This is a genomic window from Streptomyces sp. NPDC059564 (genome assembly GCF_042735575.1).
Taxonomy (GTDB): domain Bacteria; phylum Actinomycetota; class Actinomycetes; order Streptomycetales; family Streptomycetaceae; genus Streptomyces.
Genome location: NZ_JBHWBP010000032.1, coordinates 1 through 41,332, shown reverse-complemented (window position 1 = coordinate 41,332; position 41,332 = coordinate 1). Strand labels below are relative to the sequence as shown.

Annotated in this window: 25 protein-coding genes and 1 pseudogene; 9 read left to right on the top strand and 17 right to left on the bottom strand. The window is 70.1% G+C overall.

The genetic code is table 11. From position 1 onward, the window contains the following. Positions 1–303: 303 nt before the first annotated feature. Together ACFV0Q_RS09250 and ACFV0Q_RS09245 are read right to left on the bottom strand one after the other, a co-directional pair. On the bottom strand, positions 304–4,104 hold the full coding sequence (locus ACFV0Q_RS09250) for a CHAT domain-containing protein (protein ID WP_385002859.1): 3,801 nt from the start codon (positions 4,102–4,104) through the stop codon (positions 304–306). Positions 4,105–4,192: 88 nt separating this feature from the next. Beyond that, positions 4,193–5,128: a hypothetical protein gene (locus tag ACFV0Q_RS09245; RefSeq protein WP_385002856.1), complete on the bottom strand. Its 936-nt coding sequence runs from the start codon at positions 5,126–5,128 to the stop codon at positions 4,193–4,195. A gap of 847 nt (positions 5,129–5,975) precedes the next feature. Between ACFV0Q_RS09245 and ACFV0Q_RS09240 the strand changes: the two genes are divergently transcribed. Then, positions 5,976–7,376: a DNA-binding protein gene (locus ACFV0Q_RS09240; RefSeq protein ID WP_385002853.1), complete on the top strand. Its 1,401-nt coding sequence runs from the start codon at positions 5,976–5,978 to the stop codon at positions 7,374–7,376. A 93-nt stretch (positions 7,377–7,469) separates the two neighbouring features. Beyond that, positions 7,470–9,122: a PE-PGRS family protein gene (locus ACFV0Q_RS09235; RefSeq protein WP_385002850.1), complete on the top strand. Its 1,653-nt coding sequence runs from the start codon at positions 7,470–7,472 to the stop codon at positions 9,120–9,122. Here the strand turns inward: ACFV0Q_RS09235 and ACFV0Q_RS09230 are convergent. Beyond that, positions 9,052–9,894, bottom strand: a complete 843-nt coding sequence (locus ACFV0Q_RS09230; RefSeq protein ID WP_385002847.1) for a PE-PGRS family protein — start codon at positions 9,892–9,894, stop codon at positions 9,052–9,054. The two genes, ACFV0Q_RS09235 and ACFV0Q_RS09230, sit on opposite strands and share 71 nt — an antisense overlap. A gap of 62 nt (positions 9,895–9,956) precedes the next feature. Next, positions 9,957–10,565, bottom strand: a complete 609-nt coding sequence (locus ACFV0Q_RS09225; RefSeq protein ID WP_385002845.1) for a restriction endonuclease — start codon at positions 10,563–10,565, stop codon at positions 9,957–9,959. A 300-nt stretch (positions 10,566–10,865) separates the two neighbouring features. Between ACFV0Q_RS09225 and ACFV0Q_RS09220 the strand changes: the two genes are divergently transcribed. Beyond that, entirely contained in the window at positions 10,866–12,218 is a 1,353-nt protein-coding gene (locus ACFV0Q_RS09220) for a hypothetical protein (protein WP_385002842.1), read from the top strand. Between the two features lie 134 nt (positions 12,219–12,352). Here ACFV0Q_RS09220 and ACFV0Q_RS09215 read toward each other — a convergent pair whose 3' ends face one another. The 3 genes from ACFV0Q_RS09215 to ACFV0Q_RS09205 all read right to left on the bottom strand — a co-directional run bounded on the left by ACFV0Q_RS09215 (position 12,353) and on the right by ACFV0Q_RS09205 (position 16,881). Continuing rightward, on the bottom strand, positions 12,353–13,243 hold the full coding sequence (locus ACFV0Q_RS09215; RefSeq protein ID WP_385002839.1) for a hypothetical protein: 891 nt from the start codon (positions 13,241–13,243) through the stop codon (positions 12,353–12,355). A 485-nt stretch (positions 13,244–13,728) separates the two neighbouring features. Next, the gene (locus ACFV0Q_RS09210; protein ID WP_385002836.1) at positions 13,729–15,303 is read right to left on the bottom strand and encodes an alpha/beta fold hydrolase; all 1,575 of its coding nucleotides are present in this window, start codon (positions 15,301–15,303) and stop codon (positions 13,729–13,731) included. Positions 15,304–15,315: 12 nt separating this feature from the next. Beyond that, complete coding sequence (locus tag ACFV0Q_RS09205) at positions 15,316–16,881, bottom strand: alpha/beta fold hydrolase (RefSeq protein ID WP_385002832.1); 1,566 nt, start codon at positions 16,879–16,881, stop codon at positions 15,316–15,318. A 326-nt stretch (positions 16,882–17,207) separates the two neighbouring features. On the opposite strand from ACFV0Q_RS09205, the gene ACFV0Q_RS09200 reads away from it, so the two are divergent. Further along, positions 17,208–20,003, top strand: a complete 2,796-nt coding sequence (locus ACFV0Q_RS09200; RefSeq protein ID WP_385002829.1) for a SpoIIE family protein phosphatase — start codon at positions 17,208–17,210, stop codon at positions 20,001–20,003. A gap of 122 nt (positions 20,004–20,125) precedes the next feature. Beyond that, complete coding sequence (locus tag ACFV0Q_RS09195) at positions 20,126–21,271, top strand: ABC transporter substrate-binding protein (protein ID WP_385002826.1); 1,146 nt, start codon at positions 20,126–20,128, stop codon at positions 21,269–21,271. On the opposite strand, the gene ACFV0Q_RS09190 is transcribed toward ACFV0Q_RS09195, so the two are convergent. After that, the gene (locus ACFV0Q_RS09190) at positions 21,237–22,556 is read right to left on the bottom strand and encodes a DUF2254 domain-containing protein (RefSeq protein ID WP_385002865.1); all 1,320 of its coding nucleotides are present in this window, start codon (positions 22,554–22,556) and stop codon (positions 21,237–21,239) included. The genes ACFV0Q_RS09195 and ACFV0Q_RS09190 overlap by 35 nt on opposite strands. Positions 22,557–22,790: 234 nt before the next feature. Between ACFV0Q_RS09190 and ACFV0Q_RS09185 the strand changes: the two genes are divergently transcribed. Further along, positions 22,791–24,635, top strand: coding sequence for a glycoside hydrolase family 15 protein (locus tag ACFV0Q_RS09185; RefSeq protein WP_385002823.1), 1,845 nt, complete (start codon positions 22,791–22,793; stop codon positions 24,633–24,635). Here ACFV0Q_RS09185 and ACFV0Q_RS09180 read toward each other — a convergent pair. The 9 genes from ACFV0Q_RS09180 to ACFV0Q_RS09140 all read right to left on the bottom strand — a co-directional run bounded on the left by ACFV0Q_RS09180 (position 24,632) and on the right by ACFV0Q_RS09140 (position 38,001). Then, positions 24,632–26,404 carry a cation:proton antiporter gene (locus ACFV0Q_RS09180; RefSeq protein ID WP_385002820.1) on the bottom strand — a complete coding sequence of 591 codons (1,773 nt, stop codon included), beginning with the start codon at positions 26,402–26,404 and terminating at the stop codon, positions 24,632–24,634. The two genes, ACFV0Q_RS09185 and ACFV0Q_RS09180, sit on opposite strands and share 4 nt — an antisense overlap. 68 nt (positions 26,405–26,472) lie before the next feature. After that, positions 26,473–27,528 carry a cytochrome d ubiquinol oxidase subunit II gene (locus ACFV0Q_RS09175; protein WP_385002816.1) on the bottom strand — a complete coding sequence of 352 codons (1,056 nt, stop codon included), beginning with the start codon at positions 27,526–27,528 and terminating at the stop codon, positions 26,473–26,475. Then, positions 27,525–29,006: a cytochrome ubiquinol oxidase subunit I gene (locus ACFV0Q_RS09170; RefSeq protein ID WP_385002813.1), complete on the bottom strand. Its 1,482-nt coding sequence runs from the start codon at positions 29,004–29,006 to the stop codon at positions 27,525–27,527. The genes ACFV0Q_RS09175 and ACFV0Q_RS09170 overlap by 4 nt, the downstream gene beginning before the upstream one ends. A gap of 39 nt (positions 29,007–29,045) precedes the next feature. Beyond that, on the bottom strand, positions 29,046–29,840 hold the full coding sequence (locus tag ACFV0Q_RS09165) for an SDR family oxidoreductase (protein WP_385002862.1): 795 nt from the start codon (positions 29,838–29,840) through the stop codon (positions 29,046–29,048). A gap of 211 nt (positions 29,841–30,051) precedes the next feature. After that, positions 30,052–31,632, bottom strand: a complete 1,581-nt coding sequence (locus ACFV0Q_RS09160; protein ID WP_385002810.1) for a GMC oxidoreductase — start codon at positions 31,630–31,632, stop codon at positions 30,052–30,054. Positions 31,633–31,778: 146 nt separating this feature from the next. Further along, positions 31,779–32,702 carry a cyclase family protein gene (locus ACFV0Q_RS09155; protein WP_385002807.1) on the bottom strand — a complete coding sequence of 308 codons (924 nt, stop codon included), beginning with the start codon at positions 32,700–32,702 and terminating at the stop codon, positions 31,779–31,781. A 32-nt stretch (positions 32,703–32,734) separates the two neighbouring features. Beyond that, a complete protein-coding gene (locus tag ACFV0Q_RS09150) occupies positions 32,735–34,252 on the bottom strand; it encodes a gluconokinase, GntK/IdnK-type (protein ID WP_385002804.1) in 1,518 nt (505 codons plus the stop codon). Positions 34,253–34,370: 118 nt separating this feature from the next. Further along, positions 34,371–35,768, bottom strand: coding sequence for a chloride channel protein (locus tag ACFV0Q_RS09145; RefSeq protein ID WP_385002801.1), 1,398 nt, complete (start codon positions 35,766–35,768; stop codon positions 34,371–34,373). A gap of 355 nt (positions 35,769–36,123) precedes the next feature. Then, positions 36,124–38,001 (bottom strand): histidine decarboxylase, encoded by a 1,878-nt coding sequence (locus ACFV0Q_RS09140; RefSeq protein ID WP_385002799.1) that lies wholly within the window; start codon positions 37,999–38,001, stop codon positions 36,124–36,126. Positions 38,002–38,642: 641 nt separating this feature from the next. Here ACFV0Q_RS09140 and ACFV0Q_RS09135 point away from each other — a divergent pair. The 3 genes and pseudogenes from ACFV0Q_RS09135 to ACFV0Q_RS09125 form a co-directional block, all read left to right on the top strand. Next, positions 38,643–38,855, top strand: a pseudogene (locus tag ACFV0Q_RS09135) (GNAT family N-acetyltransferase); the annotation flags it as partial. A 294-nt stretch (positions 38,856–39,149) separates the two neighbouring features. After that, on the top strand, positions 39,150–39,884 hold the full coding sequence (locus ACFV0Q_RS09130) for a DUF4142 domain-containing protein (RefSeq protein WP_385002796.1): 735 nt from the start codon (positions 39,150–39,152) through the stop codon (positions 39,882–39,884). A 9-nt stretch (positions 39,885–39,893) separates the two neighbouring features. Further along, the gene (locus tag ACFV0Q_RS09125; protein WP_385002794.1) at positions 39,894–41,303 is read left to right on the top strand and encodes a DUF1996 domain-containing protein; all 1,410 of its coding nucleotides are present in this window, start codon (positions 39,894–39,896) and stop codon (positions 41,301–41,303) included. Positions 41,304–41,332: the final 29 nt, after the last annotated feature.

Sequence of the window (41,332 nt, the reverse complement as noted above, 5' to 3'; positions counted from 1 at the left end):
CATGAGTCCTGGACCAGGTCTGATGTCATAGGGCCGACCTTAGAACCAGCGGCTGACAACAGCTTGATCGTCGCTCACCGGCCTTGCCGCCGGGTCGGCGTTCAGGCCGGCAAGCTTCGAGCGGCCCCTTGTCCCGGCTCACCAAGCTGCTGGCACCGGACGCTGCAGCCGCCCACTCGACACTGAAGCGCTCAGTCGCATTCACCCGATCGGTGGCCAACTCGAAGAAGCTCAAGGTTGTTCCACGGGTCCTTGTAGTGCGCGTCGAATGCCGCGTCTCAGCAGCCGTTGCACCGCCGAGTTTCAGATTCCGGCGTGCAGATGGGCCGCCCACAGATAGGGGTACTTTGGATATTGATCACGGACCTTACGCACGGTGTGGTGCAGAGCACAGGCCGCCGCATCCGTATCGAGATCACTGTGCTGGTTCGTGATCCTGCCGAGCCCGGCATAGAAATCAGCTGCCATAGACGAGGCCACCTCGTCATTTATCTCCCAGAGAGTGCCGATTACATGGGGAAAACCCGCAAGTTGAAAGGCCGAGGTGAGATGGATGGCCTCGTCGATCAGCTCGACAGAGCCCATGAACGCTGTTCGGCAGGCTGACAGGTAAGCCAACTGGGACGTTTCCAGTCTCATTTCGGCAACGTCCGCCACGCTGAGCGGATCATGTTCGTGGTCGTGCAGCAACAACAGACTCTTGGACGGGTCGGTGGGGTTGTGTGCACCATGACACGCGAAGTGAACGATCGCGCAATCGGAGAGATTCGCCAGGACCCGAGCCTTGGTTGGTCGTGTCTCCGCCCCAGAGCCAGTCGTGCCGTCAGCAGCGGCGTCCGGCTCGATGAGCAGCGTCGGCTTCGGCAACAAGCCGCAGAGCAGTGCGGCTTCCTCCGACACCTGGTCCAAGCGGCCGCTGATAGCCGGAGTTGTGGGCATGGCCACGATCAGCGACCGGCCTACGGATGGCATGGATGTGTCATGGCGGCGCGCGTGGTGCAGGGCGCGGATGGTGGTGGTGTAGGAGGAGACGACACGGTCAATGACCGTCCGCCGCTCCCCCTTCCTCAGACCCGTCGGCGGCGGCTCGGCGTGATGGCCGGCAGCATGCAGGGGAAGCAGCGAGAGGAGCCCACCCGGCGCCCACCAGACGCGCGGCCACGGCTGTCCGGGAGAAGGCTCGCCACTGAAACCGAGGCAGTGTAAGACCGGTTCGGCCGCCACGTCCCACAGCCAGCCCAAGACTGTGCGCAACGTCTCTTGAGCCTCCTTACGCACGAGGGGCGTCGTGCGCGGATCGGCAACGACCTCCAGGGCCTGGTGGAAGATCTGGATCTGGTCGACGACGAGGTCGTACCTCAGGTCGGGCAGGCTCAGGGACTCGATTCCGTCGGGCGTCAACAGCAGTGCGTCGCTGCGGTAGTGGCTGACGTTAAAGCTCACCACCGGACCAAAGGCGGCTTGCCCCAAGAGCTCACCGACAGCGGGAGGGTGAGCGAAACTAGCGAACCTGTCGTGCGCTCGAATGCGGTCCAGCGTGACCTGTAGCTGGTCGACGAGGCCACGTCGATGTTCCTCGGCGTCGACCGCATGTACGGCGGTGCTGACTTGCCCCATCGGATCCGCGGGGAAAGCGCTCGTGTCCATCGGCTGGTCAAGCTCGTCTCGGAGTACCTCGAAGCGATGGGCCAGGTCGGGATGGCACGCGCGAAGCTCAGCAAGGTCGCTCCGCATGTCCAGCGCCTGGCTGTGGAGCACACCGCGGCCCGCCTCCAGCAACTGCAGCGCCCACACTGCCCGATCGGTGGGTGTGCCTTCGTGAGAAGCAAGAGCCAGGGCCGCGGCGTCTCCGACCAGCCCGGACCACTTTCCCATGGCATGTTGCTGGTCACCACGGCTCAGCCGGCGATCTGCCACTTCGGGCAACAGACGTACGGCACCCGCCAGAAGATCGGCTGCAAGATTAGGATCCGTCCGTCCGGTCAGGGAGGCCGCTGCCTGCGCGGCACGAATCCGAACGGAGGGCCGGGCCCCGTCGGCTCGTGCGCCTTCCATGTGTGCGGCCAGGGCGCGATCGAAGTCGTGTCGCGAGGCATTCCGCTCATACCGGCTTTGCAGGGCCGTTCCGAGCTGGAACAGGTAGTCGGCGCGCTCCGGATGTTCGGCGGGCGTGAAGTCGAGCGCGGCCTGGCACGCAACCACCGCGTCATCAAGATCAGCTATAGACCCGGTCTTCTCGAACCTGACGGTCAGCACTCCTCCCAGCAAGGACAAATATCTCGGGCGCTCGGGGTGGTGGGACGCAACGTTGGCGGTCGCGTCATGTCCCGCAGCGACCGCGCCGTTCAGGTCTTCAAAGCCTCCGGTGCGCTGGAAGCGGGCGTGCAGGGCGGTGCACAGATTCGCGAGGAAGCGGGGGCGTTCGGGTCTGCCTGCATCCACAATCCTGAGGACCTCACGGCTTCTTCGGATCGCTTCGTCGAGGTCTTGAAGGTCCCCGCTCCGTAGGTAGCGTTGCAATAACACGGCGCCGAGATTGGACAGCATCGCCGCCGAGGCAGAGTGTTCACGCGGCGCCGCCTCCACAGCTCCATGCGCGTACTCGATCGCGGCGTCCAGGTCCGACAGCGCCCCGGTGTGCTTGAACCGAGTCCACAGCATCAGACCAACATTGGACAGACGGCTCGGCTGGTCGACGTGACCGTTCGCGGTGCTCTGTGCGGAAGCGCGACTGGCGCCGATAGCCTCGTTCAGGTCCTCCATATGACCAGTGCATTCGAAACGCTGCCAGAGAGAGACAGCCAGGTTGTTGAGGACCGCGTTGAACTCGGTCTGGTGCGGGTTGATTTCTCGGGAGGCAGCGCGGTTCATCTCGATCGCCGTATCGAGGTCAGATCTGTCCCCGCCAAGGCGGTAGCGCGCCAGGAGAGCTTGTCCCAGACCGGAGAGGCGAAGTCCCCGAGCCCTGTGCCCCAGTGGGAGCATCTCCAGAGCTTCCCGGAACACATTGATGGAATGGTCCAGATAGGCTGTTTCCCCGGTGAGCTCGAATCGGGTCAGCGTGGCGCTGCCGAGCCCGGACATGAATATGGAGCGCCCAGGATGTTCCTCGGAGGCAGCCTCGACTGCGGCCTGGCAGAGCTCGATCGCGTTCTCCAGATCCGCCGGAACGCCGGTGCTTTCATATCGGGCCTGCCAAGCGCTCCCCAGATTGTGAAGGACTCCTGCCTTGTCGTGGTCCTCGTCCCAGAGTTCTGACGCTTCCTGGAAGGCTTCGATAGCGGCGTCCGAGTCCGGCAATCTGCCGCTCTCAGTGAATCGGGTCTGCAGCGCGGTGCCCAGGTTGTTGAGCCCACCAGCCCGGTCGGCAGGGGAGTCCACAGCAGCTTGGACTGCCAGTCGGCCGATCTCGATCGCCTCGTCCAGGTCTGCTGCCGTACCTGTTTGGGTGAAGCGCTCCATAAGTACACCTGACAGGTTGAACAGCATGACCGGCTGGTTCGCGTGCCCTGTTGCCGCGCTTTCCACCGCACCTCGGGCAGCGTCGATCGCCGCGTCCAAATCCCTTGGTTCGCCACCCATGTCGAATTGGGATTTCATGATGACGGCGAGATTGGACAACGTTTCCGCGTGTCCGTGTTCACGGGGGATGGCGGCCGCGATGCGCTGCAGAAGATTGGTCACTCTTGCGCGCAACGCTGGGCTCGGCGAAGCGTTCAGTCCTTGCTGGATCCGCCAGGCGAAGCCAAGCGCGTGCCGGGCCACATCTGGAACCAGTTCATCTGGCAGATCTTCCTCGCCGGCGCCAAACACGAAGCAGGGCGTGAACTTCGCGATGGCCTCCTCTCTGTCCCGCTGCCCAGCCCCTTCGGGAAGTGCCTGATACCTGAAGGTGTACAACCAGCCGAGGGCGTAATGACCTTCCAGGTCGGACTCGTCGTTTCGGAGTATCGCGGCAAGTCGGCGGGCCTCGACCAGTGCTTCCGGCTCCAGCACCACGCCGAGGTTCTGTTCGCGGGCAAGCCGGTCAAGCCGTAACCCCACTAAGGCAATCCGCTTCTCCAGTTCGTCTTCTCTTGCGAAGTCCTGCTCACGACTCTGCACGAACCGTCCTGTCACTTGCCGTTCTCCGGTAGATCTGATTGCTGCATTTTTTGGGTCCGCCGAGGCGAGCCTCTGAACTGAACCGTGCTCACGAAGCCGGTCCCGACACAGAGACCGTGCTGCTCAGTCGTCGCATCACCGCGCCACCGAGGAGAGGGCCCACCGGCTGATCCTCGATGCGCAGCTTGTCAGCCAAGTCCGACAGGTGAAGGCGCACGGATGCCTCCAGCAGTGTGGCGTAGGTATCCGACGCAGTACGGAGGCGACGTGCTGAAATGACCACCAGCGTGGCGGCGAGCGGTACCGCGGGCCACCACCACCAGGTCAGAGGCAAATAGAGCAGAGCCCATCCACCGAGGACGGCAGCTCGCGTCAATGCGGCACGGGCCCTGCCGATCTCGCCGCGTATCTCTTCCGGCAGCACGAGCCAGAGGTGTGGCCAGAGGATGAGGAGATTGACATGTGCCTCTCGGTCCAGCCGGACCGCGGTGGCGTGGATCCGGTCACCGCTCCAGGTCGGCCGTTCAGGCCTCTCCACGGAGATGCGTTTGCACCTGTGGGCCGCACGGTGACGCTCCAGAGGCCTGGGCCGGTCGGCCGGACGCGGAGCGCGTTCCCTGAGCCACAGGGCCTGGTACTCCGCCTGTGCCGCGTCCCAGCGACGCTTCCTACGTGCCACGTGACGCTCAGCCAACTCGCCGAACGGCCAAGGCCATGCGCCCCAGCTGGCGGCCAGAGCGACACGCTCGACAACGGAGCCGAGGGACTGGGCGGCCAGCCCAACAGCAGCCGCACCAGCAAGGACAGCAGCGAGCAGTACGACCTGGCCGCCTACCGTGGTCACCTGAGGAGCCTGGGCAGCATCCGAGATCGCGTGAGGGAGCCGCCCCACGTCCAGCGCAGCTCTCTGCCCGAGGGTGGTTCCGGCTGCAGCGACAGCCATGTAGAGCGCGCCTGGCAGTACGAGGAGGGTCAGCCAACGCTCGGCCAGCTTCTTGCTGAGTTCGCTGAACAGCCCTCCCACTACGGGAGCCTCTCCCGGATCAGGGCCGTCTCGGCGGGGGCGAACCGGCAACGTGGCACGTCGTCGTCCACTTCGTGACCGGAGCGACCAACGCACCGCTGCAGGGGGCATCGGTACACGACATCCAGATCAGCAACACCGGCCAGCACTACGCTGCGGCCCGCGCCCCCATACACCCCCGACGGATCGCCTGCGCGTCGAACCGCTGCGTGCAAGGCGTCTAGAAGAGCGGTGAGCGAAGCGTCATCCGCGGCCGGACTACCGATTGCGGCTTCGACAGCATTCAAGGCGTCGGCGCCCTCGTCGAGCAACGCGGCAAGTTCATCCCGATGCCCACATACGTACGACAGCGCCCTAGCGATCCTCAGGCCGACCACTTCCGCCTGGCTCGTCATACCGAACTCCGCCCCCTGTGCCTCGGTGATCCACTAGGCGGCCATTCTCGCTCCAGATGTGCAGGTGCACGCCCGGTTTCGGCAAACTGCCTCAGGCAGGGGCGGAAGGCATCGAAGTCCCGGAAAGGGCGGTTCAGTCGATCTGCACCGCCCGAGCAATGCGTGGGCGGACACCTTGGAGCAGACCTTCTCCCAAAACCCCCGCAAGACCACTCCGAACCAATCGACACCCACCTTTTGACCTGCGCAAACGTCAACGCCAGCAGGAACCGGACCTGCGTGCCTTTCGTTCGGGCCGACGAGGCCGTGGGTTCAAATCCCGCCACCCCGACTCGGCTCCCAAACCCTTCGGCGATCTACCGCAACGAACTGACCCGGGGAGCGACCCACACGTAGGCTCGGGACGGCCGGCGTGAGAGCGCCTGGCTGACGCATCGGGGCAGGGGGACAGTGTGGATCATCTCTTCACCGTCGACGGGGGCTCGGCCGCGCCGGTCTCACCGACCACGCTGGCCGCGGAAGGCCTCCTCGAACGGCAGCACCTCCAGGAGTGGGTGATCGCGCACCCTCAGATCCTCGGCGAATCGGTGCTCGTGATCACCTCCGAGTTCGACCGGTGGGCCGACACGGACGGGGTGCCGGCGCGCGACCGCTTGGATGTCCTGGGCCTGGATGCCACCGGGCGCCTCGTGGTGGTCGAGCTGAAGCGGGGTACCGCCGACCGCGACGTCCACCTCCAGGCGATCACCTACGCCGCCCTGGTGTCCCGGTTCGACCTCGACACGCTGGCCCAGGCACACCGCGAGTTCCGCAAGAGTCGGGGCGAGATCCTCGAACTCGACACGTGCCGTCAGCGCCTCCTGGACCACGTGGACGGGGACTGGAGCCCTGAACTGCTCCAGCGCCCCAGGCAGGTGATCATCGCTGGCGACTTCCCCAAGCAGGTCACCCACACCGTGGTGTGGCTGTCGGAGATGAACCTCGACATCAACCTCATCCAGGTGGGCCTGTGGAAGGTGAAGGACCAGCTCGTCGCCGGCTTCACCAAGGTCTACCCCACCCCGGAGGTAGAGGAGTTCACTCTCGCTCCGGCCAGGATCGAGGCCAAGGCCGCGGCCCAGAAGCTGGAGGAACGTTCGCGGGCCCAGAACGCCGTGCACGTCATAGTCGGCGCCGGGCTGATCCCGGATGGGGCCCTGCTCCGGCTGACGCCGAGGCACGGAGTGACCGAAGGCATCCGCGAAGACATCCTGGCCTGGGTCGATGAGGACAGCAGCCGAGCAAGTGTCACGTGGAACAACAACACCGCCAAGCCGCTGACGTGGAAGAGCGACGGCAAGCCGTACACCCCGACCGGACTGGCCAACCACATCTTCACCAGCGTGACCGGCCGCAAAGCCGACGGCATACAGGGCACCACCTGGTGGGATATCGACACCACCCACGTCCCGGACGCAGTCGACCCCGACGAGTGGGGAGCACTGGCCGGCACCCACCTCGCGAGCCTGGCCAAGCAGCTCAACGGCACCAGCAAGGACTGGACAGGCCTGCACACCCTCCTGAACGCCGTCCCTGCCGGACGGTGGACGACCTACGGGGACGTGGCGGCCGTGATCAGCAGCCACGCCGTCCCGGTCGGCACCCACTTGGCAACCTGCGGCCAGTGCCCCAATGCCTGGCGGGTCCTCAATGCATCGGGCCGCGTCAGCCCCGGCTTCCGCTGGACCGACCCCACCCGCACAGACTCACCCGCCGACGTCCTGACGACCGAGGGCGTCCGATTCGATGCGGGGGCAGCGGATCCGACTGCGCGCCTGTCCGTGGACGCCCTGAAGGCCCTCCCCAACGACTGACCCCGAACTGCCGTAGAAGCCAGCCGGGAACCAGCCCCGAAAAGCCCACCGCACAGCTTGTGCCCACCGGATCGCTGACGGTACGACGATCACATGCACCGTTGGACACCGCTCAACGATCACCAACTCGCCCTCCTCACACGCATCGGGGCGGGAAGCGACCCGGTCACGTCAGATTCCCCGGGGCTCGCCCTTACTGCGCGTGCCCTGAAGGAACGGGGCCTCATCACCATGCCGAAGGAGGGCGGACGGTGGCAGGCGGAGGTCTCCGATGCCGGACGCTTCTACCTCCAGCACGGCCATCACCCGGACCGGCCTGAACCCGCGCCTCGAAGGTCCCGCACGAAAGCGGCCGCCACCGCGACGACCCAGGAGTCTGAGCCTCCCGAGCCCAAGAACCCAGCCGAACCGAAAACTCGTGTTCAGCGTGCGCCCAAGGTTGCACAGCCCTCCCCCGCCGATATCGGGGCAGCCTTGATCGCGGAAGTACAGCAGGCTGGGCGTTTCCTGCACATCCCGGATCCGGGTGAGGCGGAGCGGGCCCGGTACCGGCGGGCCTTCGATGCGGCAAGGCAGTGTCCCCCGGCCGGATACCACCTGAAGTACACCGGGCGGGCCAAGGGAGACATCAGCTTCGGGCTGCTCCGGGTGAACGGCGAGGACGACACCGAGTGGAACCGCATCAGGCTCGCACGCAGCAGGACTCTGACCGACGTCGACGATGTGATCGCGGCGGTCGAGAAGGACCACAGCGCCTTCGAAGTCTCGGAGGAGGTACTCCCCCGGGTTCTGTCTCTACTCCGGCTGCTCGCCGAGCGCGCCTTCGCCCTCCATGGCGAGATCACTGTCTCCAGGAAGCGCAAGCAGCCGAGGCCCGTGCTCACCGTCCATGACATCACGTGCGAGATCAGCTTCCGTGAGCGACAGAGGCAGGTCCCGTACGTACCCAAGCAGCCGGGCCGGCGCACCTATGACTGGCAGCGGGTGACGCCGGCGCACCGGTTCGAGCCTTCCGGGGAGCTCGAGTTGCGCCTGGGCATCAAAAGGGAGTGGGCCGACGCCAACGAGAGGCCGCTGGAAGACCAGATCGATGAGGTCTTCAAGGTACTGAAGGCACGTGGGCAGGAGCAGGAGCGGGCCAGGCTGAAGTACGAGGCGGAGCAGCGCCGCCTGCGGGAGGAGCGCGACGCGGAACAGCATCGGCTGCAGGAGGAGCGTGCAAGGCAGGAGGCCGACCGCCAACGGGCGGAAGCGGAGAAGCGGCAGCGGACACAGGAGAAGTGGGAGACCGCGGTCAGCGTGGCTTCGATCAAGGCGGTCGACGCGGCGCGGGCCGAGCAGTTCGGGACGGCTCTGGACCAGTGGCGAGCGGTCGGCGAGATCCGGGCGTTCTGCGACGTGCTGGACGAGGCCGCTTCCCAGGCGGATGACCCTGCAGAGGCAGAGAGCCTTCGGGAGTGGTCGGCCTGGGGGCGTTCAGAAGCAGATGGGCTCGATCCTGTCCTGAGCCGCAGGGGGCTCCGCGGGCGGAACTTCCACGCGGAGCCGACGGGTGACCAACTTCGTCCGTTCCTCGACGGCTGGCACCCGCACCGCCCCAAGAAGGAGAAGCCGCCGGCAGAGCCCGCTCCGGCCCAGCCCGAGGCGCGGCGGGAGCCAGAGCGCTCGCGCGCGTTCAGCGACGAACGTCTGGACCAAGGCTGGAGATATGGACGCCCAGGTCGCGCTCAATGGTGGAGGCGATGACACCGTGGCCCCGGTCTCGGAGCGCCTTCACGGCCCGCTCGACCAGTTCCCCGAGTCGCAGCACCTCCGACCTCAGGGCCACCAGTTCGTCGTGGCGGTCTGCCTTCTCCTGTCCGCACCACTCCCGCACCGTGCGCAGGGCTTCCTTCTCCGCCTCCAGCCTTCGGTCGTCCCGACGCTGGTAGCCGTACCAGGAAGATCGTTCGCGCTCCTCTTCCATGGCTCGCTGCCGCCGGTCGACCTCCGGCAGGATCTCCTCGGCCAGCCGCTGGGCGACCTGGCGTGCTATCAGCTCGGTGATCGACCAGCCCACCAGGGAGCAGCCTTTGCGGTCCTCGTGGACCATGGGGTCGTCACGCAGTCGGCCAGCGTCCATGCCCACGAGTGGCGCGGTCTCGTCGAGGTGCCCCAGCTCCAGGACACCCGCGTCGGCCACAGCCTTGCGCAGACGCAGCCGGCCCTTGGGCCGGACGAAGCCCAGGACCATCCGGGCCGCCTCGAATTCGGCGCTCCCCCGCACTGCCCTGGACACCTCAGCCAGAGCCAGCTCCGCCGCGTCGTCCGCCCGGAAGGAGTCAACGTCAGCCCAGAGGGCGAGCAGACAGCTGAGGCTCACCCACTCCTGCAGGCCGGCCGCGTCTCCGTCTAGGAATCGCACGTGGACGCTCCCGGACCTGCCTGTGCCGCCCACTCTGACGATCTCTACCCGGCGCAGTGCACCACCCAGTTCCTTGGGCCTTGCTCGATAGGCCCAGTGCTCCCCGATCTCCATGGGTCCATTGAGCCAGTCCGACGACTCCTGGAGGCCGTCAACGGCGGAATCCGGGTCTCCGGCTATCCGTACGTCTTCTTCCGGCGGGCGCGATGTTGGCGGTCTCCCTGGCCGGAGCCGTTGACAGAGGCGAGGGAGGACAGCGCGGCGCCGTTGTTCCACAGGCCGAGGTGGTCGCGGTGGACGGCCATGACGCCGTTCTGCACGGCGCAGCGCTCGGCAGGGCCGCTGAAGTAGGTGGTGGTCACGAAGATCGCGACGTCGGCGCCGAAGTGCACTTGGGAGCCGAGGAGGTTGCGGACCTCGCTATTGGAGATCTTCCGCTTCGGGTTGTAGCGCTTGCACTGGATCACCACGGTCCGGCCGTCGGGCAGCCGTCCACGGACGTCCGCGCCATCGTCGTGCGAGCGACCGACCCGGCGCACGTCGGTGTATCCGTCCCGTCGGCACAGGCCGGCCACGAACTCCTCGAAGTCCGTTCCGTCCATCGCGTCGACTTCGGCCAGGGTCCGGTGGCCAGTGATGACCGCGTCCTCGTGACGCCACCTCCGGTCACCGCTGCGGATGAGCCGGTCCGTCTTCCACAACCACCAGCCTCCCGCGGTCACCGCCCCGATGACCAGAGTCCCGACGAGGTAGGGCCAGATCACGGCCCACCACGAAGTGAGCACGCCCAGGACAGCGATACCTCCGACGGCTCCCGCAGCGAGCCGGTCGTCCCTGCGCTTACGCCGGGACGACCGGCGCTTCGGCTTTCGAGCTGCCACCCGTTTCCTCCCCCTGGTGTCGGCCGCCAGTGTGGGTGAGGAACTGCGCAGGCGTAAGAGCGCCTGTTGGCCATGGCTCGCTCTCCCAGCAGCGGGGCCCCGAAGCAGCAGCGTGCCCCACGTACGCCCTGTGCGCGCCCCTGTCCCGCTGCATAGCTTGCGATGTTGGTCTGTCACACCCGAGCGAGCCGTAAGGGGAACAGGTTGAAGCCAGCCGCTGACGTACTGAAGGAACTCGTCCAGCCCTCCAACATCTCCGCTCATTCCAGCACCGGGCTGGTCGGCAAGGTCGATGAGGCCGCCGCCGAGGACGACAAGGCCCGCGAGGAGAAGGAGCTCGAAGAGCTCCGGCGCAAGTCTGGTCTGCGCCCCATACCCACGAAGGAGCTGGACCGGACAGTCCAACTCACGCCCTGGGACGTCTTACACACCCTCGGCCAAGCCATCGCCCTGTCCCGGCGAGGAGCCGGCCGCGGGCTCTCGGAACACTGGGGATGCCTGAAGTACAGCCAGGCTCTCACCGGCGGCGCCGAGTCCTTCATGACGCTCTCGGCAGAGGGCCGGGAGACCGCGGACTACTACAAGGCGATCCAGTCCGGGGAGCTCGGCACCGGCTTCGCCCTGACTCTCGCCCGACAGCTCTTGGGCCGCCGGTACCCGGATCACTCGATCTCGATCGTCCCCGCGGACACCGCGCTGCGGGCCGGCTGGGCCCTCACCAGCCGTGACTCCGGGCCGCGATCCGGCTACCGCTACCGACCGCAGTTCTTCGCGGAGGTCTGGAAGCCCGGCGAGCCGTCGTTGGCCATCCCGATTGCCTGCAAAGGCAACCACAGCAACGCCGCCACATCGCACACCCAGCTGGCGTCCGCCTCCGCCCATGTCGAAGCGGTCCACATCGGCGCATGGAACGAGACGCCGGTCCTGGTGTTCAGCACAGAACTTCCGACCGAGGGCCCCCTCACGGTGCACGCCTTGCAGGCGCGCGGAACCGGCGGCCAGCTGAGCGGCGCACCGGACGCCCCCGACAACCACCTCGATCAACCCGTCGAAGACGAGAACATCTACCCGGGAATCCAACGGCCCCACGAGGGCGACGACCCGCCAGCACCCGAGCCGGGGTTCCACGTCCAGCCCGAGCACTATCCGTGGTTTCGGCGCGTCCTCGCCCGAACCGCCGCCGCCGGCCTGACGGCCTTCGCCGGGGCCGGGACGGCCACCGCGCAGTACCTGACCAAGAGGCAAGGACAGCGCCACTTCACGGGCCTGATCCATGCCGCGACCGACAGCGTCCAAGACGCGTACGTACAGCTCCACGGCATCGACTTCGTCGGCACCGATCACGTCTTCCGTCTCAACAGGACCCGGGTCGAGGCGTTCTCCGGAGTTACGAAGGACCTCTTCCACCATCTCGAGAACGGTCAATTGGAGCGGTACCGCACCGAGGTCCACGCCCAGCGGAAGACGTGGCCCCTTCTCGGATGGGACTCGAAGTGGGACGGCCCCGTCTCCATCCATCAAGACGGCTCCGTACTCGCGATGCGCGTACTGACCTGACCCTGCCCGGGCAGGTGTGATGGTGTCGCGCCCCGGGTGCTCTCGGGCGCGACACCCATCCATCGCCGCCGGTGTGAGTGGGAGCTGAAGGGCTCCGATCCGGAAGAGTGCTGGCAGCTCACGGGGCCCGTCTGTCAGGCGTCCCGTCGCTCCTCGTGCCCGGCCAGCTGCACTCGTAGCCGCTCAGCCTCGGCCTCGGCCCGGCGAAGTCGGCGCTCCAAGACAGCGCGAGCCCGCGGCGGGTTTTCAGGCTTCGGCGCCTCATTGCGTGGAACGAGCCAGCCCACGCGCTGATACGCGACAATCGCGCGAGCGTGGGGACACGTATGGCAAGACCGTTCCGGCCTCGGACGCGGCCAGCCTGCCGCCAGCATCCGGCGGGTGTGCTCACGTTGGTGTTCGGATTGAAGCATCGGGTCTGAATCCCAGACCTGCTCGAATTCCTCGATCATCTGTTTCACCCTCATGGCCTCGGCCAAGCGGGGCCCATCATCGGGTTTCCAGTCGAGGGCTGGCGCTACGACCTCTTCGACGTGTCCGCAGGCCAGCGTCACCTTCCAGAAGGCCGACGTGTGTACTTCATCGTGGCGGATCACGGCCCACACGTCGACATCGGCCCATTCGGGGGGTTCCACCGGGTCCGCGGGAAAGCTCACCTCTTGCCGGTCGCCCCACTCAATGATGTCGCGGTAGGGGGCATCAGCGGAATCATCGTGTCGGCAGTACACCTGTCCCGGCGGCAATGCTTCACCGTCCCCGAGAGCACGCCACTTCCTTTCGCTCGGCGGGGTGCAGTCGTCCGGTGTCAAGAGCTCCTTGACGCAAGCGCAATCCAGCTGAACCCGCCAGCGGTAGTACCGGTCCGGGTCCGGCGCGAAGAACGGCCACAGCACCGGAGGAACCCCCCTGCGGCGATCGGAATTGAATTTCTCGTACTCGCGCAGGATGTCCGTGCGCCGCTTCGCCCGGCCGGGAAGCCGGCGCGCTACAGCGGGTGGGTGCGCACCTACGGCGGGGTCGGCCATGTTCGAGTCCTCTCGCCCAGTGAAACACTGCTGCCGACGCTAGGAACCTTGAGATTGGACTGCTGCGTAAATAGCGCTCGCTTCCCCTGAACGAAGGAGAGGAAGTCGCCACCGCCGTGCTCCACACCCTCGTCATCCGATGGATGACTGCACCGGTGTCGCTGGCAGGTGAGGCCAGGCGCGGCCCCAAGGACGTTGGGCTCCACGTGACAGAGGCCGTCACGACGCACCGACAAGCCCCCTGCGCCAGCAACATGCGCGACCGCCAGCGGGTGTGCTTCCGTGAGCAGCCCCAGGGGCTGATGCTGACTGATTGCTGACTAAAGCGCCGTCGCCACGCCGCTGACCTGCGGAAACATCCAGATGTCAGATGTAGGACTTGAACATGGTGCGAAGCATGGAGTAACTCCCGATTTGTCAGCTCCCTGCCTGCTTCCCGCAGGTCAAGGGCGGTCTCCGGAGCCTACAACGAATCGCATGTCCGGTCAGGGGGCGATCTCGAATGTCGGGGGCTTGAGGTCCTTGAGGCAGTCGGTGTTCGGAGCCGTGGGGGTGTCGAAGAACGAGACGGCGATGGATTGGGCGCACTTCGACGTGGCGAAGACGACGTGGGGTTCGTAGGGGACCGTGACGACGGTGGCCCGGGGCAGGGTGCGGGCCACGTACGGGCCGTTGCCCGCCGCGGTCTGGCCGTCGAACCCGCCCGAGAGGGCCAGGGTGGGGATGTCGCTCTTCGTGACGTCGCGGATGGAGCGGGGAGCCGCGGGGACGTTCCAGACGTCGCAGTCCGGGCGCAGGGAGGTCAGCAGGGGGGCCTGGGCCTGTACCGAGCGGGGGAACGACGGGAAGGCTTCCTGGGCTCCGCGGAGTGCTTCGGCCTGGGTCTCGTACGGGGTCCACTCGCTGCAGAAGACGCCGTTGACGAGCCCGTGGGACAGCCGGCCGATGGCCTGGGGGCTGTATTTTCCGCCCGCCCACTGCTGGGCGATCCGCTGCGGCCGGCCGTGGGCCAGTTCGTCGAGGGCCGCGGGTACCTGGGGTGCGACGTGGGTGGCGGCGGTCATCCAGTTGACCAGGGCTCCGCCGTCCAGGACGACCTTCACCTGCTTCTTGCTGCCGGGGAGCGTGACCGTGGTGGTGACCGGCTTGGCTTCGAGGTCGCGGACGAGCCGTTCGAAGGTGGCCGCCAGGTTCGGGTAGCGCCGGTTGCAGGCGGGCTGGTCGGCACAGGCCTTGAACACACCGCCGAAACCCTGCTTGGCGGCGCTCCAGGTCACGGCGGAGCCTCCGGTGGACGGCGGCAGGATGCCGTCGATGCCGACCGACCGGATGCCGTCGGGGTGCAGGCGCATGGAGACGAGCGCCAGCTGGGTGCCGTAGGAGATGCCGAAGACGTTCCACTGCTTGAGGCCCAACGCGGTGCGCAGGTCCGCGAGGTCGGCGGCGCTCTCGATGTCGTTGTAGGCGCTGAGGTCGGCCCCGCTCGCCGCCAGTTTCTCGCGGCAGGCCTTCGTGGCCGCGACGTGCTCGCGCTCGGTGGACGGCGCGTCGTAGACGAGGCCGGTCGCACGTGCGTTGAACTCGTCGACGTTGGGGCAGGTGAGGGCCGGGTCGGCCGAGTACGTGCCGCGCTGGGACATGAAGATCACGTCGCGGTCGCGGTTCAGGCCGCCGTCGATCGCCATCTTCGCCTCCCCGACCGCGTCGTCGCCGGGGCCGCCGGCGAGCCACACGATGGGGTCGGGTTGCGGTTCGTCAGCCTTGGCCGCCACGATCGCGACACCGAGGGTGATCTTCCGGCCGTCCGGCTTGGCGCGGTTCTCCGGCACGGTGAGCGTGCCACAGCGGGCCCCTTCGAGTTCGGCGACCGGGTCCGCGGTCTTCGGGCAGGGGCCCGGCTCGTAGCGGGCGTCGCCCACGGTGCGGGCGACCGTGCCGGTCGGACCCGGGGGCGTCTCCCCGTGTGCGCTCGCCGGCGCCGTGAGCGCACCGGCGAGGAGGATCCCGGTCGCCGCCGCGGCCGACCTGGTGCGCGACCGTCGTGCCTGTGACCGTGCCATCTGTCCTCCCGGTCACTTCGGGGTGATCGTGAACGGTTCCCACCTGAGCCCCGCCACGCAGCCGGTATCGGGCGCGGACGGGCGGGCGAGGAAGGATGCCAGCACCTTCTGGGCGCAGGGCGACTGCGGAACCACCCAGTGCCCGATCCCGGGCACCTGCACGGTGGTCGAGTGGGACAGCGAACTGGCCGCCTTCCGCGCCCAGCTGGGGCTGGTCTTCATGTCGAACGTTCCGTTGATGAAGAGCGTCGGCACCGAGCTGGTGGTGGCCACCCGTTGGCCGGTGGTGCGGTCCGGGACGTTCCAGATGCGGCACATCGGGGACTGGAAGGCCAGTTGGGGCGCCTGGGCCTGGACCGACTCCGGCCACTGGGGGAACGCTTCGCGGCCCGCCTTCAGCACGTCGGACGGCGAGTGACCGGGCACCCATTCGCTGCACACCACCGATTGCGTCAGACCGTGGGCGGTCTGGCCGTCCACCTGGACCGAGCCGGCGGCGCGGGCCCGGGCGAAGCGCTCGGGACGTCCGCGGCCGAGTTCGTCGATCGCCGCCGGGACGTCTTTGAACGGGATCGCCTTGGCGACCAGCAGGTTCACCAGGGCGCCGCCGTCGAGGACGACCTTCACCGGGTCGCCGCCCTGCGGCGGGCGGACGCTCAGGGTCAGCGGCTGGGCCTGGAGCTTGCGCACCTGCTCGTTCACGGTGCGTTCGAGGTCCGGGTAGCGGTTCTTGCAGCGGGGCTCGGCGGCGCATGCCGTGTAGAGGTTGTCGAGCCCTTCCCGGGCGGTGGCCCAGGCGAACGGCAGGGAGACGTACTGTGCGGGGGCGACCGAGTCGAGCGCCACCGCGCGGATCCCCTGGGGGTGCAGGCGCAGGTAGGTCAGGGCCAGGTTGCTGCCGTAGGAGTGGCCGTAGACGTTCCACTGCTTGATGCCCAGTGCCGTGCGCAGGCCGGCGAAGTCGGCGGCGTTCTCGGCACTGTTGTAGGCGCTCAGGTCGGTCCCGTCCGCTGCCAGGCGGTCCCGGCACTGCTTCACCGCGTCGAGCATGGCCCTTTCGGTCTGCGGTGCGTAGGACGGGAGCCCGACGGACCGGGCGTAGAAGCGGTCCAGCTCCGGGCAGGCGAGGTCGGGCTTGTCGTAGAGATTGCCGCGCTGGGCCATGATGATCAGTTCGCGGTCCCGGTTCAGGCCGGAGGAGACCAGGAACGGGATGTCGTCGAAGGTCTCGCCACCGGGGCCGCCCGACATGAACACCACGGGATCCCGGGCGGGCTTCGCCGAGGCGGCGGGGATGACCGCGACGGCGAGCCGGATGGTCCGCCCGCCGGGGCGGGCACGGTTCTCGGGGACCTCCAGGAATCCGCACCGGGCGGTGGCCAGCGCTTCGATCGGCTCGGGCGTCCTGGGGCAGGGACCCGGCACGAAGCGTGACGCGGCGGCCGAGCCGGGCCCGGCGCCAGTGCCGGTATCGGCGTTCCGTGGGGCGGCGCCCGCCGAGGTCGGGCCGAGGGCCGCCAGGAGGGCCAGACCGGCCCCGGCAACCGCGATCCCGTGACGGGAGCCGTGCTCTGCCATGTGATCCCGTTCCTCTGCCGATCGACAGCTGGCCGCCGGGCGACGCCGCGGCGGTATGGGCGGAACGCACGTAATCGACGGTACCGGCTGGTCCGGACACGCGCACACGGACGGCCGCCGGCCAAAAGGGCCCACGGTCCGGTCCCTCTACCGCGAGGTACCCGCCGCCGGGAGGGCGGACGCACGACCGCTTGACGTCGTCCTCGTCGAAGAACCAGGAACGGAAACCGGCCGGAGGAGCCTCCGGGCCGGCAGCGGCCCGGAGGGAAGCCGGGCGGACGTTCGCCCCCTGCTGCCGACGGCCCGTAAAGGTTAGAAGATGGAGTGTGAGCGACCTTCCTGGATCCTCTCCCCAGCGGCGTCCCCGCTCAGGACGCCGCCAGGAGCGTCAGGAGCACGCGCGGCCCCCGAAGGCGGGGGCGCGGCGGCCGCAGCGGCTGTCCTCCCTGCTGAGCGTGCGCAGCGTGGCCGGCGAGGTGTTCCTCCTGCAGCTGGCCGTCGTGGTGCTCCTCGTCGCCGCCGCGGTGGTGACCCTCGTGGTGCAGGCCCGGAGCTACGCCATGCTGGACGCCCGGAACCGTACGCTCGCCGCCGCCGGAACCTTCGCGGAATCCCCGGGGATCGTCGCGGCCCTGCGCGGCCCCCACCCGAGCGCGGTGCTGCAGCCGAGCGCCGAGGCGGCCCGGAAGATCGCCGGGGTCGACGGCATCAACGTGTACACGCTCGACGGGATCACCGTCGCCCACAGCGACCCGGAACAGATCGGGAAACGCGTCGTCGGCCCCTTCTCCAAGGCGGCGGCCGGCAAGTCCTTCACCGAGACGTTCAAAGGGTCCCTGGGGCAGTCGGTGGTCTCGGTGGTCCCCGTCAAGGACGCCGACGGCCGCGTGATCGCCGTCGTCTCCTCCCCGGTCACGGTCCAGAACGTCCAGAGCATGGTGAACCGGCAGCTGCCGGTCGTCCTCGGCAGCGCGGCCGCGGTGCTCGCCCTGTCCGCGGGCGGGACCGCCCTGGTGAGCCGCCGGCTGCTGCGCCGGACGCACGGCCTGGGGCCGGCCGAGATGACGAGGATGTACGAGCACCACGACGCGGTGCTGCACGCGGTGCGGGAGGGCGTCCTGATCATCGGTGGCGGCGGACGGCTGCTGCTGGCCAATGACGAGGCGCGGCGGCTGCTGGATCTGCCGGTGAACGCGGAGGGGCTCCCCGTCACGGACCTGGGTCTGGAGGAGGGGATCGCCGGCTCGATCGCGTCGGGCCGTTCCGCCACCGACGAGCTGCACATGGCGGCCGATCGGCTGCTGGCGGTGAACATCCGGCCCACCGCCCCCTACGGGCAGGCCGGGACCGTCGTCACACTGCGGGACACCACCGAGCTGCGGGCACTCGCCGGCCGGGCCGAGGTGGCCCGCGAGCGGCTGAAGCTGCTCTACGACGCGGGGGTGCAGGTCGGAACGACGCTGAACGTGGAGCGCACGGCGGAGGAACTGGCGGCGGTGGCGGTCCCGCGGTTCGCCGACGTGGTCACCGTCGACCTGCTGGACCCGGTGCTGCGCGGCGAGGAGCCGCCCGAGGTGATCACCGAGATGCGCCGCACGGCCGTCGCGGGCCTTCAGGGCGACCACCCGCTCACCTCCGTCGGCGAGCTGATCCGGTTCGCTCCCGCCGGTCCCATGGCCGCCGGGCTGGCCGGCGGCCATGCGGTGATGGAGGCGGACCTGCGCGCCACCCACCGCTGGCGGACCCAGAACCAGGCCAACGCCGCGCAGATCCTGGACCGCGGCATCCACTCCCTGATCGTCGTGCCCCTGCGGGCCCGGGGCGTGGTGCTGGGGATGGCCGGCTACTGGCGGGGGCAGGACTCCCCGGCGTTCGACGAGGAGGACGTGTCCTTCGCCGAGGAGCTGACCGCCCGGGCGGCGCTGTCCGTCGACAATGCCCGCCGCTACACCCGCGAGCACAACATGGCCGTCACCCTGCAGCGCAGCCTGCTGCCCCGGGGCGTGCCGGAGCAGTCCGCCGTCGAGGTCGCGCACCGCTATCTGCCCGCCCAGGCCGGGGTGGGCGGCGACTGGTTCGACGTCATCCCGCTGCCCGGCGCCCGAGTGGCCCTGGTGGTCGGCGACGTCGTCGGCCACGGTCTGCACGCCGCCGCCACCATGGGCCGCCTGCGCACCGCCGTGTACAACTTCTCCACCCTCGACCTGCCCGCGGACGAGCTCGTGAGCCACCTGGACGAGCTGGTCGCCCACATCGACACCGACGAGCAGGAGTGGCAGGGGATCACCGGAGCCACCTGCCTGTGCGCCATCTACGATCCCGCCTCGGGGCAGGTGACCGCCGCCAGCGCCGGGCATCCGGGCCCCGCTCTGGTCCGCCCCGACGGAACCGTGTCCTTCCCCGAGGTGCCGGTCTCCCCGCCGCTGGGCCTGGGCGCGGGCATGCCCGTGGAGACCACGGCGCTCACCGTGCCCGAGGGCTCCCTGCTGGCGCTCTTCACCGACGGGCTGATCGAGAACCGCGACCGCGATCCGGACGCGGGCCTGGCCGTGCTGCGCGCCGCCCTGGCCGGGCCCGCCCGCACCCCGGAGGAAACCTGCACCGCGGTGATCGAGGCGATGCTGCCCACCAGGCCCAGCGACGACGTCGCGCTGCTGGTGGCCCGCACCCGTCGGCTGGACCCCGCGCGGATCGCCGAGTGGGACGTGTCCCCCGACCCGGCGGCGGTGTCCCCGGTGCGCAATGCCTGCGCCCGCCGCCTGGCGGACTGGGGCCTGGAGGACATCGCCTTCACCACGGAACTCATCCTCAGCGAGCTGATCACCAACGCCATCCGCTACGGCAGCGAGCCCATCCGGGTGAGGCTGCTGTACGACCGCAGCCTGGTCTGCGAGGTCTCCGACGGGTCCAGCACCTCCCCGCACCTGCGCCGGGCCGAGGACACCGACGAGGGCGGCCGCGGCCTGTTCCTCGTCGCGCAGTTCGCCGAGCGCTGGGGCACCCGGTACACCGCCCGCGGCAAGATCATCTGGAGTGAGCAGGCCCTCTACGACGGGGCCGCACCGTCCGCGGCGGATCTCGGGGAGGCGCTCCTGGCCGGGTGGGACGACGAGGGGTCCTGAGTACGCGCCGGTACGGCAGCCGCGGGGAAGACGGCGGACACCACCGTCTGGGACTGCGCCGCCGGGGCCGCCGACCGTACGCTGGCCTTGATCGGTACGCGACCGCCCGTTTTGGAGCCTTTGTGCCCGTAGCCCGCCTCCGGACAGCCTCCGTCGCCGCCTTCCTGGCCCTCACGGCGGCGCCCCTCGGCGCCTGCGGAGACGAGCCCGCCGCCGCGCCCAGAGCGCCCGCGGTGGCCACCTCCGCCGCGGACGCCGGCGGCTTGGCGGCACTGACGGCGGCGGCGAAGAAGGAGGGCTCGCTCAACACCATCGCGCTCCCGAGCGACTGGGCCAACTACGACGCACTGATCGACGGCTTCGAGAAGAAGTACGGGATCAAGGTCACGGTGGAGAGCCCGGAAGGCACCAGCCAGGACGAGATCAACGCCCTGAAGGAGCACAGGGGCGACGGCCGCGCCCCCGACGTGATCGACGTGGGGGGCTCCTTCGCACAGTCCGCGGCCCGGCAGGGCCTGCTCGCTCCGTACAAGGTCGCCGAGTTCGACCGGATCCCCGAGGAACAGAAGGACCCGCAGGCCCGCTGGTACAACAACTACGGCGGCTACGTCTCGATCGGCTGTGACGCCAAGCGCGTCAAGACCTGCCCCTCGACCTTCGCCGATCTGCGCAAGCCCGAGTACAAGGGCCAGGTCTCGCTCAACGGCGACCCCACCAAGTCCGGCTCCGCCTTCGCCGGCGTGTATGCGGCGGCCCTGGCGAACGGGGGTTCCTTCGACGACATCCAGCCCGGGATCGACTTCTTCGCCGAGCTCAGCAAGAACGGCAACTTCATCCCGGTCGAATCCACCCCGGCCACGATCGCGAAGGGCCAGACGCCGATCAGCATCGACTGGGACTTCCTCAACCTCGGGTACGCCGACGAATTCCGCGAGAAGGGCGCGGACATCGACTGGCGGACCGCGATCCCGTTCGACGGCAGCTTCGCCCAGTACTACGCGAACGGGGTGAACAAGGACGCCCCGCACCCCGCGGCGGCACGTCTGTGGCAGGAGTACCTCTTCAGCCCGGAGGGCCAGAACATCCGGCTCGGCGCCTATGCGCGCCCCGTCCTCATGGACGCCATGGCGCAGGACGGCACCCTCGACAAGGCCGCCGCCGGCAAACTGCCGACGGTCGAGGGCACGCCGACGTTTCCGACGGAGGCGCAGAGGGAGAAGGCGAGGGAGACCGTCAACCGCGGCTGGGCCGACGCCGTCTCGGGCTAGGGCCCGCTCCGGGGCGCCGCCCGCCCCCGATGCCCTGCCGGTCGGCCGTCCGCGCGCCGGCGCGGCGGGCGGGGTCGGTGAACGCCCGCCGGACGGATTCTTCGAGGAGGGCGAGCTCCGCGCGTACCGCCGGCAGGCGCTCGGCCGGCTGGGTTTCGAGGAGGTCGTCCAGCAGCGCCCGTAGCCGCCGGCACACCTGGAGGGACGTGGCCCCGTACTCACGGATCTCGGTGACGCCGAGTTGCAGGTAGTCCTCCCAGCCGCGGCCCGGCACCACGAGCCGGGGCCGGCCCTCGCCGTCGGCGAGCACGTACCGGCCGCGGAGCCGGGCCCCGCCGACCACGTGCAGGAACGTGTCGATGTGGTTGAGCACCTGCACGGCGGTCGTGGGGTCGTTCACGGCGGGCGACAGGGCGCGGATGGCGATGTCGACGAGGATGCGCAGGGCGAAGGCGGGATCCTGCTCGATGGTGCGCTCGGTGCCGAGGGCGACGAGCCCGGTCACCCGCCGCGGGTCGGGCGCCCGCGCGGAGCCGTGGGCCTCGACGAGGGTGGTGCCGGGCGGTACGAAGTCGCCGACCTGGTGGGCCAGGACCAGGACGCAGTCGTGGCGGACGGCGGTGGCGATCAGCCCCGCCGCGTCGAACGCCTGGATGACTCCGCCCCGTTCGGACCGGATGGGGGTCACCGGACCGGCGGGCGCCGGCGAAGCCTCGTCGCGAGCCGACGAGCGGTGGACGCGTTCGGTCGCGCGGACGAGCACCTTCTCGCCCAAGCGCCCCACCAGGTCGGCGATGGCCACGGGCCGGAGGTTGTGGGTGAACCGGTTGAGGTAGATCAGCAGGAGCACGAGGCTGACGGAGACGGCCACGCCGGACAGGGTCACGCCCAGGTCGGGGACGTAGTCCGACTCGATTCTGCGCAACAGGGAGAAGGCGTACGCGAACGTGCCGGTGAACGTGGCCAGCACGGCCTTCTGCAGCCGGTCGCGGTACCACAGGCGCATGTAGCGCGGGGACAGCGTTCCCGTGGCCTGCTGGACGACGAGTACGCCGATGGTCACGACGAACCCCAGCAGCGCGACCATGGCGCCGACGACGGAACTGAGCACGCTGCTCGCCGTCGTCGCGGAGTACTGCCAGTCGTCCGGCAGCCAGCCCGCCCTCTGCACGCCCGCGGCCCACTCGGCGAGCACCGCGCCCAGCAGGAGTCCGATCAGGGGGATGATCCACAGGCTGGCCTTGACGTACTGCCGCAACCGGAAGCGCGCCGCCCAGGACATCATCGTCCGCACCCCTGCGGTCCACACCGCGGACCGCCGCGGGTTCCGGGAACCGGCGCAAGGTTCGACGGCACGGGCAGCCTCCGGATCCGGCGGTGCGATGCGGCCTGAACGCTCAGTTCGTGCCGTTCCATGTTAATGGCGATTCCCGGCGGACGCAGGGGCGAGCCCGGCTCGCCGGGCTCGCCGCGAATTCCGCGCTTAACCTGACTGGGTGGCGTCGAAAGGGGTTCTCCCATGGCCGACTACCCGCTGATCGAGAATCACGGCCTCATCGGTGATCTGCAGACCGCGGCATTGGTGACCACGGAAGGAACGATCGACTGGTTCTGCTGCCCGCGTTTCGATTCGCCCAGCGTGTTCGGAGCCCTTCTCGACTGGGAGAAGGGCGGGCACTTCACGGTCAGACCCACGGACGAGACGTACACCACGAAGCAGCTGTACCTGCCGGACACCGCGATCCTCGTGACGCGGTTCATGACCGAGACCGGTGCCGGCGAGGTGGTCGACTTCATGCCGGTGACCGGAACGACGGCCACGGACCGCCACCGCCTGGTCCGCATGCTCCGGTGCGTACGCGGCAGCATGACGTTCCGCATCGACATCGCCCCACGGTTCGACTACGGCCGCAAGCCCCACACCCTGCACCTCACCCAGAACGGGGCGGTGTTCGCCTCGGACGACCTGCAACTCACCCTCAGCGTGGTGCGGGAGCCGGAGGACGAACGGGTGGTGCACTCCCTCACCGGCGATCACGACCTGCGCGTCACCCTTCCGCTGGAGGCCGGACAACAGCGGGGCCTCGTCATGGAGTCGGCCGCGGCGGGACCGCCGCGCGAGGTCCGCGTCGCCGAGTTCCAGCAGCTCTTCGACGACACCCGGCAGTACTGGCGGTCGTGGCTCCACCAGTCCCGGTACGCGGGCCGGTGGCGCGAGATGGTCGAGCGCTCCGCCATCACGCTGAAGCTGATGACGTACGCACCCAGCGGCGCCCTGGTGGCGGCCCCCACGGCGGGCCTGCCCGAGCAACTGGGCGGCGAGCGCAACTGGGACTACCGGTTCACCTGGATCCGTGACGCGTCCTTCTCCGTGTACGCCCTGCTGGGACTGGGGTTCACGGAAGAGGCGAGGGCGTTCATCGGCTGGCTGAGCGACCGGGTGAAGGAGAAGGCCGGCGGCGACACCGACACGGGACCGCTGAACATCATGTACCGGGTGGACGGTTCCTCCGATCTCTACGAAGAGACCCTGGAGCACTGGGAGGGATACCAGGGATCCGCCCCGGTCCGCATAGGCAACGGCGCGGCGACCCAGTTGCAACTGGACATCTACGGCGAGGCGCTCGACAGCATCTCCTTCGCCCACCAGCACGGCATCCACCTGGACGTCCACGGCTGGACCTCGCTGCGCACCCTGCTGGACTGGCTCGTGGACCACTGGGACCAGGCCGGCGAGGGGCTGTGGGAGACCCGCGGCGGGCGCAAGCACTTCACGTACGGCCGGGTCATGTCATGGGTCGCGTTCGACCGGGCACTGCGGCTGGCGGTGGCCCACGGCCGGCCGGCCGAGAGCGGCCGCTGGGCCGCCGAGCGCGACAACATCTACGAGCAGATCCTGGCGAAGGGCTGGGACCCGTCGCGCAGGGCGTTCGTCCAGCACTACGGCAGCGACGTGCTCGACTCGTCGCTGCTGCGGATGCCGACGGTCGGGTTCATCACCCCCGAAGACCCGATGTGGACGTCCACCCTGGACGCCATGGACCGGGAACTGGTCACCGACAGCCTGGTCTACCGCTACAATCCCGAGGCCTCGCCCGACGGCCTGCGCGGCTCGGAAGGAACCTTCTCCCTGTGCACCTTCATGTACGTCGACGCCCTGGCACGGGCCGGGCGGACCGATCAGGCCAGGCTCGTGCTGGAGAAGATGATGACGTACGCCAACCACCTCGGCCTGTACTCCGAGGAGATCGCGCTGACGGGCCGTCAGCTCGGTAACTTCCCGCAGGCGTTCACCCACCTGGCGCTCATCGACGCGGCCATCACGCTGGACGACACCTTGAACCGCGCGGGGCAGAGCGGCTAGACGGGGGAAGACGGGACGGGGCCGAGCAGAACGACGAGGTCGCCCTTTTCCGGGATGACGCCCCGCGTCTCGTCCACCGGCTCCAGCCGGCCGTCGCCACGGACCACGAACAGCGTTTCGTGTCCCGGCGGGAGCGGGGCCGACGCGGGCTCCACCAGGAACCGGGCGCCCTGCTCGTACCGGGCCGCGAGGACGTGCCTGACGAGCGATCCGCCGAAGAGGACGGCGCCGCCCGTGTAGGGCGCCACGACACCGTGGCTCTCGTGGGGCGGTCCCACCCGGTAGACGGGGCCCTCGACGTTGTCCTCGACCAGCACCGAGGCGAGCGCGTTGAAGTCGTCGTCGTCGGTGAGCAGGAAGACGGCGTTGACTCCCTCCAGCCGCGCCCTGGGATTGGTGGCCGTCGCCAGTAGGTCTCCTCTGGCCAGCTTGATCCCGGCGGCCTTGATCCGATCGCGCTCCTCGTCCAGTCCCGCCCACATCTGCACGTCGAGCCCCGCCGACCGCAGGGTCGTTCCCAGGGCGACCACCCACGGAGCGCCGCCCACCAGGAGGGGCCGCGTGCGGTTCGGCACGGCGACGCCGAACCGCCGGGCCATGGGGCCGGCGGTCAGGGCGTACAGCACGACCGTCGAGACGATCACCAGGAAGGTGATGGGAAGGATCTTGGAAGCCCCGCGCAGCCCCAGTTCGACGAGGCTCGCGGAGAAGGCCGCCGCGGTGGAGGCCGCGACGATGCCGCGCGGGGCCATCCATCCCGCGAACGCCCGTTCCCCCATGGTCATGTCCTTGCCCATGGTGGCGGTGAAGGCCACGAGCGGCCGCACCACGAGTACGAGGAACGCGACGAGGACGAGCGTGGGAAGGAGCACGGGCTTCAGGGAGGCCGGGGTGACGCCGGCCGAGATGGAGATGAACAGCAGCCCGATGATCAGCTGGACCAGCGTCTCGAAGAAGGGCCGGCGGGCGGGCATGTCGAAGCCCCGGATGTTGGCCGCGGCCATACCGGTGACGATCGCGGCGATGAGCCCGGTGTCGTCGCGGACGATGTCGCATCCCGCCGACACGGCGATCACCGTGGCCAGTTGCGCCAGCGTCCCGAGCGCCTCGCCGAGCCGGAGCACGCGCAGGGTCAGCCACAGCAGCGCGACCCCCACGCATCCGCCGGCGAGGCCGACGGCCATGCTGAGGAGGAACTGTCCGATCTGGTACCCGCGGCCGATGTCGATCTGGTGCGTCGTGGCGATGGCGTGGAAGACGACGGCACCGAGGATGGCGCCGATCGGGTCGGTCAGCGTTCCTTCCCAGATCAGCAGGCGCCGTACCTTGTCCGTCGGCCGCACGTACTGGAGCAGGGGCCCCACGACCGTGGGCCCCGACACGAGGAGGATCGTGCCCACCATCGCGGCCACCCGCAGCGACATGCCGAACAGGGCCGGGGCGACGGCGCAGACGCCGAAGAAGGTGAGGACGACCCCGAACAGCAGCAGCCTGCCCACGACCGCGCGGGTGCGGCCGGTGAGGTTGCGCAGGTCGAGGCCGAGCCCGGCGTCGTAGAGGATCACCGCCACGGACAGGGACACCAGGGCGGAGAAGTCCTCCCCGATCAGCTGGTCCGGATGGACGACGTCGGTCAGGGCGCCCGCGGCGAAACCGACCGGCAGCAGCAGGATCAGCGAGGGGACGCGCAGTTTCCCGGCGAGGATCTGGCAGGCGGCGGCCAGGGCCACGACCAGGGCGATGCCGAGGAGGATGTCGTCCTCGCTCACGGCGGTCTCCTTCCTCGCCTCACGGGCACGATGGGAACTCCACGGGGCTCCGGCGGCCGGCCGCCCCGTCAGTCGCCGTCGGCCGCGTCACCCTGCGCGGGGCGGGCCCGGCGCAGGTCGGAGTCGGTGAGGGGCTCCAGCTCGCCGTGGGTGTCCAGCCAGTACAGGAGGAAGACGGCCGGGACGACGAACACCAGGGCGATGAGGCTGACCACCGACAGCCAGGTCAGCGTCTGGGCATCGCCCGCGGCGTCCGCCACGGTCAGGGACGTCGGGATGAGGTAGGGACGCTGGGCGAGCCCCCAGGCGAAGACGGCCGCGGCAACGATGCCGACGGCGCCGAAGCGGGCCCGGCGGGCCTCTCCCCGCAGCACGAGCAGCGCCGTGGCGGCGAAGAACACGGCGGACACGACCGCGAGCGCGAGTCCCGCGCCGTGGGTGAGCCCGTGCCAGACGTGGGGGGCGTCGCCGCGGGTGACGAGGAGCACGCCCACCGCCAGCAGGGCCACCGCGACGAGACCGAGGAGGGCGCGCAGCCGGAAGTAGCCGACGAGGTCGGGTGCGTCGAAGCGTACGGCGTCGGCTGTCAGGAACACGGCGCCGAGGAGCGCGGTCGCGGCGACGGTGAGGAGCCCGAACATGAGGGAGGCGGGGGTGGCCCACGCGTCCGCCGAGGCTTCGGTACCCGGTGCGATCCGGCCGGAGGCGACGGCGCCGACGACCACCCCGAGGAAGAACGGGGTGAGCACGGAGGCGATGGCGAACACCGCCCCGTACAGGCGCCGCCGGGCCAGTCGGCGGCTGGGCTTGCGCAGGGCGAATCCGGCGCCGCGCAGGACCATGCCGAGCGCGGCCAGCGCCAGGGGAAGCCACAGCGCGGTGAACACGGTCTGGAACAGCACCGGGAACCCGGTCCACATGAGGATGAGGGCGAAGATCAGCCAGACGTTGTTGACCTCCCACACGGGGGCCATGGCGTGGTCGATCAGCCATCTGGGGCGCTTGCCGCGCTCGGCTCCCCCGGCCGTCAGGTCCCAGAAGCCGGCCCCGTAGTCGGTTCCGCCGGCGCAGGCGTAGGCGGTCACGGCGAGCAGCATCGCGATGGCGACGACGTCGGCGATCACGGCCGATCACCCCCGGACGGAGTGGAGCCGCCGTCTCCCGGGGTGCGGGCGTCGCCGGCCGGGACGGGGGGCCGGGGGCCGTAGGGGGTGACCGCCTCGGGTGCCTCGACGGGCCGCCCGCCCGTCTGCTCGTCGGCCAGTCGCCAGCGGTCGCGCATCTTCAGCAGGACCATCAGGAACGCCCCGAAGATGCACAGGTACATCACGATCACCAGGCCGAACATGATCCAGAGGCTGGTGGAACGGGTCGGTGTCACGGCCTCGGCGACGCGCATGTTCTGGTAGACGATCCAGGGCTGGCGGCCCACCTCGGTCGTGATCCAGCCGCATTCGACGGCGATGACGGAGCCGACGCCGGCGCAGGCGGCGCCGCGGTAGAACCACTTCGAGTCGGGCAGCCGGCGATGGCGCAGCCAGACCAGGCCGTACCAGAGGGCGAGGAGCACGAGCACGCTGCCGATGCCGACCATGGTGTCGAAGGCCCAGTGCGCGATGGTGGCCTGAGTGGCGTTCGGCCGGTCGCTCGCCGGTACGGAGGTCAGTCCGGTCACCTTGGTGTCCGGGCGGAACCCGGCCAGGATGGAGTCGAGCTGGGGGATCTTGATGCCGCCGGAGACGGTGCCGTCCGGGTGGAGCCGGCCGTAGAGGTACTCCGGGACGTGCGTGTCGGTGTCCCAGACGATCTCCATGGCCGCGAACTTCACGGGCTGCTTGTGGAACACCTGCCGGGCGATCGAGTCGCCCAGCATGAACTGCACCGGAGTGGCGATCGCGGCGATGGTGAAGGGGACCGCGAAGCCGAGCCGGTGGTAGCGGTCCCGGCGGCCGCGCAGCCAGCCGACGGCGTAGACGCCTGCCACGACGTAGCCCGCCGTCACCAGCATCGCCACCACGAAGTGCCAGTACTGGGGCCCGAACATCGGCGTGAAGACGGCCTTCCAGACGTCCACGTCGACCGGGTTGCCCTGGGAGTCGAGCGAGAACCCCTGGGGGGTGTTCATCCACGAGTTGGCGGCCAGGATGCCGAAGGCCCCGAGCAGCGCCGTGGCCGGCAGCGGCAGCCCGAGCAGGAAGTGGGTGCGGGGCTTGAGCCTGCGCCAGCCGTACAGGTAGATGGCGATGAGCACCGCTTCGAGGAAGAACGCCCAGGCCTCGACGCCGAACCCGATGCCGAAGACATCGCCCCACCTGCCCATCAGGCCCGGCCAGAGCAGGCCGAACTCGAACGACAGCACGGTGCCGGTGACGACCCCGATCGCGAACTGCACGGCCATCACGGCCGACCAGCGCCGGGCCAGCAGCAGGGCCGTGGCGTCGTTCCCGCGCAGGCCGCGGTAGTGCATGACGAGGGTGATGAGCGGCAGCGCCACTCCCATCGGCACCAGGATGATGTGGGAGGCGAGGGTGAACGCCATGAGCTCCCTGGCCGGCAGGAGTTGGGCGGGGTCTGCCGCCAGCAGGTGGACCGTGGTGTGCATACGTTCCTTTGCCGCTCGGGATGACGGGCCGGACGGAGGTCAGCCTCCGGTGGCGAAGCCCGGGAAGAGGGTCATCCCGCCGTCCACGTAGAGCGTGGTGCCCACGACGTAGTCCATGAGGTCGGACGCGAGCGCCACGGCCGCGTAGGCGATGTCCTCCGGCTCGCCGATCCGCTCGTACGGGATCAGCCGGAGCAGGTCCTTCTGGGCGTCCGCCGTCTCCCACGCACTCCGGTTGATCGGCGTCTTGATGGCTCCGGGCGCGATCGCGTTCACGCGGATCTTCCTGGGCGCGAGTTCCTGGGCCAGGGTGGCCATCATCATCTGCACGCCGCCCTTGGAGGAGGCGTAGTTCACGTGCCCCGCCCAGGGGATGATCTGGTGGACGGAGCTCATGCAGATGATCTTTCCGGCCGCCCGGGACACCTCCGGGACGACGCCGCGCCGCAGGAACTCCTTCGTCGCCTCCCGCGCGCAGAGGAACTGGCCCGTGAGGTTGACGTCCAGCACCTTCTGCCACTGGGCGAGCGTCATCTCCTCGAACGGGGCGTCGCGCTGCAGTCCGGCGTTGGCGACCAGGATGTCGATCGTGCCGAACTCCTGGACCATCCGGTCCATCATGGCCACGACCTGGTCCTCCTGGGACACGTCCGCCTCGTACGCGGCGGCGCGCACGCCGAACGAGGCGATCTCCGCGACCACCTTCTCGGCCTCTTCCCTGCCGGCCACGTAGTTCACGACCACATCGGCGCCGGCCCGGCCCAGGCCGATGGCCGTGGCCTTGCCGATCCCGCTGTTGGCGCCGGTGACCAGCGCTTTCTGGCCCTTGAGCAGGTGGGCGGGGATCGCTCCCCGCGGTACGCCCTCGGTGGAACTCACGATCGACTGCCTCCTCGACTGCCCGGTCCGGATCCGGTCCGCCGGACCGCGGCCCGACAGGGTCCGAACGCCACCGAATCACCCTCTCCGGAGATCGGCGGCCCGGGCGGGGTGCCCTTGGGCCACGCGGCCCAGCATCACCCCCCGGTCGGAGCAAGCCGCGGGGTCAGCCCAGCCGTTCCACGAGGTGGTCGCCCACCCGCAGGGCGTTCGCGATGGCCGTGAGGGACGGATTGACCGCCCCGATGCTCGGGAAGAAGCTCGTGTCGACCACGTACAGGTTGTCGAGGTCGTGGGCCTTGCAGTTCACGTCCAGCGCGGAGGTGGCCGGGTCGCTGCCGAACCGGACGGTGCCGGCCTGGTGCGCCGTGGCGCCGATCGGCATGCCCTTGTGAAGGTAGATGCTGCGCGACAGGAGGTGGTGCTCGTGCATCCCCAGATGACCGAGCATGCCCTGGAGCTTGTGCCGAAGCCGTTTCAGCCCCTCCGTGTTGTTCTTCTCGTCGAGCGCGAGACGGATGGTGCCGTCCGCGTCGACGGTGACCCGGTTGTCGGGGAGCGGAAGGTCCTCGCCGCACAGCCAGAAGTCGACCGCGTGGTGGGCCATCACTTCGAAGGGCATGTCGGGGGTCACGGCACCCGCCCAGCGCGGCGCCTGACCGTGGATCTGGTCGGCGTCCGACTTGCCGAGCATCTGGATGCCGCCCAGCGGATAGTCCCAGTCGTCGCCGCCGAGGTACCAGTCGTGCAGGGCCAGGGTCTTCTGGAACCTGGTGTCGTTGGGCTCCTTCGAAAGGGCCATCAGGGCGAGGTTGTTGTGGCGCATGTAGTTCCGGCCGACCACGTCGGAGCTGTTCGCCAGCCCCCGGGGGTGGTGCTCGTCGGCCGAGGCCAGGAGGAGTACCGCCGAGTTGACGGCCCCGCAGGCGACGACCACGATGTCCGCCGTGTAGGAGATCTCCAGCCCGTCCTCGCTCCGGGTGACGACGCTGCTGACACTGCGTCCGGTCGGGTCGGTCTCCAGCCGCACCACCCGCGCATGGGTGATCATTTCGACGTTCGGGTGCCGCAGGGCGGGGTCCACGCAGATCACCTGGGCGTCCGACTTGCCGCGTACCGGGCAGGGGAAGCCGTCCACGCGGTCGCAGCGGATGCAGACGCTGGATTCGGTCGCCCGCCCGTTCCGGTCCTGGCTCAGGTTGACGCCGATGGGCAGGTGGAACGGGTGCAGGCCCCGCTTCTCCAGGTCGTCGCTCAACTGCTGGATGCGCGGCTCGTGTTCGACCGGCGGGTAGGCGTACTGGGCGCTGTACGACCCTTCCCACGGGTCCTCCCCGTGGCGTCCGTGGACCAGGTAGAGGTGCTCGGCCTCGGTGTAGTACGGCTCCAGGTCCTCGTACCGGATCGGCCAGGCCGGCGACAGCCCGTCGTGGTGGCGGAGTTCCCCGAAGTCCTCGGGCCGCAGCCGGAAGAGGGCGGCGCCGTAGAACTTGGTGTTTCCCCCGACGTAGTAGTTGACCTCGGGCGGGAATGCCTCGCCGTTCTTGTCCAGCCAGAACTCCGGGGCACGGTACTTGCCCTTCACGAACACGGCGGTGGAGTCCCAGTTGTCCCGCTCGCGCGGGAGGTAGTCACCGCGTTCGAGGATGAGCACCCGTTTGCCGGACGGGGCGAGCCGGTGGGCGAGGGTGCCGCCGCCGGCGCCCGACCCGATGACGACCACGTCGTAGTGCGGGGAGTCGCCCACGGCGACCACCGTCCTTGCGCTCGTGGGCCCCGCCCTGTGGCCGGGCCCTCTCTCTGCGCGCTGCCGGGACACGACAGCCACCCCACCTCTTCGAACGTATCCCTCCTCTCCGCGGGCGGCGACCGGACGGGGCCACCGCGCCGCCGTCACAGAACGGCGATCGGATTCACGGGAGAGCCGGTGGCCGACGGGAGCCGGAGCGGGGCGACCACGCACAGGAAGGACCACCGGCCCGCGCGCGTGCACGCGTCGGTCAACTCCTCGAACTGCAGGTAGTCCATCAGGTGCAGTCCCATGGCGTGCACGGCCAGCACGTGCACGGGAAAGCCGATCCCGGCCACCGCGCTGGGGGCGGTGTCGTGGTTGCCGTCCGCGCCCAGGACGGACACCTGCCGCTCGACCAGGAACCGCACGGCCGTGGGATGGAGGCCGGCCCGGGAGCGCGCGGCGTTCCACGCCCCGCGCTCCCGGCGCCGTCGGCGGTGCCCCACCCGTACGAGCAGCAGGTCCCCCGGCCCGACCCGGACCCCTTGAGCCGCCTCCGCCGCGGTCAGGTCATCGGCGGTCACGTGATCGCCCGGCTCCAGCCAGGGCACGCCCCGCAGCCGCGGAACGTCCAGGAGCACGCCCCGGCCGACGATGCCGTCCCGGACGACCTCGACGGAGAGCTCACGGGCGCCCTCGGACGTCACGCTGCTCGCGGGCACGCCGTTGTAGAGCTCCCCGTCGAACAGCACGTGGCACAGCGCGTCGAGATGGCTGTCCGCGTCCCCGTGCACGTTCATCGCGAACCGGTCGAGGGCAAAGCGCAGCCCGTCGCCGCCGGTCTCACCGGTCTCACCGGCGGCGGGAGCGATCATCCGGTGGTGCGCGGGTTCGGGGTTGTCCGGGCCGGGCAGGGTTTCGATGGGCGCGGCCAGGGACACCGTGCGCCCCGAGCGGACCTCGGCGGCGGCGGCCACCACGCGCTCGGGCGTCAGGTGGCGGAGCGTGCCGCGCCGGTCGTCCGGGGCACGCGGGCTCCTCTCGCGCAGCTCCTCGTACAACGCGCGAAAGGCGTCGGCGGTCATGGGCCGCGGCGCCGGCGGCCCGGTGTCCGGGGTCACCAGGACCCCCACGGGGCCAGGCCCCACCGGAAGACGTGGCTGCCGCCCGGTTCCAGGACGGTGAGGGCCGTGCCACTGCGCAACGCGTCGGCCGGGCAGGACATCGGCTCGATGGCGATGCCGCGCCGGCGCCGCCCGGGCTCCGGCAGCGTGTCCCCGGTGTAGACCTGCACGTACCGGATGCCCTCGATGAGCCGTACGTCGATGCCACGGCCCCCCGAAGGGTGTGCCAGCCGTACCGCGCAGTGGCCGGCGGAGTTCCGGTCGAGCCCCGTGTACGCGGTGTCCAGGCGCTGCTCGCCGAGGGGCCGGGCGGTGCGGAAGTCGTACGCCGTGCCCTCGACGGGCTCCTCACCGGTCGGCAGGCCGCGTTCGTCGGTGACGAGCCGGAGGCCGGCCGGCACGGTCAGCAGTGCGGTGTCCACCAGGTCGGTGCCCACGGTCAGATAGGGGTGCTGGCCCACGCCGTAGGGCGCGGCCGTGTCGCCCGTGTTGGTGGTGGTGACGGTGGTCTCGAGTCCCTCGCGGCCCAGCCGGTACTCGGCGGCGACCTCCAGCCGGTACGGGTATCCCGGCTGCGGGTAGAGGACGGTGCCCACCGTGACCGCGTCCTCGCTGCGGGCGAGCGGCCGCCACGGCACCCACCTGACGAGCCCGTGGATCGCGTTGTCGTTCTCCGGTTCGGTCAGCGGGAGTTGCTGGTCCTCGCCGCCAAAGCGGTAGCGCCCGCCGTCCACCCGGTTCGGCCAGGGCACGAGGAGCTGTCCCCGTCCGCCGGTGATCCGCTCGTCGGCGGCGAATCCGTCGAGGAGCGGCCGCCCGTCCACCTCGTAGTGGCGCAGTGCGCCGCCCAGTTCGACCACCACCGCCGCCTGCGCGCCGTGGCGCAGCCGCCACTGTTCTCCTGATGCTGTGGGGGGCATGTACGGCTCCTCGGTCGGTACGGCACAGAGCTGGGCGACGATCGCCGCGACCACGGCGTGCGGGGGCTGGTCGATGTCCACCACGCAGGCGTGCTCGTCGGGCTCCGGCTCCTGGAGGTCGGCGAACTGGCTGTCCAGCAGCCGCGCGGGGAAGAAGTGGCCGTGCCTGGACAGCAGCCGGGACCGGATGAGTCGCCGTGATCCGTGCAGATGGACCAGGCGTACGGCGGGCCGTCCCCCGGCCAGTTGGTCCCGGTGGGCGCGCTTGAGGGCGGAGCAGGCCACGACGGCGGGTTCCCGCGCCGCGATGCGCCGGTCGATCCAGGCCGCGACGGCGACCAGCCACGGGCGTCTGTCCTCGTCGGTCAGGGCCTCGCCGGCGGCCATCCTGGCCCGGTTCGCCGGAGTGTGGAAGTCGTCCGCGTCCTGGTACGCCCAGCCGAGCCGGTCGGCGAGCAGCCGCGCCACGGTGGACTTCCCCGACCCCGCCACGCCGGTCACGAGCACCACGGTCGCGAGTACCCCCGCGCCGGGGGCCGTCGGCGCGTGCGGCGGGCCCCGCATGGGTTCCCTCACGTGGTGACGCGCCATCCGGCCTCCTCCGTGCGGTACCACGGCCCGGTCCCGCCTCCGGCCGGGTACTTTCCACTCTCGGCGCGCGCGGTCCGCGGCGCACCTCGGCACCCGTGCGAGAGCTGCGGCGGCGGTCTCAGCCGGAGCCGGACGCGCGGGCGGCGGGGGCATGCGCGGCCGGCGGTCCGGCCGACTTGCCCACCGGTGGAACGGCGGACCCGGGCGGCAGCAGCTGGGTCGTCACGAAGGCCACCACGGCCGCCAGGATCACCACGGGGACCATGGCGACGCTGCCGAGCACCAGGACGACGAGCACGATGCTGCTGACCGGCAGCCGCAAGGCGCTGGTCGTCGCGGCCGCCATGCCCGCGGCCATGCCCGGTACGACCCCCAGGCCCGGCAGGGGCGCGAGCAGCACACCCACGGCGCAGCCCAGGAACAGCGAGGGGAACACCGGGCCGCCCCGCAGGCTGCCCAGGCACAGGGAGTAGGCCACGCCCGTGCACAGGAGTACGGCGATCAGGGCCCCGACCCCCCAGGAGTGCGGATCGGCGGCCAGGCCGCTCAGCGTCGTCTGGCCGGAAGACGCCACGTCCGCCGGCGACCGGCCGGTGGTGAGCGCGTACGCGGCGCCGCAGACGCCGGCGGCCAGGGCGCACAGGGTCGTGTGGACGACGGGACGCTTCGCCACGAACTCCGCGGTCATCCGGCCGCCTGCCATGATCAGATGCACGGTGCCGCCGACGGCCACCGCGATCAGGACCGACCAGATCACGTCCCCGGCATCGAGCCGCGGAGCGGGCACGCCGAACTTCACGGCGAGGCTGTTCGCACTGAATCCGGTCCAGCGGCCGAAGCCGGTGAACACGAGTGAGCCCACCCCGCTCGACAGGAGCGCGGGCAGCATGACCGCGAACAGCTGTGGCCCGCCCACCCCGGCCACCTCGATGAGCATCACCCCCGCGATGAGCGGGTTCCCGAAGATCACCGCGACCGCGGCCGCCGCCCCCGCCGCACCCAGGAGCGCCGTGCTCTGGGCCGTCGCCGGCACCCGTGCCAGATCCCGGAAGAGCAGGGCCAGGCCGCCGCCGAGGGCGATCAACGGGGCCTCCGGTCCGAGCGTGGCGCCGAGGGGAAGGCTGAGTACGGCGGCGAGGACCACGCCGGGCAGGACGTTCGGTGTGATCCCGCCCGTGTGCAGTCCCGAGGCGGGGACGTGGCCACCGCCGCCGGGCATGCGGGAGACCACGAGCCCGACGGTCACGCCGGCCACGAGCAGCAGCGGCAGCGGCCACCACCACGGCGGGACGTCCCACCCCAGAGCCTTCGGCAGGTCGCCCCACATCAGGTGCTCCAGCTTGTGGAGCGCGACCAGGAACCAGAACGCCACCAGTGACACCGGAACACCGATGAGGGCGCAGAACACGAGCGCCTTGAGATAGCCGGGGCTGCGCAGCAGTTCGCGCAGCCGGTCCGCCTCTTCGGGCTGTGTCCCCCCGCCGGGCCGCGCGGGCCGCGGGTCCGACGCCGTCATCCGACGTGTCCCGTCGCGGTTCCGGCCGTCACGGCCGTGCGGGCGATGCCACGAAGGGGTCCGGGCATGTTCGCTCATCTCCCAGGGGGTGCGGGTGGACCGTAGCGGACACGACACACGGCGACGGACGGACCTCCAGAGTCATTGCAGCATCCGGCCGGAGGCTTCGCGACTCAGCGGACTCCCGGGACCTCCGGGGGCGTGCGATGGCGGCATGCCGCCTCAATCAGCGGCGGCATGTCGCACCCGGGAAGGCCGACGGGCCGCGGAACAGCGTCGCGTGTACTGCTTTTGGGCCGGGTGAGCCGGGGAGCGGCGGGTGTCCGCCGCTCCCGGGCCGGACGGGCAGGACCTCCTACTGGAAGCCGCGGCCCGTCCCCGGTACCGCCCCCAGCGACAGCACGCCGTCGGCCGGCACCACCGGCGCCCCGGCGGCCGGGTACGGGGCGGCGTCGACCCCCGGCAGGAGCTGGGCGGCGCACTCCCTGTCCAGTTCGGCGAGGAACTCGTCCATCTTCTCCTGGGTCGTGGACGCCATCAGGAAGACGTGGGCGTAGCGGCGCCGGGTTTCGCGCTCCCCGGGGACCATGAACACGTCCTCCGTGGACAGCGACCACTTGTCCACGAGCCTGTCGCTGGGGCGGCGGAACCGTACGGTGAGCGCGCCCGGGGTACGGGCCGGCCACAGCTCCACCTTGTTCTTGCGCTCCAGCTCCCGCAGCCGGTCTTCCAGGTAGATCGCCAGGTCCTGCGCCGTGCGGATCAGGTTGACCTGGTCCTGATAGGAGTGGCGGGCCAGGTGGTCCCAGGTCACCAGGGGCGAGAAGCCGTTGCGCGACCCGGCGAAGGTGGTGTCGGGAGAGCCGATGTACTGCGGCTGGGAGGGCGGCGTCAGCTGGTACTTGACCTTCGTCATGTAGATGCCGCACGGCCAGGGCGCCCCCGGCCACTTGTGGCCGCTCATCGCCATCGAGGCGACCATGTCGACCGCCTCGCCGTGCACGCTGGGCAGCGTCAGGCCGAAGTCGAACTCGGGGAGGTTCACTTCCGGTGCCCAGCCGAAGCCGCGGTCCTTGTAGGCCATGCGCATGAACGGCCCGTACCCGGCGCCGAGGGCTCCGTCGACGTGGATCCAGAAGCCGCGGCGGAAGTCGATCTTGGGCTCACCGGTCTTGGGGTCCTTGCCGTAGTACACGGGGCGCGACAGCAGCCCGTTGTCCTCGAAGATCGGCAGCAGGCGCTCGCAGACCCGCCGGACGTCGTCGTGCGCGCCTTTGAAGGTGCTGCCGTAGTTGAGGCTGATCATGATCGGGTGCCCGTTCCCGGCGAAGAACTTGACCAGGGTCTCCAGGGCGTCGATGTCGATCTCGCCGGGGCCGTCGGCGGAGTTGCCCGAGGGGCCGCGGCGGGAGGGGACCTCGGTCGGCCACTCCTTGAGCGGCCGGCCCTCGGCGTCCGTGAGCGGACACCTGCCCGGGTAGAGGGCCTCGCCGGCCGCGTGGAAGGTGTCGACGTCGAGGACGCGCACGGCCTTGGCGAAGGAGTAGTGGGTGTCTTCGGAGAAGAAGGCCACCGGGTGGAAGGCGTTGAGGTTCTCGATGTGCGGTGAGGTGGCCTGGACGTAGCGCAGGGCTCCGAACGCGGTCGGTTCGGCCGACTCGATCAGTGCCTTGCCGCCGAGGTAGTCCCGCGCGTTCCACAGCGCGTACATGTTCCCTTCGGTGGAGCCCATCGAGAGCATGTAGCCCCAGTACGATTCGGGCACGCGCGGGTCGTGCGGCCATCGCGCGTTCCACAGCGCCGCGTAGTAGTCGAGCACCGCCCGTTCGACGACCTTCGTGTTCGGCTTGTAGCCGCCGCTCTGGAAGGGGTCGCCGATGTTGTTGAGGTGGTTCTCCATGAACCGGGAGAGGTCCGTCGGGTAGCCGTTCATGTTCTGGGTGACCTGGTAGCCCAGCATGGTGTCGCGCCTGTCGGCCAGGTAGAGCTCCATCGAACTCAGCGCCCTGCGCCGCTTGGCGTCGCTCAGTCCGCCGACCGGGAGCTGGAAGGCGCGGGCCTCCAGGCCGGGCTCGACCGGGTACATGGCCTGCGGATCCCCGATCGGGCCGCTCACCGGGGGCGCGTGGCCGTTGGACAGGCCCTGCGACTCGAGGATCTGCTGCCAGGTCTCGCCGTCCGGACCGAACGGGACCTGCGGGAGCTGCTGGGGGCGGGACGTGACGTCGGTCATGGGGGGACTCCCTGCTGACGGGGGCGGGCCGGGCGCGGGCAGGCACGCGGGCGCCGCCGGCCGTGCCCGGAGGGACACGGCGGGGATGGGTGGGGTCGGCCGGCGACCGTCGGGCTTCCTGCCGGGGATTTCGACTACGCAAGGTCACCGGGCGACACTCCGAGTATTGGCGAGCTCCGGCCGGACGGCGCGCCGGGCCGAGCCGGGCGGGGGATCCGCCACGGGTCCCACCGCGCCCGGCCTGGCCGGTACGGATCTCCCGGGGGCCGGCGGGATCGCGCGGCCCCTGCGGGTGGCTCGCGCCATCACTCGTTCGAGGTCTGGCACGGGACCCTCCGCGACGCCGGTGGATCGTTTCGGCGACGGCGGGAACGGCCCGCGCGCAGCCGCTCGTATCAGTCACATCGGGCGCTTCGGGTCAGGGCGAACGGGAGCATGCGGCCATGCCCCAAGCACGCTCCGCCACCACGGCGACCTCTTCCCCCGGAGACCGCCGCCGCGATGCCCCTGCCGGTGGTGCCGAACAGCCGAAATCCGTCCTGTCCCGGGCAGAACGCTCGTAGCGTCTTGGCATGAGCACTCATCCTCGGACCCCCGAATCCGTCGGCGCGGCATACGAGTTCCGGGCCGCGCGGCCCGAGGACGGCGAGGACGCCGACGGCCGCACCCTCGTCGCCGTCGGCACCGACGGCAGCCTCGCCGGCTTCGTCGCCGTCTCGTACACCCCGTGGAACCGCCGGCTGACCGTCGAGGACATCGAGGTCGCCCCGGAGCACCGGGGCCGGGGAGTGGGCCGCGCCCTCATGGGGCACGCGGTGGACATCGCGCGCGAGCGCGGCGCCGGGCGAACTTGGCAGCCAAGCGGCCCTGTTGGCCTCCGGCGGGGCCTACGCGGCCCTGTGGCACTCCCGGGACACCGCCCGCCGCCGCGACGGCCGGTGAAGGGCACGACCGCCGGACGATAGCAGGCTTTCGGGGGCTTGCCCGGATGTTTATCCGATGGTGATGGTCCTTCCTCAGTGGCACCACACGGGGCACTAGCTTCCGTGGCACCCCAGGAGAGCGGGTGCGCACCGCACGGCACATGCGGGCGGAGGCCGATCCGGCACCGCGTCTCCTGCCGGGGACCCACGGAGCAAGGAGGCAATGTGCTGTCATTCCGGCGGCGATCCGTCAGCGGCCTGTCGGTGGCCACGAAGTACACGATCGGAAGCGGCCTGGTCATCACCGCCCTGGCCGTCACCCTGATCGCGCTGCTGATCCCCGTGGCCAAGTACGGCGACCGGGCCTCGGCCGCCACGACGGGGCCGGCGACGGCCCTGCCCGCGGGGGTCGAGGACGACGGCGGCGGGACCATGAGCACGGCGTACGGGCCGCTGACCCCCACCGACCGGGACTTCATCCGCAAGGTGCGGCTCGCCGGGCTCTGGGAGCTGCCCGCCGGACGGCAGGCCCAGCAGCGCGGGACGCGCGCCTCGGTGCGCACCGCCGGGGAGCACCTCGTGATGGGCCACACCGATCTGGACCGTCAGGTGCTCCAGGTCGGCCAGGCCCTCGGCGTGGACCTGCCCGACCGGCCCACGGCGCAGCAGCAGGGCTGGCTCGACCAGATGACGGCCGCTCAGGGCACCGAGTACGAACGGCTCTTCGTCCAGCTGCTGCGCCGGGCACACGGCAAGGTGTTCCAGCTGGTGGCGCAGGTACGGGCGCAGACCCGGAACTCCATGGTGCGGGCCCTGGCCACCTCGGCGAACACCACCGTCCTGGACCACATCTCGGTCCTGGAGGAGAGCGGGCTGGTCGACTTCGACTCGCTCTCCGACGCGAGCCCGGCCCCCGCCTCCCCGGCCCCCCTCTCCTCCCCCGTCCGATCGACGAAGTGAAGTGATCGCATGAGTCAAAATGGCCATAGGCGCCCCCGGTTGAAACTCCTGGCGGCGGTGTCCGCGCTGGTGCTGGGCGGCGGCGGGGTCGCCGTCGTCGCGGGCAACGCGAACGCCGGCCAGGACGCCGGCCGCACCGGCGAGGTGACCGCCACCATCGACTGTCCGGACGTGGGCGACCGGCTCACGGCCGTCCCCGACCAGGCACGGGCCGAGGTCGACGAGAACCTCGCCCAGCTGGACGTCCAGGTGGCCGACGCCTACCGGCAGCTCGCGGCCGGTCAGGTGCGCAAGCAGGAGGTGCCCAAGGACGCGCTCCTGGGCAAGCTCCGGGACCAGCGCTCCGCGACCATCAACCGCGTGTCCGAGGCGATCGGCCGCACCTCCGGACGCCCGGAGGGGCTGGACTCGCTGAGCGGGTGCACCATGAAGGAGGCGCCCGCCGAAGCCGACCCCGGAGCCGACCCCGCCGCGGACGCGGCCGCGGCCGCCGCCCCGGCGTCCGACCCGAACGCCGCCCGCAGCATCGGGCAGAAACGGGGCCCGGCGCAGAGCGACTTCGTCAACATCACCAAGGTACGGCCGAACGTGAAGACCCCCGCGCCCGCGCGCGGCGCCTCCTCGGGCTCCTTCAGCTCGGAGTGCGGCCGCAACGAGAACGGCCACTTCAACCCCGACAACGTCATCGTCGCCCCGGGCGTCTCCAACGGCGCCCACCACATGCACGACTACGTGGGCAACAAGTCGACCAACGCCTTCTCCTCCAACAACAGCCTCGCCGCCTCCGGAACCACCTGCGGCAACGGCGACCAGTCCACCTACTACTGGCCGGTGCTGCGCCTGCGCGACGGGAAGGCCGAGCGCGACGCCCGCGCCCCGGGCGGCGGGCAGGACGCGAACGTCGGCACGATCCTGCGGCCCAAGCAGGTCACGATCGCCTTCAAGGGGAGCCCGGCCGGCCAGGTCAAGGCGATGCCGCGGTTCCTGCGCATCATCACCGGCGACGCCAAGGCCTTCACCAACGGAACCGCCAACGCCAACGCCTCCTGGAGCTGCACCGGTTTCGAGGACCGGCAGCTGAAGGACAAGTACCCGGTCTGCCCGAAGGGCAGCGACGTCGTGCGCACCTTCAACTTCCAGAGCTGCTGGGACGGGCGCAACACCGACAGCGCCAACCACCGCACGCACGTGGCCTTCCAGGACAAGAACGGCCGCTGCCCCAAGGGCTTCGCCGCGATCCCGCAGCTGGTCCAGCGGATCGTCTACGGGGTCGCCCCCGGCGCCCGCTTCGCCGTGGACAGTTTCCCCGAGCAGCTGCACAAGCCGGTGACCGACCACGGGGACTTCATCAACGTCATGTCGAACGGCCTGATGGCCAAGGCGGTGGACTGCATCAACAGCGGGCGCACCTGCCGCTGATCCCGCCGCGCACGGGCGCCGGCCCGGGG

Bases quoted from the DNA above. Each gene is read 5' to 3' on its own strand.
- ACFV0Q_RS09185 (WP_385002823.1), top strand. From the start codon at position 22,791: ATGGCCGACTACCCGCTGATCGAGAATCACGGCCTCATCGGTGATCTG.
- ACFV0Q_RS09215 (WP_385002839.1), bottom strand. From the start codon at position 13,243: ATGGCCGACCCCGCCGTAGGTGCGCACCCACCCGCTGTAGCGCGCCGG.
- ACFV0Q_RS09125 (WP_385002794.1), top strand. From the start codon at position 39,894: ATGAGTCAAAATGGCCATAGGCGCCCCCGGTTGAAACTCCTGGCGGCG.
- ACFV0Q_RS09170 (WP_385002813.1), bottom strand. From the start codon at position 29,006: ATGCACACCACGGTCCACCTGCTGGCGGCAGACCCCGCCCAACTCCTG.
- ACFV0Q_RS09155 (WP_385002807.1), bottom strand. From the start codon at position 32,702: ATGACCGCCGACGCCTTTCGCGCGTTGTACGAGGAGCTGCGCGAGAGG.
- ACFV0Q_RS09210 (WP_385002836.1), bottom strand. From the start codon at position 15,303: ATGGCACGGTCACAGGCACGACGGTCGCGCACCAGGTCGGCCGCGGCG.
- ACFV0Q_RS09150 (WP_385002804.1), bottom strand. From the start codon at position 34,252: ATGGCGCGTCACCACGTGAGGGAACCCATGCGGGGCCCGCCGCACGCG.
- ACFV0Q_RS09205 (WP_385002832.1), bottom strand. From the start codon at position 16,881: ATGGCAGAGCACGGCTCCCGTCACGGGATCGCGGTTGCCGGGGCCGGT.
- ACFV0Q_RS09190 (WP_385002865.1), bottom strand. From the start codon at position 22,556: ATGATGTCCTGGGCGGCGCGCTTCCGGTTGCGGCAGTACGTCAAGGCC.
- ACFV0Q_RS09140 (WP_385002799.1), bottom strand. From the start codon at position 38,001: ATGACCGACGTCACGTCCCGCCCCCAGCAGCTCCCGCAGGTCCCGTTC.
- ACFV0Q_RS09230 (WP_385002847.1), bottom strand. From the start codon at position 9,894: ATGGAGATCGGGGAGCACTGGGCCTATCGAGCAAGGCCCAAGGAACTG.
- ACFV0Q_RS09235 (WP_385002850.1), top strand. From the start codon at position 7,470: ATGCACCGTTGGACACCGCTCAACGATCACCAACTCGCCCTCCTCACA.
- ACFV0Q_RS09145 (WP_385002801.1), bottom strand. From the start codon at position 35,768: ATGACGGCGTCGGACCCGCGGCCCGCGCGGCCCGGCGGGGGGACACAG.